The organism is Streptomyces sp. NPDC089915 (assembly GCF_040684675.1).
Lineage (GTDB): Bacteria > Actinomycetota > Actinomycetes > Streptomycetales > Streptomycetaceae > Streptomyces.
Genome location: NZ_JBFBGN010000002.1, coordinates 1 through 55,954, shown reverse-complemented (window position 1 = coordinate 55,954; position 55,954 = coordinate 1). Strand labels below are relative to the sequence as shown.

At 74.2% G+C, this 55,954-nt stretch carries 50 protein-coding genes, 2 pseudogenes and 1 riboswitch; of the genes and pseudogenes, 27 read left to right on the top strand and 25 right to left on the bottom strand.

What is annotated here, in order from left to right; genetic code table 11:
* Nucleotides 1-188 precede the first annotated feature (188 nt).
* The gene (locus AB0O29_RS01095; RefSeq protein WP_365144072.1) at nt 189-1,637 is read left to right on the top strand and encodes a short-chain fatty acyl-CoA regulator family protein; all 1,449 of its coding nucleotides are present in this window, start codon (nt 189-191) and stop codon (nt 1,635-1,637) included.
* 6 nt (nt 1,638-1,643) lie between these two features.
* Here AB0O29_RS01095 and AB0O29_RS01090 read toward each other — a convergent pair whose 3' ends face one another.
* Nucleotides 1,644-2,558: a cobalamin-binding protein gene (locus AB0O29_RS01090; RefSeq protein ID WP_365144069.1), complete on the bottom strand. Its 915-nt coding sequence runs from the start codon at nt 2,556-2,558 to the stop codon at nt 1,644-1,646.
* Between the two features lie 48 nt (nt 2,559-2,606).
* A riboswitch (cobalamin riboswitch) is annotated at nt 2,607-2,792 on the top strand.
* A gap of 191 nt (nt 2,793-2,983) precedes the next feature.
* Between AB0O29_RS01090 and AB0O29_RS01085 the strand changes: the two genes are divergently transcribed.
* The 7 genes and pseudogenes from AB0O29_RS01085 to AB0O29_RS01055 all read left to right on the top strand — a co-directional run bounded on the left by AB0O29_RS01085 (nt 2,984) and on the right by AB0O29_RS01055 (nt 9,664).
* Nucleotides 2,984-4,483, top strand: a complete 1,500-nt coding sequence (locus AB0O29_RS01085) for a CoA-acylating methylmalonate-semialdehyde dehydrogenase (RefSeq protein ID WP_365144066.1) — start codon at nt 2,984-2,986, stop codon at nt 4,481-4,483.
* Complete coding sequence (locus AB0O29_RS01080; protein WP_365144064.1) at nt 4,480-5,634, top strand: acyl-CoA dehydrogenase family protein; 1,155 nt, start codon at nt 4,480-4,482, stop codon at nt 5,632-5,634. Before AB0O29_RS01085 ends, AB0O29_RS01080 begins: the two co-directional genes overlap by 4 nt.
* Nucleotides 5,631-6,716, top strand: a complete 1,086-nt coding sequence (locus AB0O29_RS01075; RefSeq protein ID WP_365144061.1) for an enoyl-CoA hydratase/isomerase family protein — start codon at nt 5,631-5,633, stop codon at nt 6,714-6,716. Before AB0O29_RS01080 ends, AB0O29_RS01075 begins: the two co-directional genes overlap by 4 nt.
* Nucleotides 6,713-7,615, top strand: coding sequence for a 3-hydroxyisobutyrate dehydrogenase (mmsB, locus tag AB0O29_RS01070; RefSeq protein ID WP_365144059.1), 903 nt, complete (start codon nt 6,713-6,715; stop codon nt 7,613-7,615). Before AB0O29_RS01075 ends, mmsB begins: the two co-directional genes overlap by 4 nt.
* On the top strand, nt 7,612-8,388 hold the full coding sequence (locus tag AB0O29_RS01065) for an enoyl-CoA hydratase (RefSeq protein WP_365144056.1): 777 nt from the start codon (nt 7,612-7,614) through the stop codon (nt 8,386-8,388). The genes mmsB and AB0O29_RS01065 overlap by 4 nt, the downstream gene beginning before the upstream one ends.
* 105 nt (nt 8,389-8,493) lie before the next feature.
* Nucleotides 8,494-8,961, top strand: a complete 468-nt coding sequence (locus tag AB0O29_RS01060) for a DUF2809 domain-containing protein (protein WP_365144054.1) — start codon at nt 8,494-8,496, stop codon at nt 8,959-8,961.
* A 227-nt stretch (nt 8,962-9,188) separates the two neighbouring features.
* A pseudogene (locus AB0O29_RS01055) lies at nt 9,189-9,664 on the top strand (hypothetical protein).
* A 14-nt stretch (nt 9,665-9,678) separates the two neighbouring features.
* On the opposite strand, the gene AB0O29_RS01050 reads toward AB0O29_RS01055, so the two are convergent.
* Nucleotides 9,679-10,290: a TetR/AcrR family transcriptional regulator gene (locus tag AB0O29_RS01050; RefSeq protein WP_365144052.1), complete on the bottom strand. Its 612-nt coding sequence runs from the start codon at nt 10,288-10,290 to the stop codon at nt 9,679-9,681.
* A gap of 118 nt (nt 10,291-10,408) precedes the next feature.
* Here AB0O29_RS01050 and AB0O29_RS01045 point away from each other — a divergent pair, with 118 nt between their 5' ends.
* Nucleotides 10,409-11,863 (top strand): amidase, encoded by a 1,455-nt coding sequence (locus tag AB0O29_RS01045; RefSeq protein WP_365144050.1) that lies wholly within the window; start codon nt 10,409-10,411, stop codon nt 11,861-11,863.
* Between the two features lie 177 nt (nt 11,864-12,040).
* Nucleotides 12,041-12,493, top strand: a complete 453-nt coding sequence (locus tag AB0O29_RS01040) for a DUF4259 domain-containing protein (RefSeq protein WP_365144047.1) — start codon at nt 12,041-12,043, stop codon at nt 12,491-12,493.
* A 40-nt stretch (nt 12,494-12,533) separates the two neighbouring features.
* Here the strand turns inward: AB0O29_RS01040 and AB0O29_RS01035 are convergent, their stop codons facing one another.
* The 5 genes from AB0O29_RS01035 to AB0O29_RS01015 form a co-directional block, all read right to left on the bottom strand.
* The gene (locus tag AB0O29_RS01035) at nt 12,534-13,031 is read right to left on the bottom strand and encodes a GNAT family protein (RefSeq protein ID WP_365144367.1); all 498 of its coding nucleotides are present in this window, start codon (nt 13,029-13,031) and stop codon (nt 12,534-12,536) included.
* A 24-nt stretch (nt 13,032-13,055) separates the two neighbouring features.
* Nucleotides 13,056-14,576: an NCS1 family nucleobase:cation symporter-1 gene (locus AB0O29_RS01030; protein ID WP_365144044.1), complete on the bottom strand. Its 1,521-nt coding sequence runs from the start codon at nt 14,574-14,576 to the stop codon at nt 13,056-13,058.
* Between the two features lie 143 nt (nt 14,577-14,719).
* Nucleotides 14,720-15,241 (bottom strand): hypothetical protein, encoded by a 522-nt coding sequence (locus AB0O29_RS01025; protein ID WP_365144042.1) that lies wholly within the window; start codon nt 15,239-15,241, stop codon nt 14,720-14,722.
* A 356-nt stretch (nt 15,242-15,597) separates the two neighbouring features.
* Nucleotides 15,598-15,840 (bottom strand): hypothetical protein, encoded by a 243-nt coding sequence (locus tag AB0O29_RS01020; protein ID WP_365144039.1) that lies wholly within the window; start codon nt 15,838-15,840, stop codon nt 15,598-15,600.
* Between the two features lie 17 nt (nt 15,841-15,857).
* Nucleotides 15,858-16,136, bottom strand: coding sequence for a hypothetical protein (locus tag AB0O29_RS01015; RefSeq protein WP_365144036.1), 279 nt, complete (start codon nt 16,134-16,136; stop codon nt 15,858-15,860).
* Between the two features lie 327 nt (nt 16,137-16,463).
* Between AB0O29_RS01015 and AB0O29_RS01010 the strand changes: the two genes are divergently transcribed.
* A complete protein-coding gene (locus tag AB0O29_RS01010) occupies nt 16,464-18,773 on the top strand; it encodes a WD40 repeat domain-containing protein (RefSeq protein ID WP_365144033.1) in 2,310 nt (769 codons plus the stop codon).
* Between the two features lie 97 nt (nt 18,774-18,870).
* On the opposite strand, the gene AB0O29_RS01005 is transcribed toward AB0O29_RS01010, so the two are convergent.
* Nucleotides 18,871-19,527, bottom strand: a complete 657-nt coding sequence (locus tag AB0O29_RS01005; protein WP_365144030.1) for a DUF5701 family protein — start codon at nt 19,525-19,527, stop codon at nt 18,871-18,873.
* 170 nt (nt 19,528-19,697) lie between these two features.
* Between AB0O29_RS01005 and AB0O29_RS01000 the strand changes: the two genes are divergently transcribed.
* Nucleotides 19,698-20,168, top strand: coding sequence for a hypothetical protein (locus AB0O29_RS01000; RefSeq protein ID WP_365144027.1), 471 nt, complete (start codon nt 19,698-19,700; stop codon nt 20,166-20,168).
* A 119-nt stretch (nt 20,169-20,287) separates the two neighbouring features.
* A complete protein-coding gene (locus AB0O29_RS00995; protein ID WP_365144024.1) occupies nt 20,288-21,907 on the top strand; it encodes an ATP-binding cassette domain-containing protein in 1,620 nt (539 codons plus the stop codon).
* 68 nt (nt 21,908-21,975) lie between these two features.
* Here the strand turns inward: AB0O29_RS00995 and AB0O29_RS00990 are convergent, their stop codons facing one another.
* From AB0O29_RS00990 to AB0O29_RS00975, 4 genes are read right to left on the bottom strand one after another with little or no spacing between them, the layout of a single operon-like run.
* Nucleotides 21,976-23,364, bottom strand: a complete 1,389-nt coding sequence (locus AB0O29_RS00990) for a hypothetical protein (protein ID WP_365144021.1) — start codon at nt 23,362-23,364, stop codon at nt 21,976-21,978.
* Between the two features lie 13 nt (nt 23,365-23,377).
* Nucleotides 23,378-24,259, bottom strand: coding sequence for a hypothetical protein (locus tag AB0O29_RS00985; RefSeq protein WP_365144018.1), 882 nt, complete (start codon nt 24,257-24,259; stop codon nt 23,378-23,380).
* Entirely contained in the window at nt 24,256-25,494 is a 1,239-nt protein-coding gene (locus AB0O29_RS00980; RefSeq protein WP_365144015.1) for a hypothetical protein, read from the bottom strand. The genes AB0O29_RS00985 and AB0O29_RS00980 overlap by 4 nt, the downstream gene beginning before the upstream one ends.
* Nucleotides 25,491-26,039, bottom strand: coding sequence for a hypothetical protein (locus AB0O29_RS00975; RefSeq protein ID WP_365144012.1), 549 nt, complete (start codon nt 26,037-26,039; stop codon nt 25,491-25,493). Before AB0O29_RS00975 ends, AB0O29_RS00980 begins: the two co-directional genes overlap by 4 nt.
* A gap of 696 nt (nt 26,040-26,735) precedes the next feature.
* On the opposite strand from AB0O29_RS00975, the gene AB0O29_RS00970 reads away from it, so the two are divergent.
* Both AB0O29_RS00970 and AB0O29_RS00965 read left to right on the top strand, forming a co-directional pair.
* Complete coding sequence (locus AB0O29_RS00970) at nt 26,736-27,953, top strand: sialidase (protein ID WP_365144009.1); 1,218 nt, start codon at nt 26,736-26,738, stop codon at nt 27,951-27,953.
* A gap of 46 nt (nt 27,954-27,999) precedes the next feature.
* Nucleotides 28,000-29,214, top strand: coding sequence for a chromosome condensation regulator RCC1 (locus AB0O29_RS00965; protein ID WP_365144006.1), 1,215 nt, complete (start codon nt 28,000-28,002; stop codon nt 29,212-29,214).
* Here AB0O29_RS00965 and AB0O29_RS00960 read toward each other — a convergent pair.
* The 3 genes from AB0O29_RS00960 to AB0O29_RS00950 form a co-directional block, all read right to left on the bottom strand.
* Nucleotides 29,165-30,355: a hypothetical protein gene (locus tag AB0O29_RS00960; RefSeq protein WP_365144003.1), complete on the bottom strand. Its 1,191-nt coding sequence runs from the start codon at nt 30,353-30,355 to the stop codon at nt 29,165-29,167. The genes AB0O29_RS00965 and AB0O29_RS00960 overlap by 50 nt on opposite strands.
* Before the next feature lie 98 nt (nt 30,356-30,453).
* Nucleotides 30,454-30,909, bottom strand: a complete 456-nt coding sequence (locus AB0O29_RS00955) for a YdeI/OmpD-associated family protein (protein ID WP_365144000.1) — start codon at nt 30,907-30,909, stop codon at nt 30,454-30,456.
* Nucleotides 30,910-30,982: 73 nt separating this feature from the next.
* Nucleotides 30,983-31,348, bottom strand: coding sequence for a helix-turn-helix domain-containing protein (locus AB0O29_RS00950; RefSeq protein ID WP_365143997.1), 366 nt, complete (start codon nt 31,346-31,348; stop codon nt 30,983-30,985).
* Nucleotides 31,349-31,407: 59 nt separating this feature from the next.
* Between AB0O29_RS00950 and AB0O29_RS00945 the strand changes: the two genes are divergently transcribed.
* Nucleotides 31,408-32,073, top strand: a complete 666-nt coding sequence (locus AB0O29_RS00945; RefSeq protein ID WP_365143994.1) for an NAD(P)H-binding protein — start codon at nt 31,408-31,410, stop codon at nt 32,071-32,073.
* Nucleotides 32,070-32,495: a nitroreductase/quinone reductase family protein gene (locus tag AB0O29_RS00940; protein WP_365143991.1), complete on the top strand. Its 426-nt coding sequence runs from the start codon at nt 32,070-32,072 to the stop codon at nt 32,493-32,495. The genes AB0O29_RS00945 and AB0O29_RS00940 overlap by 4 nt, the downstream gene beginning before the upstream one ends.
* An 87-nt stretch (nt 32,496-32,582) precedes the next feature.
* On the opposite strand, the gene AB0O29_RS00935 is transcribed toward AB0O29_RS00940, so the two are convergent.
* Both AB0O29_RS00935 and AB0O29_RS00930 read right to left on the bottom strand, forming a co-directional pair.
* The gene (locus AB0O29_RS00935; protein WP_365143988.1) at nt 32,583-33,107 is read right to left on the bottom strand and encodes a hypothetical protein; all 525 of its coding nucleotides are present in this window, start codon (nt 33,105-33,107) and stop codon (nt 32,583-32,585) included.
* 54 nt (nt 33,108-33,161) lie between these two features.
* Nucleotides 33,162-33,599: a GFA family protein gene (locus tag AB0O29_RS00930; protein ID WP_365143985.1), complete on the bottom strand. Its 438-nt coding sequence runs from the start codon at nt 33,597-33,599 to the stop codon at nt 33,162-33,164.
* A 598-nt stretch (nt 33,600-34,197) separates the two neighbouring features.
* Between AB0O29_RS00930 and hemC the strand changes: the two genes are divergently transcribed.
* Nucleotides 34,198-35,157: a hydroxymethylbilane synthase gene (gene hemC, locus AB0O29_RS00925; protein ID WP_365143983.1), complete on the top strand. Its 960-nt coding sequence runs from the start codon at nt 34,198-34,200 to the stop codon at nt 35,155-35,157.
* Entirely contained in the window at nt 35,120-36,235 is a 1,116-nt protein-coding gene (locus tag AB0O29_RS00920; protein ID WP_365143980.1) for a glycosyltransferase, read from the top strand. The genes hemC and AB0O29_RS00920 overlap by 38 nt, the downstream gene beginning before the upstream one ends.
* 60 nt (nt 36,236-36,295) lie before the next feature.
* Here the strand turns inward: AB0O29_RS00920 and AB0O29_RS00915 are convergent, their stop codons facing one another.
* Nucleotides 36,296-36,955 carry a hypothetical protein gene (locus tag AB0O29_RS00915; RefSeq protein WP_365143978.1) on the bottom strand — a complete coding sequence of 220 codons (660 nt, stop codon included), beginning with the start codon at nt 36,953-36,955 and terminating at the stop codon, nt 36,296-36,298.
* 133 nt (nt 36,956-37,088) lie between these two features.
* Complete coding sequence (locus AB0O29_RS00910; protein WP_365143975.1) at nt 37,089-37,982, bottom strand: GNAT family N-acetyltransferase; 894 nt, start codon at nt 37,980-37,982, stop codon at nt 37,089-37,091.
* 340 nt (nt 37,983-38,322) lie between these two features.
* On the opposite strand from AB0O29_RS00910, the gene AB0O29_RS00905 reads away from it, so the two are divergent.
* From AB0O29_RS00905 to AB0O29_RS00890, 4 genes are all read left to right on the top strand, one after another.
* Nucleotides 38,323-38,766 carry a peptidase inhibitor family I36 protein gene (locus AB0O29_RS00905; protein ID WP_365143972.1) on the top strand — a complete coding sequence of 148 codons (444 nt, stop codon included), beginning with the start codon at nt 38,323-38,325 and terminating at the stop codon, nt 38,764-38,766.
* Between the two features lie 34 nt (nt 38,767-38,800).
* Complete coding sequence (locus tag AB0O29_RS00900) at nt 38,801-39,241, top strand: peptidase inhibitor family I36 protein (RefSeq protein ID WP_365143969.1); 441 nt, start codon at nt 38,801-38,803, stop codon at nt 39,239-39,241.
* A gap of 24 nt (nt 39,242-39,265) precedes the next feature.
* The gene (locus AB0O29_RS00895) at nt 39,266-39,703 is read left to right on the top strand and encodes a peptidase inhibitor family I36 protein (RefSeq protein WP_365143966.1); all 438 of its coding nucleotides are present in this window, start codon (nt 39,266-39,268) and stop codon (nt 39,701-39,703) included.
* 144 nt (nt 39,704-39,847) lie between these two features.
* Entirely contained in the window at nt 39,848-42,568 is a 2,721-nt protein-coding gene (locus AB0O29_RS00890; RefSeq protein ID WP_365143963.1) for a LuxR family transcriptional regulator, read from the top strand.
* A gap of 24 nt (nt 42,569-42,592) precedes the next feature.
* Here the strand turns inward: AB0O29_RS00890 and AB0O29_RS00885 are convergent, their stop codons facing one another.
* Entirely contained in the window at nt 42,593-43,648 is a 1,056-nt protein-coding gene (locus AB0O29_RS00885) for an alpha/beta hydrolase (protein WP_365143959.1), read from the bottom strand.
* Nucleotides 43,649-43,746: 98 nt separating this feature from the next.
* A complete protein-coding gene (locus AB0O29_RS00880) occupies nt 43,747-46,524 on the bottom strand; it encodes an AAA family ATPase (protein WP_365143956.1) in 2,778 nt (925 codons plus the stop codon).
* A 262-nt stretch (nt 46,525-46,786) separates the two neighbouring features.
* Here AB0O29_RS00880 and dnaE point away from each other — a divergent pair.
* Nucleotides 46,787-49,354, top strand: a pseudogene (gene dnaE / locus AB0O29_RS00875) (DNA polymerase III subunit alpha); the annotation flags it as partial.
* Complete coding sequence (locus AB0O29_RS00870; protein WP_365143953.1) at nt 49,351-50,370, top strand: hypothetical protein; 1,020 nt, start codon at nt 49,351-49,353, stop codon at nt 50,368-50,370. The pseudogene dnaE and the gene AB0O29_RS00870, both read left to right, overlap by 4 nt.
* A gap of 160 nt (nt 50,371-50,530) precedes the next feature.
* Here AB0O29_RS00870 and AB0O29_RS00865 read toward each other — a convergent pair whose 3' ends face one another.
* Nucleotides 50,531-51,646 (bottom strand): acyl-CoA dehydrogenase family protein, encoded by a 1,116-nt coding sequence (locus AB0O29_RS00865; protein WP_365143950.1) that lies wholly within the window; start codon nt 51,644-51,646, stop codon nt 50,531-50,533.
* A gap of 206 nt (nt 51,647-51,852) precedes the next feature.
* Between AB0O29_RS00865 and AB0O29_RS00860 the strand changes: the two genes are divergently transcribed.
* Nucleotides 51,853-52,713 carry an alpha/beta fold hydrolase gene (locus tag AB0O29_RS00860; protein ID WP_365143947.1) on the top strand — a complete coding sequence of 287 codons (861 nt, stop codon included), beginning with the start codon at nt 51,853-51,855 and terminating at the stop codon, nt 52,711-52,713.
* A 10-nt stretch (nt 52,714-52,723) separates the two neighbouring features.
* Here AB0O29_RS00860 and AB0O29_RS00855 read toward each other — a convergent pair whose 3' ends face one another.
* The 3 genes from AB0O29_RS00855 to AB0O29_RS00845 all read right to left on the bottom strand — a co-directional run bounded on the left by AB0O29_RS00855 (nt 52,724) and on the right by AB0O29_RS00845 (nt 55,415).
* Nucleotides 52,724-53,767, bottom strand: coding sequence for a lytic polysaccharide monooxygenase (locus tag AB0O29_RS00855; protein ID WP_365143945.1), 1,044 nt, complete (start codon nt 53,765-53,767; stop codon nt 52,724-52,726).
* A 212-nt stretch (nt 53,768-53,979) separates the two neighbouring features.
* Nucleotides 53,980-54,462 (bottom strand): DUF402 domain-containing protein, encoded by a 483-nt coding sequence (locus AB0O29_RS00850; protein WP_365143942.1) that lies wholly within the window; start codon nt 54,460-54,462, stop codon nt 53,980-53,982.
* Complete coding sequence (locus AB0O29_RS00845) at nt 54,459-55,415, bottom strand: GNAT family N-acetyltransferase (RefSeq protein ID WP_365143939.1); 957 nt, start codon at nt 55,413-55,415, stop codon at nt 54,459-54,461. The genes AB0O29_RS00850 and AB0O29_RS00845 overlap by 4 nt, the downstream gene beginning before the upstream one ends.
* A gap of 55 nt (nt 55,416-55,470) precedes the next feature.
* Between AB0O29_RS00845 and AB0O29_RS00840 the strand changes: the two genes are divergently transcribed.
* Nucleotides 55,471-55,860: a GntR family transcriptional regulator gene (locus AB0O29_RS00840; protein ID WP_365143936.1), complete on the top strand. Its 390-nt coding sequence runs from the start codon at nt 55,471-55,473 to the stop codon at nt 55,858-55,860.
* Nucleotides 55,861-55,954: the final 94 nt, after the last annotated feature.

The following is a 55,954-nucleotide window of genomic DNA, read 5'->3' as shown; positions in this document are numbered from 1 at the left end:
GCCGCACGACCGACTTTGGCAGCGGCACGCAGTGCCATCAATGAGGTACGGCTGCCAACTTGTGCGAATCTTCCGCGGCGTTTTTGCCAAGCTTGCGAAGGGTCCGAGGCGACGGGTTCCCGCGTAATCTGAGGCCTGATGAGGCCTGATGAGGCCGGACGAGGCCGGACGAGGCGCAAGGGGACCGGGTGGGCAAGACGTACGCGGGCGCGCGGCTCCGGCGGCTGCGCGAGGAACGCCGGATGAGCCAGGCCGAGCTGGCCCGCGTCCTGGCCATCTCCCCCAGCTACCTCAACCAGATGGAGCACGACTCCCGTCCCCTCACCGTGCCCGTCCTGCTGCGGCTGACCGAGGCGTTCGGCGTGGACCCGGGCTTCTTCTCGGAGCGCGACACCAGCCGCCTCGTGGCCGACCTGCGCGAGGCCCTGGCCGGTGAGATCACCGAGGCCCGCGTCTCCCCCGCCGATCTGGCCGAGCTCGCCACCCGGATGCCCGCGGTGGCCTCCGTCCTGCTGGACCTGGGCCGGCGCGGCCAGCTCCTGGCGGAGCGGCTGGCCGACACCGCGGACGGCAGGGACGGCGGCCCGGCCGCGCCCCGCTCACCGCACGAGGAGATCCGCGAGTTCTTCTACCGCCGCCGGAACTACCTCCACGACACCGACCTCGCCGCCGAGGACCTCGCCCGGGAGATCGGCGTCCGCCCCGGAGAGGTCCTCCGGGTGCTGTCGGACCGCCTCACCGGGCACCACGGGATCCGGCTCGCACCGGACTCCGACCGGCTGCACCACTACGACGCGGGGACACGCGTCCTGCACCTGTCCGGCCGGCTCCGCGCCGGCCAGCAGGCGTTCCGCATGGCCACCCAACTCGCCCTGCTCGAATACGGCGACGAGCTGGACCTGCTCGCCGGCGAGGACTTCCCGCCCGGCTCCCCCGCCCACGGCCTGGCCCGCATCGGCATCGCCAACTACCTCGCCGCCGCGCTGATCCTCCCGTACCGCGCCTTCCACACGGCGGCCGAGGAGTTCCGGTACGACATCGAACGCCTCACCGACCACTTCGGCATCGGCTACGAGACCGTCTGCCACCGCCTGAGCACCCTGCAACGCCCCAGGCTGCGCGGGGTCCCCTTCTCCTTCGTCCGGGTGGACCGGGCCGGGAACATGTCCAAACGGCAGTCCGCGACCGGATTCCACTTCTCCCGCGCGGGCGGCACCTGCCCGCTGTGGAACGTCTACGAGGCCTTCGCCGCGCCCAGCCGCATCCACGTCCAGGTCGCCGCCATGCCGGACGGGCAGCGGTACCTGTGGACCGCCCGGGCCGTCACCCGCCACCGGGGCGGCTGGGGCGAGCCCGGCAAGACCTTCGCCATCGGCCTCGGCTGCGAGATCCGGCACGCGTCCCGCCTCGTCTACTCCGACGGCCTCGACCTCGGCAACGCCTCCGCCGCCACCCCCATCGGCATGGGGTGCCGGCTCTGCGAACGCCTCGACTGCCCCCAGCGCGCCGTCCCGCCCCTGGGCCGGACCCTGACCGTCGACGAGAACAGCAGCACGTTCATCCCCTACCCCGTGGCCCGGGACCGGGACCGGGACCGGGACCGGGACCGGGACGGGGACCTCGACCTCCACGGGTGATCCGGCTCAGCCCAGCCGCCGGGCCTCCGCCCCGGTCACCGGGTCCCCCGCACGCACTCCGTGGAGCACGTGGGCGAGCACCTCGGCGCCCCGGACCACGCGGGGGCCCGGACGGTTGAAGTACGCGGGCCCGTCCAGGACCCACACCTCGCCCGCCCGCACCGCCGGCAGTTCGTGCCAGCCCGGCAGCGCCGTGAGCAGGTCGATCTCCGCCAGGGTCCGCTCGAGCGGGAAGCCGCAGGGCAGGAGGAGCACCACGTCGGGGCGGGCCTCGCGGACCGCCTCCCACGTCATCGGCCGGGTGTGCTCGCCGGGCTCCGCCAGCAGCGGTTCCCCGCCGGCCGCGGTGATCTGCTCCGGCACCCAGTGGCCGGCGGGCCACAGCGGGTCCAGCCATTCGACGGCGACCACCCGGGGCCGGGCCCTGCCCCGGGTGAGCCGGCGGACCTCGTCGAGCCGGCCGCGCAGTGCGGTGCGCCGACGCTCGGCCCGCTCCCGTACGCCCAGCAGATCGCCGACGGTGACCAGGCAGTCCAGGACGTCGTCCAGGGTCTTGGGTTCCAGGCTCAGCACCCGGGGCCCGGCGTCCATCACGCGCACGGCTCGGGAGACGGCCTCGTAGGACACCGCGCAGACGTCGCACAGGTCCTGGGTGAGGAGGACGTCCGGCGCCAGGGCCCCGAGCGCCTCGGAGTCCAGGGTGTAGAGCGAGGAACCGGAGTGGGCCGCCCCGCCCACGGCTTCGGAGATCTCCCGGCTGCTGAGCTCGTCCGCGGCGAATTCGGCCCGGGTGACGACGGGTACGGAGGCGATCTCGGCGGGCGGCCAGTCGCACTCGTGGGTGCGTCCGACCAGGTCGGAGGCGAGTCCGAGGTCCACCACGATGTCCGTGGCCGCCGGAAGCAGGGAGACGATGCGCATGCCCCGACTCTAGGCCTGCCCGAGTGGCGGCTCTGGACTTACTAGGACGTCCAACTATATGTTCGTGGCACAAGGTCCGCGGTGCAGGGAAGCCGGTGAGAAACCGGCACGGTCCCGCCACTGTGACCGGGGAGTGTGCTGCCATCCACACGCCACTGACGAGGGCTGTCGGGAAGGCGGGCGGCGCGCGGTGATCCGGGAGTCAGGATACCGGCCGCGGATGTTCCGTGTTGTCCACGAGGATGGAGCAGACACGCATGGCACCGGTTTGTACCCACGACCCTGGTGATCCGGCGGAGCGCACCCACACCACTTCCGTGCGCTCGTAGTCCCCACGGCCTTCCGCAGCGGCGCACTCCCATCGGGGTGCCGTCCGCCGGTCCGCCGTGCCATCCCCGGATCCAACCTGACGAGAGCAGGCACCCATGGTCCGTGAACTCACCCATTTCATCGGCGGGAAGCACACCACCGGAACCTCCGGTCTCTTCGCCGACGTCTACGACCCGAACACCGGCACCGTCCAGGCCCGCGTCCCCCTGGCCGGACGGGCCGACACCGAGGCGGCCATCGCCAACGCCGCCGAGGCGCAGGCCGATTGGGGGCAGTGGAACCCGCAGCGCCGCGCTCGGGTGCTGCTGCGCTTCCTCCAGCTCGTCGAGGGCGAGCGCGAGAGCCTGGCCCGGCTGCTGTCCGCCGAGCACGGCAAGACCGTCGCCGACGCCCACGGCGACCTGCAACGCGGCTTGGAGGTGGTGGAGTTCGCCGCCGGGATCCCGCACCTGCTCAAGGGCGAGTTCACCGACAACGCGGGCACCGGCATCGACGTCCACTCGCTACGCTCGCCGCTGGGCGTGGTCGCCGGGATCACCCCGTTCAACTTCCCGGCCATGATCCCGCTCTGGCAGGCCGCACCCGCCCTGGCCTGCGGCAATTCCTTCATCCTCAAGCCGTCCGAGCGCGACCCCTCCGTACCGCTGCGGCTCGCCGAGCTGTTCCTGGAGGCCGGGCTGCCGCCGGGCGTCCTCAACGTCGTCAACGGCGGCAAGGAGTCCGTCGACACCCTGCTCGAGGATCCCCGCGTCCAGGCGCTGGGGTTCGTCGGCTCGACGCCCATCGCCGCGCACATCTACGCGACCGCCGCGGCCCACGGCAAGCGCGCCCAGTGCTTCGGCGGGGCCAAGAACCACATGGTCGTCATGCCCGACGCCGACCTCGACCAGGCCGTCGACGCACTCATCGGCGCCGGTTACGGCTCGGCGGGCGAGCGCTGCATGGCCATCTCCGTCGCCGTACCCGTGGGCGAGGAGACGGCCGACCGGCTGGTCGCCGCCCTCAGGGAACGCATCGCGAAGCTGAGGATCGGCCGCTCCGACGACCCGGATGCCGACTTCGGGCCGCTGGTCAGCCGCGACGCCCTCGACCGGGTCCGCCGCTACGTCGACATCGGCGTCAACGAGGGCGCCGAACTCGTCGTCGACGGCCGCGACTTCACCCTCCCCGGCCACGAGAACGGCTTCTTCGCCGGCGCCTCCCTCTTCGACCGGGTCTCCCCGCAGATGCGCGTCTACCGCGAGGAAATCTTCGGCCCCGTCCTGTGCGTGGTCCGGGCCGCCGACTTCGAGGAGGCGGTGCGCCTGCCGAGCGAGCATCCGTACGGCAACGGCGTGGCGATCTTCACCCGAGACGGGGACACCGCCCGCGAGTTCACCCGCCGGGTGGGCGCCGGCATGGTCGGCGTCAACGTCCCCATCCCGGTGCCCGTCGCCTACCACACCTTCGGCGGCTGGAAGCGCTCCGGCTTCGGCGACCTCAACCAGCACGGGCCCGACTCCATCCGCTTCCACACCCGCACCAAGACCGTCACCTCGCGCTGGCCCTCCGGGGTCAAGGAAGGCGCGAGCTTCACCATCCCGACGATGGGGTGAGCGCCGTGACCACCACCCTCACCGAGGACCAGCTCGCCCTGGCCGAGGTCACCCTCGACTTCGCCCGCGAGCAGCTGGCCCCCCACGCCGTGGCCTGGGACCAGGACAAGCACTTCCCCGTCGACGTCCTGCGACGGGCCGCCGCACTCGGCCTCGCCGGCGTGTACGTCCGCGAGGACCACGGCGGTTCGGGCCTGTCCCGCAGCGACGGCGTCCTGGTCTTCGAGACCCTGGCGACGGGCTGCCCGTCCATCGCCGGATACCTCTCCATCCACAACATGGTCGCCTGGATGATCGACCGCTTCGGCGACGCCGCCCAGCGCGCCCGCTGGCTGCCCGGCCTCTGCTCCGCCGAGGTCCTGGGCAGCTACTGCCTGACCGAACCGGGCGCGGGATCGGACGCCGCCGCACTGCGCACCCGCGCGGAGCGGCAGGGCGACCACTACGTGCTGACCGGCGTCAAACAGTTCATCTCCGGTGCCGGATCGGCGGGACTGTACGTGGTCATGGCCAGGACGGGCGAGCCGGGGCCCGGCGGGATCTCCGCGTTCGTCGTCGAACGCGAGGACCCGGGGGTCTCCTTCGGTCCCAACGAGCGCAAGATGGGCTGGAACGCCCAGCCCACCCGCCAGGTGATCCTCGACGGCGTCCGCGTCCCCGCCGACCGGCGGCTCGGCGCGGAGGGCGACGGCTTCCGCATCGCCATGAACGGCCTCAACGGCGGCCGTCTCGGCATCGCCGCCTGCTCGCTCGGCGGCGCCCAGAGCGCCCTGGACCGCTCGGTCACCCACCTGGCCGACCGGGAGGCCTTCGGGAGCCGGCTCCTGGACCGCCAGGCGCTCCAGTTCCGCCTGGCCGACATGGCCACCGAGCTGGCCGCCGCCCGGGCACTGGTCCGGCAGGCGGCCGAGGCCCTCGACACCGGGGACCCGCTGGCCCCCCGGCTGTGCGCGATGGCCAAGCGGTTCGCCACCGACACCGGCTACGCCGTCGCCGACGCCGCCCTCCAGCTCCACGGCGGCTACGGCTACCTCAGCGAGTACGGAATCGAGAAGATCGTCCGGGACCTGCGGGTCCACCAGATCCTGGAAGGCACCAACGAGGTCATGCGCGTCATCGTCGCGCGCGGACTCACGGAGACCCTGCGATGACCCACCACACCCCGGCCCAAGACGGCCACGTCCTCACGAGTACTGAGGGCCATGCGGCCTACCTCACCCTCAACCGCCCCAAGGCCCTCAACGCCCTGAGCCACCCCATGGTGCTCCGCATCGAAGAGGCCCTCACGGCCTGGGCCGCCGACCCCGCGATCGAGCTGGTCGTCATCCGGGGCGCCGGCGACCGGGGCCTGTGCGCGGGCGGGGACATCCGGGCGATCCACGAGGACGCCCGCACCGGCGGCACCGCCTCGGCGGACTTCTGGCGCGACGAATACCGCCTCAATGCCCTGATCGCCCGCTACCCCAAGCCGTACGTGGCCCTCATGGACGGCATCGTGATGGGCGGCGGAGTCGGAGTCTCCGCGCACGGCAGCGTCCGCATCGTCACCGAGCGGTCGAAGGTGGCCATGCCCGAGACCGGCATCGGCTTCGTCCCCGACGTCGGCGGCACCCACCTCCTCTCCCTGGCCCCCGGTGAACTCGGCACCCACCTGGCCCTGACCGGCGCACCCGTCGGCGCCGCCGACGCCCTGCTGTGCGGGCTCGCCGACCACTTCGTCCCCGCGGCGGCGCTGCCCGCACTGGCCCGGGAGCTGGCCGTGGACCCCGTACACGCCGTCCTGGAGCGGCACGTGGCGCAGCCTCCCGCCGGGGAGCTGGCCTCCGCCCGCGCATGGATCGACCACTGCTACGCCGCCGGCACCGCCGAGGAGATCGTCACCCGGCTCCTCTCCTCCGGCGTCCCCGACGCGAAGGACGCGGCGCAGACCCTGCTGTCCAAGTCCCCGACGGCGGTCAAGGTCACCCTGGCCGCGCTGCGCCGGGCCCGCCGCCTCGGACCGCTGGAGCGCGTCCTGGAACAGGAGTACCGCGTCTCGTGCGCGGCCCTGTCCTCACCGGACCTGGTCGAGGGCATCCGCGCACAGGTCATCGACAAGGACCGCACCCCGCGCTGGTCCCCGGCCACCCTGGAGGAGGTCCTGCCGGCGGACGTGGAACGGTACTTCGCCCCGCTCGACGCGGACGAGCTCCGGCTCGGCGCGGCCCTTTCGTCCCAGGAGGTCGTCTGGTGACCAGTACCGTCGCGTTCATCGGGCTCGGCCACATGGGGGGACCCATGGCGGCCAACCTCGTCAAGGCCGGACACCGCGTCCTCGGCTTCGACCTCGTCCCCGGCCTGCTCGCGGCTGCGGTCTCCGCCGGAGTCGAGGCAGCCGGCTCCGCGGCCCAGGCAGCCGCGGGAGCCGATGTGGTCGTCACCATGCTGCCGGCCGGCCGCCACGTCCTCGCCCTCTACGGAGAGCAGGGGCTGCTGGCCGCGGCGCGGCCCGGGACCCTGTTCATCGACTGCTCCACCATCGACGTCGCCGACGCCCGCGCCGCCCACGAGGCCGTCGTCGCGGCCGGCCACCGGGCGCTCGACGCCCCGGTGTCCGGCGGGGTGGTGGGCGCCGAGGCGGCCACGCTCACCTTCATGGCGGGCGGTGGAGAGGCGGAGTTCGCCGCCGCCGAGCCGCTGCTCGGCGCCATGGGCAGGAAGGCCGTGCACTGCGGCGGGCCGGGGGCCGGCCAGGCCGCGAAGATCTGCAACAACATGATCCTCGCGATCTCGATGATCGGGGTCAGCGAGGCGTTCGTCCTCGCCGAGAGCCTCGGCCTGGACCACCAGGCCCTCTATGAGGTCGCCTCCACCGCCTCCGGCCAGTGCTGGGCGCTCACCGTCAACTGCCCCGTCCCCGGACCGGTGCCGACCAGCCCCGCCAACCGGGACTACCGCCCCGGTTTCGCCGCCCCCCTCATGGCCAAGGACCTCGGCCTCGCCGCCAACGCCCTGCGCGCCGGCGGAGTCGACGCGCCCCTGGGCCTCAAGGCCGCCGAGATGTACGCGGCGTTCGCCGCCTCCGAGGGCGCTGACCTCGACTTCTCCGCGATCGTCCGCACCCTGCGACCCCAGAACGGAAACCCCGCATGACCGCCTACGAGACCATCCTCCTGGAACGCAAGGGCCGCGTCGCCCTCCTCACCCTCAACCGGCCCGAGGCGCTCAACGCCCTCAACCTCCGGGTGATGCGGGAGGTGGTGGCCGCCGCCGAGGAGCTGGACCGGGACCCGGAGGTCGGCTGCATCGTCCTCACCGGCTCCGCCAAGGCCTTCGCCGCGGGCGCCGACATCAAGGAGATGCGCCCGCAGGGCTACATGGACATGTACCTGTCCGACTGGTTCACCGCCTGGGACCGCCTCGGCCAGGTCCGCACCCCCACCCTCGCCGCGGTCTCCGGATACGCCCTCGGGGGCGGCTGCGAGCTGGCGATGCTCTGCGACATCCTCCTGGCGGCCGACACCGCCAAGTTCGGGCAGCCGGAGATCAAGCTGGGCGTCATCCCGGGCATCGGCGGCTCCCAGCGCCTCACCCGCGCCGTCGGCAAGGCCAAGGCCATGGAGCTGTGCCTGACCGGACGCACCATGGACGCCGTCGAGGCCGAGCGGGCCGGACTGGTCTCCCGGATCGTCCCCGCCGACGAACTCCTCACCGAGGCGCTAGCCGTGGCCACGACCGTCGCGGAGATGTCCAAGCCGGTCGCGATGATGGCCAAGGAGTCCGTGAACCGCGCCTTCGAGACCACCCTCGCCGAAGGCGTCCGCTTCGAACGCCGCCTCTTCCACGCGGTGTTCGCCACCGCCGACCAGAAGGAGGGCATGTCCGCCTTCGTGGACAAGCGCCCACCGCACTTCACCCACGACTGACCGGGAACCCGGCCGGGGGACGGCGGCCCGCCCGTCCCCCGGCCGGCCTGCGAACAGGGCCTGGTCGCGTCTCCCCCTCACCCGCGCATACGGCACCATGACCCGATGGCCTCCGCACCCACGCACCCCGACCGAGAGATCCCGTCCCCCGCCGCGGCGGACCGTGCCCCCGCCCGGCCGGCGCGCACCCGCGCGGCGGCGGTGGCGGCCGCCGCGCTGACCGTCGGCGCAGGGCTGGGGCTCAGGGCGGTGGCGGCGGGGGACGTGGCCAAGTACGGCGGCGACGCGCTGTACACCGTCCTGCTCCTGGCCCTCGTCGTCGCGGCCGCCCCACGGCTGCCACCCGCGCGGGCCGCCACGATCGCGCTCGCCACCAGCTGGGCGGTCGAGTTCCTCCAGCTCACCGCGGTGCCCGCGGAACTCTCCCGGCGCAGCACCCTCGCCCGTCTCGTCCTCGGCTCCACCTTCAACGCGCCCGACCTGGCCTGGTACGCGGCCGGCGCCGGCGCGGGCTGGCTGATCCACTCCGCACTGCGACGGGGCCGGCACGGCGCCGGCGCCTTGGCGCGCTGAGGCCGTTTCGGCAGCCTGCCCGTTCGAGGCCGGAGGACATGCGAGTCGACCGGCCACGTGAGGCATCCCTCCCGCGCCGACGCGACGCGGATGGCCCGGGAGGGTCGACCATGTGGTCCATGACCTCTCCTCTCCCATCACCCCACTCGCCGCACCCCGGTGACCGACCCGATCCGGCAGACGGGACCGCCGCGCCCGGTGGGGAGTCCGCTCCCGCTCGCGGGTACCTGCTGGACAACGCGCGTGCCGAGGCGGGCGAGCGATTCGTCTGGCTGGCCGAGCTGTTCGACGGGGTGACGCGCGGGCACTTCGACCGGCTGGGGGTCGCGGCCGGCTGGCGCTGCTGGGAGGGGGCCGGTGGCCCCGGTATCCCGGCCGGCTGCGCGACGCGGTCCGGGAGCTGCTGGCGGGCCGCGGCGCGGACCTGCGTTACGGCCGGACGCTGCCGCGCGCACTGCGCGAGGCCGGCCTGGTGGACGTCGCCGCGGCGGGCTCGTTCCCGATCGGCGGGCCGGCTTCGGACCGGCTGGAGGCGGCGACGATCCGGCACGTGCGCGGCGAACTGCTGGCGGCCGGCCTGGCCGACGACGCGGAGATCGACGCGCATCTGGCCTCCGTCCAGGCGGGCGAACTCCACCTGACGCTCGCGCCGCTGATCTCGGCGTGGGGCCGGCGCCCGGCCGGCGCGACTGCCTCCCCGTAAAGGGGGTGGGCCCCTCAGCCGGTCGTCGTCCCCCGGTCCAGCACGCCCCGGACGGCGGCCATGAGCCGGTCCCCCGCGCGGTCGACGCTGCCGTTCTGGGCGCTCACCTGGGCTCCTTCCAGGAGGAAGGTGATCTCCGCGGAGGCGTCATCGGGCGCGGCCACACCCGCCTGTTCGCACATGGCGGTGAGGCGGTCCCGCTGGCGGATTTTGTGGCTCTCGATCAGCCGGCGGGCCGGATGTCCGGGCTCGGTCAGGCCGGCGATGGAGTTCACGAAGGGGCAGCCCCTGCGGACGATGTCCGGCAGGCCGTCGGCGACGAAGCGGGCCACGGCCAGCACCTGGGCCCGGCCGTCGCCGGGATGCTCGGCTTCCACCCGGTCGAAGGCGGCCGTGTACCCCGCAGCGACGATCCTGAGCCACTCCTCGATCAGGGCGTCCTTGGTGGCGAAGTGACGGTAGAGGGCCGTCTTCGTGGTGTTCGCCCGCTCCGCGATGGCCTGGACGCCGACCGCATTGACGCCCTCGCCGAGGAACAGCTCCTCGGCCGCGTCGAGGATGCGCTCGCGCGGGGGGAGGCGGGCGACCCGGGAGTCGCGGCCCGGTCTCGGGGGGCTGCTCGTCATCGTCTGCCTCGCTTCGGTCGCGCTTGACGGAGTTTCAGGCCATGTTACGTTACCGATCATTCTCAAGCGATACCGATCGGTATCGCACAGAACCGATCGGGAACGCAGGTGGAACGCAGTGGAGCTGCACGAATACACCCGGTACGACGCCGTGGGCCTCGCCGAGCTCGTCGCCCGGCGGGAGGTGACGGCGGCAGAGCTGACCGAGGCGGCCCAGGCGGCGATAGCGGCCGTGAATCCGCAGGTCAACGCCGTCGTGGAGAGCTGGCCCGCCGGGGACAGCCCGGTCCCGGGCAGCACCCCGCTCGCCGGAGTGCCGTTCCTGATCAAGGACCTGGCCGTGTCCATGCGCGGCAAGCGCGTCGAACTGGGCAGCCGCCTCGCCGCCGGCAACGTGGCACGGGAGGACTCGTTCCTCATGCGGCGCTTCCGCCGGGCCGGGCTGGTGACGCTGGGTCGCACGGCCACACCCGAATTCGCCTACAGCACCACCACCGAACCGCTCCTGTACGGAGCCACCCGCAACCCCTGGGACCTCACCCGGACGGCGGGCGGCTCCAGCGGCGGTTCCGCCGCGGCCGTCGCCGCCGGGATCACGCCCCTCGCCCACGCCACCGACGCGGCCGGATCGATCCGGGTGCCGGCTGCCGGCACCGGTCTGTTCGGGCTCAAGCCCACCCGCGGCCGGGTCTCCCTGGGGCCGGACGCCGACGAGGTCTTCAACGGCCTCGCGGTACACGGCGGGCTCAGCCGCACCGTGCGCGACAGCGCGGCCCTGCTCGACCTGATCCAGGGCCCGGAGACGGGCGACCCCTACTTCGCGGAGCGCCCCCGCCGCCCGTACGGCGAGGAGATCACGAGGGAACCCGGCCGCCTGCGCGTCGGCCTGGTCACCACCCCCTGGGGCGGGCGCGACGTGGAGCCGGCCGTGGTCAGGGCCACCCTGGCGGCCGCCCGGCTCATGGAGTCGCTCGGCCACCGGGTCGACGTGACCACCGTGGACCTCGGCGTGCCCTGGGAGGAGTTCGTCCTCGCCAACGCCCGCCTGTGGACCGTGAACCTGGTGAGCTGGATCGACGGCCTCGCCGGCGCGTCCGGCCGCCCGGTGGACGAGTCCACGGTCGAGCCGCGCATGCTCGCGAGCTACGACTGGGGCCGCAGGGTGAGCGGCCTCGACTTCGTCCACGCCCTCGACGTACGAAACCGGGTCGCCCGCGCGATCGGCGCCCACTTCGAGAACCGGGACCAGCTGCTCCTGACTCCCACCCTCCCCGAGCTGCCGCTGCCCCTGGGCACCTACGAGCACGGCTCCGAGCACGCCGACGGGCTGGGCTGGCTGGAGCACCTGTTCCACCGCTCGCCGTTCACCGCCGCGTTCAACGTGGCCGGCACCCCGGCGATGTCGGTCCCGCTCGCCTCCGACCCGGCCACCGGCCTGCCGATCGGCGTCCAGTTCGCCGCGGGCTACGGGCGCGAGGACCTGTTGTTCCGGGTCGCCGCCCAACTCGAGCGGGCCGCACCCTGGTCGGAGCGCAGGCCCGCCGTATGGGCGGGCGGGCACCGGTCCGCCTGAACGGGTCCTGCCCGCCTGCTGAGCCGAATCCCGTCCGGCCGGCGCGCGGGGTGTTCCCCCAGGGAAGTCGGTCGTCGGAGGCTGCCGCGAGTTCCCGGGAAAGCGAGTGGCGCTCTCCTCCCGGTCTCGCTGTCAGTGGCCGGTGCCATGATCCCGGACGACCACACGAGGAGAGACATGGGCACCTGGGACATCGGCCCCTTCGACAACGACACCGCCGCCGACTTCGCCGGCGACCTGGACGAGGCGGCCATGGAAGAACGGGAGCCCGTGATCCGCAGAGTCCTGAGCCGGGCCGCCGACTCCACGGGCGACCTGGACGCCCCCGACGCCGTGCGAGCGGTCGCCGCAGCGGCCCTCGTGGTCGCACAGCACCCCGGCGGCGAGTCCACGTGCTCGAGCTACGGTCCGTCGGAGGCTCTGCCCAAGCTGCCGACGGACCTTCGAACGCTGGCCGTCGACGCCCTGGACCAAGTGGTCGGCGAACGGTCTGAACTCGCCGAGCTGTGGGACGATGCAGCGGACGGACAGCGATGGCGCCATGACATCGCCCGCCTCCGCGCTGTCCTCGACCCTCCGCACCCGCCACAGGCGGGAGTCCTCTTCGAGACCACGGGCCACGACGGCTGAGCCGGAACCCGGGCCCCACGGCTTCACCCCGGGGGCGGGATCAGGCAGGGGGACGCCATTCCGTTTCGAGGGTGCTGAAGATCATGGAGTCGCGCCAGCCGTCGCTGAGCAGCGCCGTGTGGCGCAGGTGTCCCTCTTGGCGCATCCCGATCTTGGACAGCACCCGGGAGGAGCCGAGGTTCCTCGGGTCGCACGTGGCGTAGATCCGGTGGAGGCCCAGCCCGTCGAACCCGTGCGCGAGCAGATGCCGGCCGATTTCCGTCCCGATCCCCTGCCCCCACCTGCGGGGGTGTACGACGTAGGAGATCTCGCCCTGGCGCTGCCCGCGGCTGCGGACATGCAGCTCGCCCATACCCACCACTTCGCGCCCGACGCGGGCGACATAGGGGAACCGGCGCTGCGGGGTCTGCGACCTGGCCTGGACCGCGGAGTCCACGAACTCCCGGGTCCGGGCTTCCGTGTTCGGTCCCCACGCCTGGTAGCGGGACGTCGCGCCGAGGGCAAGACTGAGGAGCCGCCGGGCCGCGCCGGCGGTGATGCCCGCACGGACGACCCGGGGTCGTCAGTACGCCCGGTCGGCCCCCGGTGAACCGTGGCGCGCCCCGGTCATGAGCGCCGTGTAGAGCAGCAGGGACGCGGTCAGGCCCACCGCCCAGCCGTAGTCCGCCAGTGGCTTCAGGAAGGGGATCAGGCCCTGTTCGGGGAAGGGGCCCTTGCCGGGGGCCGAGTGGGAGCCGCCGATGGCCAGGACCCCGCCGACGACGAAGGCGGCCAGGGCCCGGAGGTTCCAGCCCCCCGTGTACCAGTACGGGCCGCCCGCCCGGTAGAGGTCGGGCAGCGAGAGCCGGGTGCGGCGGACGATCCAGTAGTCCGCGATCAGGACCCCGGCCACGGTGCCGAGCAGCCCGCCGACCAGGCCCAGCCAGGTGAAGATGTACAGCTCGGGCGTGGACGTCAGCTTCCACGGCATGATCAGCACGCCCACCACCCCGGTGATCAGCGCGCCCCGGCGGAAGTCGATCAGGCGGGGGGCCAGATTGGCCAGGTCGTAGGCCGGGGAGACGACGTTCGCCGCGATGTTCACCGAGATCGTCGCGATCAGCACCGTGACCAGGGCGAACAGCAGCCCGAAGACGCTGTCGGTCTTGGCGACGAGCTCCACCGGGTCCCACACCGGCGCTCCGTACACCGCCTCCGAGCCGGAGGTGACGAACACCGACAGCAGCGCGAAGAGGGTCATCGTCGTCGGCAGCCCGAGGGTCTGTCCGAGGATCTGGGAGCGCTGACCCGCCCCGAAGCGCGTGAAGTCGGGGATGTTGAGGGACAGGGTGGCCCAGAAAGCGATCATCCCCATGAGCGAGGGGAAGAAGACCGGCCAGAACCCCGCTCCCCAGCCGAGCCGGGACGGCTGGTCGAGCAGTTCGCCGAAGCCGCCCGCCTTCACCCCGATCCACACCAGCAGGCTCAGCGCGCCCACGATCACGAAGGGCGCGGCCCAGTTCTCGAAGCGTCTCAGGGCCTCCATGCCCCGGTAGATGATGGCGAGCTCCAGGGCCCAGAAGACGATGAAGCACAGCCACAGCGTCCACGGCTCGCCGCCGATCTCGGCGGCCCCCGCCCACCCTCCGAAGATCTTGCCGAGCAGGACGAAGATCCCGGACCCGCCGATCCAGGTCTGGATCCCGAACCAGCAGCAGGCCACGGCCGCCCGGATGAGGGCGGCCATGTTGGCTCCGCGGACCCCGAACGAGGCCCGGGCGAGCACCGGGAACGGGATCCCGTACTTGGGGCCGGCGTGCCCGGTGAGGAGCATCGGCACGAGCACGATCAGGTTGGCGAGCGCGATGGTGAAGACGGCCTGCTTCCAGTCCATCCCCAGGGCCACCAGCCCGGAGGCCAGCAGCCAGGAGGGGATGTTGTGCGCCATGCCGACCCACAGGGCGGTGAAGTTGTACGTGGTCCAGCGCCGGGCCCCGACCGGTACGGGGAGGAGGTCCGGGTTGGCGAAGCGGCCGTCGGAGGGGACTTCGCCGGGGGCGAGCTCGACGCGGTCCCCGGTCTCGGTGCTCGGGTGGTCGGACATGTGCGCACACCCCTTCGGGTCGGTGCCTCCTCCAGGAGCCACTCCATCACTCCATCGTGTCGCCCCGGACGGCTCCGGGGCCAGAGGGACACCACGTGTTCGTGGTGTGCGCGTGGGGACGGGGGAGGCGGTGGTGCGCGGTGTCAGCCGATGCCGTATCCGGGCTGCTTGCCGTTCGTCGGCGCGGACCGGGCCGGCGTCGGCCAGTAGCGGCCCGGCAGCATCATCGTCATCAGAGTACGCCGCGGGGCGATGAGCAGGGGGAAGACCGGCTCGTTCAGCACCCGGCCCGGGAGATGCCTGCGGGCGACGATGATGTCGGTGCAGTAGACGACGGCACCGCCGGTGAGGATGTGGGGAACCTCCAGCCGCATCTCGCGGTCCGTCTCGCTGGCGAGCATGCGCGAGAACACGGCGAGTTCCGGATTCCGCTGCCGAATCCCCTTCAGCCGGTACAGCTTCCGCGCGATGTCGAGGAGCAGGTCGGGCCTGTCGTCGAAGGCCGCGGCGTCAGGGCTGTAGATCACGGCGGCCGGGAGGTTGCGCCGTCCGCGTTCGAACAGTTCGCTGTTCGCCTGGACGATGGCGCCCCAGACCGGGCGCCCCTCGGTCAGCAGCAGGTCCTGGACCTTCAGGATCTGTGCCAGCGGATCTCTGCGCCCCATCCACCCGGGCTTGGGTATGCGCAGGTACCTGAACCTGTCGAACCGGGAGAAGCTGCGCGGCGCCTCTCCGAATGAGGCCCTGCACCGGGCGATGGCGGTTGTCGGTCTTTCCACGCCGCAGAGCGTAGCCATCGGCCCCGGCGCACCTGAGCGCGGGCCCGCGTCCCCGGTCGCACGCCCGGGTGGTGCGTGGGTTCAAGCGGGGAACCTGAGGTCGGCGACGTGGAAGCCGCCGGCCTTCCTGATGCGCTCGGTGATGTCGGCCGGGTCGATCTCAAGTGCCTTCACCTCGAACTCGGTTACGGCGCTCATCACGATGCGGCGCCTTCCGGACGTCGAGACCTCACGCGGCGGCCTCATCGGAGGTAGTCGATCTGCAGCACGGCGATGGTTCTGGTGTTCTGTCCGACGAGGAGGACCGCTCGGACGTCAGGCGTGACGATTTGGCGGATGACCTTGTCGTCGACGCCCCAGGGGTGTGTGGCTTCGAGAGGGCGCTCGCAGGCGAGGGCAAGTGCTCGGCCGAGGTTGTCGGCGGCCTCGGACGGGAGGGCGTCCCAGACTGCCTCGGCGGCCGGATCGAGCTTCAGTGCGTACACACTTGAATACTGTCAGTTCAGGCGGCGCCGCGTGCAGCCCGGGTTTCGTCGAGAATCCGGGCGGTGGCGTCGACCCACTCACCAGGGAGATCCTCGCCGCGCTCGTCGAACTGCGCCAGCCCGTGCGCGCGTTCGACGGAGAGCAGGGTGTCCTTGGCGATGCGCTCCCAGCGGGCGAAGACGCTCAGGATCTCGTGGGCGGGCGCCCGGTTGATCTCGCCGAGGAACCGCTGGGCGAGGTCTGGACTGCCGAGGGCCTCGCAGATCCGCTCGATGGTCCAGGGGATCTCGCCCACGTCCGCCTCCACTCATCACGACCGGTGCGACCACGGTATCGCAGGAGGCAGGCGATAGCGGGCTATCGGTCGAGGCGGAGTCGGCCGGCACCGGGGTGAAGTGGGCCGGGGCGCGCGGCACGTCAGCCCCTGGGACCGGTCCGGGCGTCTGCCGGCCAGGATCCGTCGTCGGCCGTCGCAGAGGACTCCAGTGCGTACCTTTGGGCTCAGGCAGGGCGCGCCGCCGTGCGTCCTCCGTTCGGACCGCGCATGCTGGCCCTGCGATGCCATCGCCCGCCGGGCCGCCGACGGGCGGCCACCGGCCCGGATGCGAGCCGGAGGTGCCCGGTGAACAGCCCGTCCTCCCCGCTCCCCTGGTCCCGGCTGGAGCCTTCCGAGCTGACCGCCCTGGCCCGCCGGGCCGCCGGGACGGGGGAACTCGACGGACTGCTGACCGACCCTGAGTTCCTGGTCCGTGCCGACGTACGGGCGCTGCTGCCGCTGTTGGACCGGGCGCGCGGTGCACCGGCCCGCCTGGCCGCGGCGGTCTACCGCTCCTCCCTGCCGCCGTCGCCGTCACGGCGTTCCGCGGCCGGACCGGATCTGCGGCGGTGGGTACTGGGCCTGAACGCGGCCCGCTGGGGCGCCGAAGCGCTGGCCGCGGACCTGGCCGGGCTCCCCGGCTCCGGTGCGACCCGCCCGCCGTGGCGGGTGCGATGGGCCACCGGATCCCAGACGAGCCCGCGGTTCCGGGACCTCCTGGGCGACCACCCCAGTCCCGCGACGGCCGTGGCCACGGCCGAGGTGGAGGGCCGACCGGTCGCCGTCACGGGCCACGAGGACGGCTGTGTCCTCGTGTGGGATCTGCGGTCGGGCACACCCCTGGGGCCGCCGCTGTCCGGCCACGACGGCACTGTGACGGCTGTGACGGCTCTGGCCGCCGGCGTCGTCGCCGGCGGACCGGTGGCCGTCACGGGCGGGCTCGACGGGACGGCGCGCTGGTGGGACCTGCGCGACGGCACCCCTCAAGGCCGCCCCCTCGCAGGCCACGGCGCCGTGACGGCGGTGGCGACGGCCGTGGTGGACGGCCGTCCGGTCGCGGTCACCGGTGACGACGAAGGCACCGTGCGGGTCTGGGACGTGCGCGAGGGCGTGCTGCTGGTCGGCCCGTTGGAGCACCCGGTCTGGGACGACGGCGTGGAGGCTCCGGGCTGGGTGGCGACCACCCTGCTGCACGGCCGGCCGGTCGCCGTCACCTGCGGCGACGAGACCCTGCGGGTCTGGGACCTGGCCACCGGCGAGCGGTGCGACGCCCCCGGGGGCGATGCGCCCGGCGCCGAATGGGTCACGGCCGTGGCCGCGTGCACCCTGCGGGGCCGTGCGGCGGCCGTGACCGGCTGTGGCGACGGCAGTCTGACGGTCCGGGACCTGGACACCGGACGCCCGGGCCCCACGCTGACCGGCCACGAGGGTGCCGTCCGGGCGGTGGCCGTCACGCTCCTGGAGGGGGCTCCCGTCGCCGTCTCCGGCGGCGACGACTGCACCGTGAGGGTCTGGGACCTCCTGGCCGGCACACCGGTGGGCGAGCCCTCGCCCGGTCACACCCGGCCGGTGCGGAACGTGGCCACCGGCACGATCGAGGGCCGGACGGTCGCCGTGTCCCAGGGCGACGACGGCACCGTGCGCGTCTGGGACCTGGCCGGGGGCGCAGGCCCCGGCAACCCGGTGCGGGGGCACACCCTGGGCGTACGCGCGGTGGCCACGGCGGTACTGGAGGGCCGGCCGGTGGTGGTCTCCGGCGGCGATGACGGCACCGTGCGCGTCTGGGACCTCGACGCGGGCCGACCGGTGCGGCGGCCGTTCACCGGTCACGGGGACGATGCCGTGGAGGCGGTGGCGATCGCCGTCGTGGACGGCCGGCCCGTCGCGGTCACCGGCGGCGGGTCCGGCGTCATCCTGGTGTGGGACCTGGACACGGGGGCCGCGTTGGGCCGCCTGACGGGCCATCGGGGCACGGTCCAGGCGATCACGGTCACGGTGGTGGACGGCCGGCCGGTGGCCGTTTCCGGCGCCGCCGACGGCACCGTGCGGCTCTGGGACCTGGCCGGGCGGGTGCCGCGCGGCGGTCCGCTGCCGGGCCATGCGCGCGAGGCACAGGCGGTGGCGGTCTCGGTGGCGGACGGACGGCCCGTCGTCCTCGTCGGCCAGGAGGACTGCGTCGTGCGGATGTGGGACCTGCGGACCGGCGAGCGGCTCGACCGGTCGTTGCGGGGGCACACCGGTTGGGTGCGCGCCCTGGCGACGGCTGCGCCGGAGGGGCGCCCGGTGGCGGTCACCGCCGGCCGCGACGCCACGGTGCGGGCCTGGGACCTGTGCACGGGTGAGCAGTTGGGCCGTCCCTTCGGCACCGGCGCGGCGGCGGGGCCCGGGGCCGGCTGGGCGGGCCCCCTGGCCATCGCCGAGGCGGGCGGCAGGACCGTCGTCGTCGCCGGCGTCCCCAACGAGTGCACGCTGCGAACCTGGGACCTGCACACCGGCGAACAGCGGGGCACCGCCCCGGTGTTCCCCCAACCGGTCCGCGCCTTGGCGTGGGAGCCCGGCGTGGGGCTGGTGGTGGGCTTCGGGTGGGAGCTCGCCGTCCTGGAGCCCTGTCCCTAGGGCTCCTCTTTCGGATCCTGCCGGTCAAGCCCGCGTCGTTCCGTGCCTCCCAGCCCGCTGGGGCTGGGAGGGTCAGGCGGGATCCGGAAGAGACGGCCTACAAGTGGCGGCCGGTGGCCGAGGCGAAGCCCAGCCAGGTGTGGCGGTTGTTCCACCAGCACCAGCCGACCTTGGGGGCGTCGCGCCGCTCGCGGCCGTCCCGTCCGGTGCCGTTGCTGATCCAGATGGCCGGAGTACGGGCGTCCAGCGTGCCGTTGGGCTTGCGCAGCCGGGAGCCGATGGTCATGAAGCAGTGGTTGCGTTCCAGCACCTCGGGCCGCTGCAGCAGCCAGTGGATCCCTTCGGTCAGCACGAGGGGGGTGCGGCCTTCCTCCCCCAGGGCGGCCAGGGCCTCCTCCGGACTCCAGTCGGCCATGCGGTCGCCGCGGTCGAGGCCGGAGACGAGGTAGAGGGGCGCGTCGGGCAGTTCGGTGTGGTGGGGTTCGAAGCGGTCGACGTCGGTCATGTCGGTGACGACGAAGCCCGGCTTGCCGTGGTGGCGCAGGAGCGGCGCGAGTACGGAGGCGGGAATCCGGTCCGGGTGGACGGCGAGCAGCACGCCGCCGTCCCCGGGCTCCGCGTTCGCCGCGAAGGCGCGCAGTTCGGCGGCGGACATCCCCGCGAGGCCGGGCACCCCGAGTTCGATGAGGCGCTCCGCCTGGGCGGCGAGCGGCGGGAGCTGGGCCACTGCGGCGGCGGAGACGGTTTCGGGCACGGGCAAGGTACTCCCTCGTTTCGTGATCGAAGCGGCGGCCCCGGGTGAACGAGACGGCCCTGCGGATGGTTCCCGGGCGCGGGGGTCGGCGGGCTTCGTCCGGACCCGGCTGACGGGGCGGGCGCTCCGGCCGTCGGCGGCGGCGGTGCGCCGGGCGGCACAATGGAGACGTGGGTGCTCCGATCACGATCTTCAGACTCTTCCGCCTCCGGCCGTGCGGACGGGAGTTGCTCGTGCGCGTGGAGCGGCCGGCCGCGTCCAATGCCGACCAGGGGGCCCTGGACGGCGCCGACCGGTTCGCCGACGCGGCGGCCGAACGTCTCCGCGAGCGGTGGGAGCGGCACCTGAAGCCCGTGTGCGCGCATCCGCACACGTCGAGCGTGGTCGCCGAGATGCAGGAGGATCCGGTCGGCGACGATCTCTTCGGGCCGGGCCGCCGCACACTCGCGGTGTGGGTGGCGCAGACGGAGTACGGCGCGCCGTGGACGGTCCTCGGGACCGCGGCGACCGAAGCGGAGTTCTGGCAGCGGGTCCGGCTCGACGACGCCCTCGTCGGCCTCGGCGCGCTCGCACCCGCCGAACCGCACGTCGTCCACTTCCTCACCGACACCGACACCGACACCGACCTCCCGGCCGGTTAGGCGAGACGAAACGTCTTGCTGGGGGCGGGGCGCTGATCTAGAGTTTGACGAGACGGAACGGTTCGTCTTGCAAAAGGGGTTGGTCGTCTTTGCGTGCTTCAGGTGGTCAGGGTCAGGTCGTGCTGGACGGGGTCGGCAAGCGGTACGGCACCCGGGCGGTACTGGACCGGGTCGGGTTCTCGGTGCGGCCCGGGGAGCGGGTCGGGGTGGTGGGGGACAACGGGGCGGGGAAGTCGACGCTGTTGAGGCTGCTGGCCGGGCGGGAGCGGGCCGATGCCGGTGAGGTGTGTGTACGGGCGCCCGGCGGGGTGGGGTACCTCCCCCAGACGCTCGGGCTGCCGGCCGGGGCGCGGGCCGGTGACCTCGTGGACCGGGCGCTGGCCGGGCTGCGGGAGCTGGAGCGGCGGATCCGGGCCGCCGAGGAGCGGCTGCACCTGGCCGGCCCCGAGGAGGTGGAGGCGTACGGGCGGCTGGTCGCCGAGTACGAGGTGCGGGGCGGGCGGGATGCCGACCGGCGGGTGGCCGCCGTCCTGCGGCGGCTCGGTGAGCGGCGGCCGATCGAACGGGGGCGGGTGCTGGGGACGCTGTCCGGCGGGCAGCGTTCGCGGCTGGCCCTGGCGGCGGTCCTGGCGGCCGAGCCGGAACTGCTGCTGCTCGACGAACCCACCAACGACCTGGACGACGAGGCCGTCGGATGGCTGGAGGAGCATCTGGTGCGGCGCACCGGCACGCTGGTGGCCGTCACCCACGACCGGAGGTTCCTGGACCGGGTCACCACCGCGATCCTGGAGGTCGACCCCGAACGGTCCGCCGTGCACCGGCACGGCAACGGCTACGCCGGGCATCTCGTCGCGCGTGCCGCGGCGCGGGCCCGGTGGGAGAGGGAGTACCAGGAGTGGACCGCTGAGACGCGGCGCGTGGAGCGGCTGGCCGACGGCAACATCGGGCGGCTCGCGCGGATCCCGCGCAAGGCGCCGGCCGCGTTCAGCGGCGCCGGGGCGTTCCGCGCCCGGTCGCGGGCACACGGGGCGATGAGCCGTATCCGGAACGCGCGGGAACGGCTGGCGCGGCTGACGGAGCATCCGGTTCCGGCTCCGCCGCAGCCCTTGCGGTTCACCGGGCGGTTCGGCGCCGACGACGGCCCCGGCGGCGGGGTGGACGTCCGGGGGCTGGCCGTCCCGGGGCGGCTCGACCCGGTGTCGTTCCGGCTGGCGGCGGGTGAGCGGCTGCTGCTCACGGGGCCCAACGGGGCGGGGAAGTCGACCCTGCTCCAGGTGCTCGCGGGTCTGGTGCCGGCCGGGGACGGGAGCGTACGGGTGCCGGCGCGGGTCGGGCTGCTGCGGCAGGACGATCCCTGGTCCGGCGAGCGGCGGTCGGTGACGCGGGCGTTCGGTGAGGAGGTCGCGGAGGCCCTGGTGCGGTTCGGGCTGCTGGGCGTGGCCGAGGTGGGCCGGCCGGTGCGGGAGCTGTCCGCGGGGCAGCGGCGCAAGCTGGAGCTGGGCAGGCTCGTCGCGGGCGGTCCGTACGACCTGCTGCTCCTCGACGAGCCGACCAACCACCTGGCGCCGGGGGTGGTGGAGGACCTCGAGGCGGCGCTGGCCCCGTACACCGGGACCCTGATCGTCGTCAGCCACGACCGCCGGCTGCGGTCCGGGTTCTCCGGCAGGCGTCTGGAACTGGGCGCGGCGGGCGTCCCGGGTGCCCGTCCCGTCGCGGCCGGGCACCATGAGGCTCGATGAAGGACTTCAGACTCCTCTGACCCGATGGCCGCGGTAGAGGTGGGAGCGGACCATCATCCACTCGCCGGTCACGGCAGGGGGACACTGCGTCCCGGCCGTACGCTCGGGCCGGTCGGTGGGGGGATCTCCAGGAGGCCCTTGTCGGCGGACGCGGCCGGGGTGTCGCCGCCCACGGGGGTCGTCGTCATCGGGCGGGCGGCGGCGCAGCGCTGTTTCTCCGCCTCGGCCATGGGCCCCGTGCGCTGGAAGATCCGGTCGGGCACCGCACGCGAGGGTGCGTCGATCACGGTGTGGAGGCGGTAGTCGTCCTTGCCGCTGACGAACCACCCCTCGACGCGCTCCCGGCTGGGCTGGATCTCCACCCAGCTGACCTCGCCGGGCTGGATGCGCTCCACGACCGTGCGCTGGTCGCTGCTGAACCACTGGAAGGGACGCTGCCAGGCGATCTCGTAGGCGAGGGCGAACTGCGCGGCCATGGGGCGGTCCTTGAGCCGCTTCTTGTCCTCCGTGCGGTCTCCGGTGGTGGGGAGACGGGCCACTTCGTCGAGGCGGAGGTTGGCGGCGGCGTAGGTCTGGGAGACGCTGTCGTGGGCGCGCTCGGTGTAGGAGAGGGTGCGGCTGTGGTCCAGGGCGTTGCGGGTGCAGTTGACGAAGGCCTCGCCGACCACCCGGGCCTTGTCGTAGTAGCGGAACGAGTGGCGCGGGTCGGGCTGGAAGGTGCACGCGTTCTCGCCGTTGCACGCGGCGGCGGCGTTGTGCAGCCAGGCCTCCTTCTCGTTGTCCTTGTAGGCCTCGGCGGTGCCCAGGGCGTACTTGTCGATGGTCTTGTCGACCGGGACCGGCACTTCGACGGCCCGGACCCTGGTGATCATGGGTGAGCAGGGGACCTGGGCGCGGGTGTCGGTGACCTTCGAGGTGAAGCTGAGCACCGGCTCGTTCTCGTCGGCGGTGAACACGTAGGTGCGCGCGGTCCAGTGGCCCGTTCCCGGCTTGCCCTTCGTGCGGCCGGGGTCGGGGGCCGTCGTCATCTGCTGGACCGTGCCGCCGCTGCCGTGCACGGTGTAGGGCTGTCCGTCGGCGACGTCCTGGGGGGCGCATTCCTTGGCCACGGCGGGGCTGTCCTCGAAGGCGACGGTGACCGTGGAGCCGGTGCGCACGCCGCGCAGCCGCTGCCAGAGGGTGTTGTCGGCCTTGGAGAGGCCGACGCCGTTCGCCCCGTCGGTGCGGCCCGAAGCTGCCGCCGAGAAACGCTGGTTGAGGCCGGTCCAGTGGCTGAGGCCCACGGTGGACTGGTCGCCTTTGATGGCGGGGTCGGTGAAATCGCCGTTCAGGACGGGGACTTCGTTCTGAGTGGCGGCCGAGGCGGCCGCGGCGCCGCCGGCGGCCGCGAGCAGGGAGGGGAGCAGGAGGCCGGCGGCGGCCAGGGTGCGCAGGGTGGGGCGGAGGGGGCGGGGCATGGCGGTGAACTCCTCAGCGGGCCGGACGCCTGCCGTCGGCGGCAAGGGCGTTGTCCTCGTCGGCGGCGGTGTCGCCGCCGGGGCGCTTGCGTCCGCAGAGGCCGTCGGGGACGGCGTACGTCTGGGCGACGAAGCGGCTCGCGTTGACCATGGAGGGGCTTTCCACCGCCACGTCGGTGAGCTTCTGGCCCTGGTCGGTGACGAGGTTGCCGACGACCCGCCGCATGGCGGCGCTCGCTCCGAAGACGAGCATGTCGTAGGGCTTGACGGTGGTGCGGTAGGTGGTGGTCTCGGTGTTCTCGGTGGTCCAGGCCCGGGCGTACGTGGTCCGGTAGGCCGTCTCGAAGGCCTGCTTGACGCTGGTGGAGCCGGATTCCCTCGATCCGCTGGAGACGGTGTTCCTGGTGCCGTTCTCCGAGGTGGGGCCGGTGTTGAGGTAGGGGGTCCTGTGGCCGTTGGAGGATTCGTCGGCGAGGTTGGCGGTGACCTCGCCGGTCGCGGTGACGGTGCCCTCGGTCGTGGCCCTGCCGGAGATCTCGCCGCCGATGTTGTCGGAGCTGCCGGTTCGGAGGGTGACGGTCCGGTCGACGGTCATCGGGTCGGTGGTGCAGTTGACGACCGCGTTGCCCAGGGAGGTAACGGCGGTGGCGTATTCGCGGGTGCGGGCCGGGTCGATGCGGAAGGTGCAGGCACCGCGCCGGGTCCCGCAGTACTCCACGATCTCCTCGGTCCGCACCTCGCGGTCGTCGGCGCCGAGCGCCCGGGCGACGGGCACGGTGCCCGGGCCCGGCCGCGCGCCGGCGTCGGCGGCGGCCGGGCCCGCGGGTGGTACGGCCAGGCCGACGGCGAGCAGGGGCAGGAGCAGACGGGAGCGGCGAAGGGCCTTGCGGTTCACGGGGAGTTCCCCTTCCGTGGGGCGGTGGGTGCCGCTTCGGAGCCGAGGAGCGAGCAGACCCGTGAGGCGGGGAAGGGTGCCTGGCCCTGCTCGGCGGCGCCGCCCGGCAGGGAGCCGGGGTAGTTCCTGCAGACGGTGGCGGAGGCGTCGGCCGCGTTGTCGGTGGGCTCGGGACGGAAGGAGGTGACGGTGTCTGCCATGCCCTTGATGCCGCTCTCCTCGCGCTCGCCCTTGCCGGAGAGCTTCTCCATGCAGGCGGCGGAGCCCGGCGGGCATGCGGCGATCCTGTCGCCGACGGCCGTGATCTTCTTGGCGGTTCCCTCCGCCGCGGCCTGGTTCGTCTTCTGCCGTTCCGCGATCTGCCGGGCCGCCTCGGCGTTGATCTCGACGTCGCTCTTGCCCTTGGTGCCCGCGCGGTCGCACACCGAGGCGGGTACCGGGAAGGTGTCGGCCATGAAGGTGCTGTTGTTGACGGTGGAGGGGCCGTCGACGACGATCCCGCTCGCCTTGAGGCCGGTGCCGGTGGTGAGGGTGCCGGCGATGCGCTGCATGGCGACGCTGGCACCGAAGGAGAGGGCCTCGCCGGACCGGACCGTGGTGGTGTAGGTGGTCGTCTCGGTCTGCTCGGTGACCCAGGTGCGCTGGTAGGTGCGTTTGAACGCCGCCTCGAAGGCCGCCTTGACGCCGACCGAGCCGCCCACCTTCCCGCTGCCGTTGACCCCGGCCTCGGCGCCGACCGTGGCGGTGGGACCCAGCTGCTTGTTCGGTGTGGTGAAGTCTCCGCTGCCCTTCGCGGTGACCCCCGCGGTGACCTCTCCCGTGGCGCTGATCTGGCCCTCGACGGCGATCTTGCCGGTGATCTCGCCGCCGAGGTTGTCGGAGCTGCTGGTGCGCAGGGCGATCTGGCGGGCCACCGTGATGGGGTCGCGGGTGCAGTTGACCACGGCGTTGCCGAAGGACTTGACGGCGGTGTAGAAGCCGCCGGAGGCGAGGGGGTCGATGGTGAAGCGGCAGTCTCCGGAGTGGGCGGCGCAGTAGGCGCGGACGCGGTCGGCCGAGGGGAGTCGCCTGTCGCCGTCGAATGCCTTGACGGCGGGGACCGCCGGGGCCTTCGGCGGGGGTTCGGCGGCGGCCGGGGAGAGCGGGCAGAGGGACAGGGCCAGGCCGAGGACCGTGCCGAGGACGGTCGCCCCCGGCAGGCCGGGGCGGCGGGCCGGGGGTCGGGCGGCGGTCACGGGTTCATCAACTCGCAGACTCCGGGCCCCGCGAACGGGCCGCCGGGGGCCGTCAGAGCGTCGGGCAGTCCGGCGGCGAACGCCGGGCACGCCCCGCGCACCGCCCCGCCGGCGTTGTCCTCGGGGGCGGGCTGGTAGGCGTCCACGTCCTGCCGGGTCCGGTCCACGTCCTTGCGGGTCCGGTCGAGGTCCTTGCGCTCCCCGTCCCCGGAGGCGACGAGGCCGGTCATGCACTCCTGCGACGTGGGCGGGCACTCCTCGGCCTGGTCTTTGGCCTGCGCGATGTCCTTCTTGGCCTGGTCCACGTCCTTGGTGACGTCCTTCCGCTCGGCCTCGACTCCGTCGCGTTCCTTCGGTGCGGCACCGCACGGTTTCGATTCGCCGCCGGGGCAGGGTTCCTCGTCGTCGCCCGGCGCCGGACGGGCGTGCGGTACGGGCGAAGGCGCCGCCGCGGCCGCCGTGGAGGCGGCCCCGGACAGGGCGGCCGCGGCGAGGAGGGAGGCGAGCAGCCGCAGGGGGCGCGGCGGACGGACGGACGAGGGCATGACGGCTCCGGGGAGGGCGAGGGGGAAGAACGAAGGGGGATCGCGAAGGGGGAGGCCAAGGGGGAGGGCCAAGGGGGATGACACCGACCGGGATGCGCACTCAAAGTAACGAGTAGTCACTTTCCGTGCCATGCGCCGAGCGGGGTGCGGTACCGCCTCACCTCATCGGCGCATCGTGTGCGGGTCTCGCGAAGACCCCCTGGATCCACAGCCATTCGGGGCCCTCCGGCCCACGGCGTCCACCCGGTCGGCCCGACGGGGCCACGACACGCGGGACCCGTTCGATGCGCCGCGCGGCACCGGCACACCGGGCGGACGCGATCCGCTCACCCCGATGGGCGCGGCCAACCGGCCCGTCCGGCGCGGCACGCGACCCAACGCGCCGTCCGAACCACGGGTTCACCGCGACGGCCCAGGCCCGGCCCCGGCGACCGCAACCCGTACGGAGGGCGGGCGCACGGGTGGGCTCGCCCGATTCCGTTCACGCTCCGGAATCATTCGGACAATCCGCTGGTATCCCTGACTCGCGTGCCGATACCTCTCCGGCAACGCCCCGGGCGCCACGCCCGCACTCCCTGCCCCATCCCCCGGCCACCACGGAACCCGCCGCGCCCCGGCACCGCGCCCCGACCCGCGCGCGCCGAGGCCCGTCGCCCCGCGGGGCCGTTCCGCCCGCCCCCTCACCGAGGAGACACCTTGTCCCGTCCAGCCGGCAGCACCCGAGTCCCCCGTACACTCGCCACCGCCGCGGCCGTCGCGGCCGTGGCACTGGCCGCCGTACCGGCCACGGCCCCGCCCTCCGCCGCCAACGAGGGCAATCCGACCGTCCTCGCCTGGGGCGCCGGCCGGACGGGGCAGCTCGGCAACGGCTCCATGGCCGACAGCCTCTCCCCCGCCTCGGTGACCAGCCTCTTCCGGGGCGACGTCGACAAGATGTCGGCGGGCGGCACCTCCTCCTCCGACTCCTTCGTCCTCGCCCTCACGGACAAGACCGTCAAGGCGTGGGGCCACAACTCCTCCGGCCAGCTCGGCAACGGCGGCCGCGCCGACCAGGCCGTACCCGCCACCGTCCCGCGCCTGGGCGGCATCAAGGACGTCGCCGCCGGAGGCTCGCACGCCCTCGCCCTCGACGACCGCGGCCAGGTGTACTCATGGGGCAACAACGCCTACGGGCAGCTCGGCAACAACCGCACCGGCGAGAGCCGCACCGTACCCGACCGGGTCCAACTGCCGCCCCGCGTCTCACAGATCTCCGCGGGCTGCGACTTCAGCCTGGCCCTCCTGGAGAACGGCACCGTCTACGCCTGGGGCCGCGGCGTCCACGGCCAGCTCGGCAACGGCAGCCGCGCCCTGAGTTCCGTACCCGTGAAGGTCAAGGGACTCGACGACATCGTGGAGGTCGACGCCGGCTGCCACCACGCCCTCGCCAGGACCTCCGACAACACCGTGAAGTCCTGGGGCTACAACCTCTACGGCCAGCTCGGCGATTCGAGCACCACCTCCTCCAGCGTGCCCGTCGACGTCGACTGGCTGGAGGGCGTCGTCGAGATCGACGCCGGAGCCAACCACAACTACGCCCGGACCAGCGACAGCGGGGTCTGGGGCTGGGGCAGCAACCAGTACGGCCAACTCCTCGAAACCGACGAGGACTTCGCAGGCGGCACCCTCCGCACCAACCGCACCGCGCCCATCGAGATCCGCCGCCTGGAAGGCGTCCAGCACATGGCGGCCGGCGCGCGCCACGGCATGGCCGTCACCGCCGACAGGGTCTTCACCTGGGGCGACAACAGCGAGGGCCAGCTCGGCAACGGCACCACCACCCCCCGCTACACCCCTGTCGACATCCTCGACGAGGGCTCCGCGATCAAGGACGTCACCGCCTCGCTCGGCGGCAACACCTCCTACGCCTACTGACACGGCCACCACCGGCACCCCACCCGATCCGTCGAAAGGCCCCGGCATGCCACGCAACCGCACCACCACCGCCACCCTGACCACCGCGCTCACCCTCACCGCCCTCGCCACGTCCGCGCTCACCGCACACGCGGACAGCAGCGATCCGTGGGTCCGCAGCTGGGGAAGCAACACCGGCTCACAGCTCGGCAACGGCAACACCGTCCAGCAGCTCACCCCGGCCAACGTCCTGGGCATCGCCCGCCAGGACGTCCAGGAGCTCGGAGCGGGCGGAGCGGAAGGCACCGGCAGCGGCACCACCGCCACCCCCGGCACGGCGTTCGCCGTCGCCCTACTCAAGGACGGAACCGTCATGTCCTGGGGCTCCAACACCTCCGGGCAGATCGGGAACGGCACCACGACCGCCCAGGCCGCCCCGGCCGCGGTCGCCGGCCTCTCCGGGATCAGCCACGTCGCCGCGGGCCTCAACCACGCCCTCGCCGTACGCAACGGCCGTGTCCTGTCCTGGGGGAGCAACACGTCCGGACAACTCGGCAACGGCGTGGCGGGGGCCGACCCGGGCGGGGTGCAGCGGACCCCGGTGCCGGTGCAGAGCCTCGACCGGGTCGTCGACGTCGGCGCCGGCTGCGACTTCAGCGTCGCCCTGCGCGACAACGGCACCGTCTGGGCCTGGGGCTCCGCGGCCGACGGCCGCCTCGGCAACGACGACGACAAGACCAACAGCAGTACCCCCAAACAGGTCAAGGCCCTCACCGACGTCGTGGGCATCTCGGTCGGCTGCGGCCACGTCCTGGCCCTGGCCGCCGACGGCACCGTCAAGGCGTGGGGCAAGAACAGCGACGGCCAGCTGGGCAACGACAGCAGGGCGCAGAGCGCCGTACCCGTCACCGTCCAGTACCTCGACTCCGTCGCGAAGGTCGCGGCGACCACGAACGGCAGCTTCGCCATCCTGGACGACGGCAGCCTGAAAGCCTGGGGGGACAACAACTCCGGTCAGCTCGGCGACGGTTACACCGACGACCGCACCACCGCGGTCCCCATCGACGCCGTCCAGGGCGTGAAGGAGATCGCCGGCGGCCCGGACCACACCATCGCCGCACTCGACAACGGCTCCGTGGTCGCGTGGGGTGCGAACGCCAACGGGCAGCTCGGCAACGGCAGTCTGGTCTCATCCGCCGCCCCGACCGTCTCCCTCCCCGCCGGCAGCGACATCAGCCATGTCTCGGCCGCCACCAACGGCAGGTCCAGCTTCGCGTACTGACCCGGGTGGCACGCGCTCTCCCGGGCTCCCCGGCCTGAGCCCGCTCGGGTAGCGGCACGCATCCAGGCCGGCGGCGGTCGTGGTCGTGGTCGTCGCGGCTTCCAGGCTCGCTACGCCCGGCAGTTGACGACGGTGCCACCCGAGGGCCGCTCGGTGCGGCAGAGGTTGTCGCCGCCGCCGCCGTCGACGGTGCCCCGGGGGCCGACCACGGTGGGCGTGCCCCGGGGCCCTGGATGACGTCGTCGCCCTCGCCGCCGGAGACGTCGGCGCTGCGGGCCCGGCCGACGGAGGGCACCTCGATGAGGTCGGCGCCGGCGCTCCCCCGGACGGAGGCGGCCCGCTCCTGGTCGGGCTCGTTGGCACCGAGCGGCCCGAGGCGGATGACGTCGTCGCCTTCCTCGCCGTCGATGACGACGGGCCTCGGCAGGCGGGACGCCGGGCGGTTGATCCCGTCCACGGTGATCACGTCCCGGCCGGGGCCGCCCCTCAGCGGGCCGCCGAGCGTACCGACGGTGAGGATGTCGTCGCCGGGTCCGCCGTGGAGCCTGCTCGTGGTGTCGTACTCGGGCACGACGTAGGCGGTCAGGCGGAGGATGTCGTCGCCCGGTCCGCCGTCGACGTCGGTGCCGTGCACCCGGCCGGTGGTGATGGTGTCGTTCCCGGGGCCGCCGTCGACGAGCCCGCGGAACGAGATGTCGCCGGTGGTGATGGTGTCGTCGCCCGCGCCTCCGCGAATGGGGCCCTCGGCGCTGAACCGGTCCGTGTCGGTGACGGTGATGCGGTCGTCCCCGTCACCGCCGTCGATGGATCCGCGGATCTCGGAGGAGTCGCCGCCGGCGCTGATCCGGTCGACGATGATGACGTCGTCACCGCCGAGGCCGTTGACCGCGCCGTTCAGGTGGGCGTCGCCGCCCCGCACCTCGATGACGTCCGCCCGCCCGGTGCCGTTGAGGGGCCCGTCGGCCTGGCGGAGCCCCTGCGTGCAGACGATGTGGGCGCCGCCGCCGGGTAAGGCGCTGCCGGTGCAGCCGGGCGGGAGGGGCGTGGCCGGGGCGGTGGCGGCCGTTGCCGGGTGCGTGGACGGGGCCATGAGGAAGATCCCCGTGACGAGGGCGCCGACGGCGGTGTGTCCGAAGGACATGGCTGTTGCCTCCTGCGGGATCGAATATGCCACTGGTGGGGCCAACAGCGTTCCCGTGTGCCCCGGGACCCCACAAGAGCGGAATCGGCCCCGCCGACTCAGCCCCGCAGGGCGGCGATGGCCTTCTCGACGCGCCGCTGCCGCGTCTCGGGCTTCTTGGCGCTCTCGACGGCGTGCACGTGCTCGCGCTTGCGGCTGTACGAGAGGTCCTCGTAGGCGGCGCGGGCGAGCGGGTCGGCGTCCAGTGCCCGGGCGAAGTCGGCGGGCTCGACGACGACGCGCGGCTCGGTGTCGAGTTCCAGTTCCACCTCGACCTCGTCGCCGATCGCGACGCCCGCGGCCTGCCGGTTGGCGTGGCTGAGGCCGAGCAGGTGGCGGCCGCGCAGCAGGGCGATCCGGCTCTTCCAGGTATGCCCGTTGACCGTGATCGTCACCGGCGGCCGCGCGCCGCCGCCGAGCGCGGCCACCACCGCGGCCGGGACCTCCAGACCCCGCATGGGCTCGGGCGGCTCGACGTGGGTCCGGAACTTCGTGGTCTTCTCCTGGGTCGCCATGGCCATCACCCTAGGGGCGGCACGGTGGTCGGGGCTTCTCGAATCCTGACCGGTCTGCAGACCCGCCCCACGGCTACCGCGCCTGCGGCACGGCCGCCAGGCCCGCCTCCCTGGCGTCGATGAGCTCGTCCCAGTGCTCGCGCGTCCACGCGCACGCCGCGTCCAGCGGTCCCAGCAGGCCGCGGCCGAGGACGGTGAGGGCGTATCCGCCCTGTTCCTCCCGTACGACGAACCCGTCGCGCTCCAGCCCGCGCAGGGACTGCGTCAGGGACTTGGCGGTGATCCCCCGCAGGGGGACCTTGAGCTCAGAGAAACGGCGCGGGCCGCCTTCCAGGCAGCGCAGGACGAGCGGGGCCCACTTGTCCCCGACGCGGAAAGGCACCAGCGTCGAGGGGCAGACGGGGTCGAACATCTCGGGGTCCAGGGGCGGTTGCGTCATGATCACCACCGTAGGCCGGTATCCGATCGGTAACCACCCCCTTCCCTACGCTCACCGCCATGACGAACGACAGCGACAGCGATCTCAACAGCGACAAGAGCGATACCAACGGCACCCCCATCCGCCTCATCGTCTTCGGCGCCGCCGGGCGTATCGGCCGGGCCGTCGTCGAGGCGGCGCGGGCGCGCGGGATCGAGGTGACCGCGGTGGGCCGGGCCGACGGGGACGCGGCCTCGGCGGCGGACGTGGCACGGCTCGCGGCGGGGCACGACGCGGCGGTGGTCTCGGTGTACGACGCCCAGGCGGCGCCCGGGGAGTTCTTCCCGGCCGTGGCGCGGGCGATGGCGGCGGGGCTCCCTGGGGCGGGGGTGCGGCGGCTGGTGTCCGTCGGGCTGGCCTCCGTGCTGCCCACGGCGGGCGGGACCCCGCTGATGGACACCCCCGGGTACCCACAGGAGTGGCGGGAGTTCTACGTCGGCCACGGCGCGGGCACCGAGGCGCTGCGGGCCGCCGCGCCCGGGACCCTGGACTGGGTGGTGCTGTCTCCGGCCGGGGACTTCGACCACGACCGCGCGCCGGGCGACGCCGACGGCTACGCGTACGCCCCTGCCGACGCGGACAGCCGGATCACCCCGGCCGGCTTCGCCGAGGCCGTCCTCGACGAGGCGGCGGCCCCGACCCTGCACGCCGTCCACGCGGGCGTGACCGGGGCGGCGGCCGTATGACCGCCGAGCCGGTCACCGACAGCCCGGCCCCGTGGGTCGCCGACCACATCCGCCGCTTCGAGCGGACGGCCGGACGGCCGCGCCCCGGGATGGCGGACCTGCTGCTGACCACCCGCGGGCGCCGCTCGGGCCTGCTGCGCCGGACGGCGCTGGCGTACGTCCGCGACGGGGACGCGTACGTGCTGACGGCGTCGAACGCGGGCGGGGACCGTCACCCCGCCTGGTACCTGAACCTGACCGCCGACCCGGCCGTCACCCTCCAGGTCGCCGCCGAGACCTTCCCCGCCCTCGCCCGGCGCGCGAACCCGGCGGAGGCGGAACGGCTGTGGCCGGCCGTGGTGGCCGCGATGCCCTCCTACGCCGCCTACCGCACGGCGACCACCAGGGCGATCCCGCTGGTCCTGGTCACCCGGACGACCTGAGCGGAGTCCCGGGGCCGGCCCCGTTCCTCCGGGACTCCGCCGTCCGGTGGTGCGGCGCCCGCTGCTGGACGAGCGGGCGCGGGACGGTCAGCAGCCAGGGGCGGCCGACGGGGCGGAGGTCAGGGCGACGGCGGCGTCCCGCAGCCGGGCCGGCCACGTCCGCTCGTCGAATCCCAGCGTGTACTCGACGCAGCAGACGCATTGCGGGATCAGCGAAACGAAGGATCGTTCCGCCTCGGTCTCGGCCTCCGTCTCCCACCAGCCGTCCGCCGCCAGGTCCGCGGGGGCCACCTCCCCGCTGATCAGCCTCGCCGCCATCCGGCGCAGGGCATGGCGCCGTGCCAGGGCCCGATCCGGCAGCCCGACCCCGGCCTCGGCGAGTGCCTGCACGAACGCGTCCCGGATGTCGCGGGGATCCGCGTTGCGGGGCCATCCGGCGAGCTCGCACAGGGCCGGGGTGTCGATACCGGCGGCGAGGGCCTCGGCGGCGATCATCGGGAGTTCCTCCGGGCGTATCTCGTCCGCCTGGTACCGGCACGCCACCTCACCCAGAGGCACGAGCCCCTGGCGCAGCGGGGCTTCCGGTTCCGGCGTGGTTCGTCCTGCTGTCATGACCCCTACGATGCCAGCACCTCGCCCCACCACCGGCGCGTACCTCCGGTGCGTTCAACCCGTCGGGCCGACCGCCTGGGCGTTCGGCGGCTGGGGCAGCCAGTGCACGGCGGTGTCGCGGAAGGACTGGTTGACGGGGACGAGGTCGGCGCCGCTCGTGTCGTCGAGGGCGGTGACGTTGATGCCGAGGTCGGGGACGTCGCTGTCGATCGCGGCGAGGCGGGCGCCGCAGTCGGGGCAGAAGCCGCGCCGGGCCTCCCCGGCGAAGGTCTCGTACCAGCGGATCTCGTCCCAGCCGGACCAGGTGATGCGGTCGTGCGGGAAGCCGGCCCACCACATCACCGGTCCGCCGCCGAGCCTCTGGCAGTCCGGGCAGCTGCAGGTGTGGGGGTAGTCGGCCGGGCCCGTGACCGTGAAGCGGATCAGGCCGCAGCGGCAGCCCCCGGTCCGTACGACCTGCTCGTCAGTGCCCTCGGTGGGGGTGGTGCGCATCGGGTGATGTCCTCTGTGCGGGGGGGCGATCGGGCGGTTGAGGGGTTGGGCGGTCGGGCGGTCGGGCGCACCACTGTGTCATTCCCTCGATGCGCGCGGCCTCCGCCATCCCCGCTCCGGCCCGGAGGCCGGTTCCGTCGGGACGGGCTGTTCGAAGGCGGGCACCGGTCCGGGGTGTTGGTGCGACCCTCGGCGATTCGGCCAACCTCCCTTTGTGGCTGCCCTGTTGCGGGAGGCGGGTCGGTGTAGTTTCCGTGGACGCCCGCGCCCCGTATCCCGGCGTTTCCGGGCCGACCGAATGAGGTGTGTTCGAGGGATCAGGGGTCGTCGTTGAGCTGACGACAGCATGCGATCGGCGATCCAGGGGCCGAAGTGACCACGTCCGAGGCATACGAAGCGCAGGCCGACGCGCCGCCTCCGCCGCCACCGCCGGCGGAGATCACCTCCAACGGGCAGTACGCCGTCAATCCGCGCGATGGGGCCCGTACCCGGTACCGGGAGCGCCGGCGGCCGTCTGCAGGGGGCGCTGCCCGCGCTGCCGGCGGCAGGCCTCACCGCCTGCGGCCACCCCACCACCCGTAGCCGAAAGCGGAGCACGATGACCTTCAGCACGACCACCCGGCCCTTCCGGCTGGGGACCCGGCCCAGCCCCATGGCCCTGGAGCAGACCGGCCGCTTCGCCGGCGCCTTCCGCGCCCGCCACCCGGAGGCGGTCCTCGACGTCGTCGAGATCGTCTCCGAGGGTGACCGGCACCACGGGCCCCTCGCGGAGATCGGCGGGAAGGGCGCCTTCACCCGCCGGGCCGACCGGTACCTCCTCGACGGCCGGGTCGACTCGACGATCGCCTGCGCCAAGGACGTCCCCGGCCCCCACGACCGCGCCCCCGGCATCACGGTCGGCGCCGTCCTGCCCCGCGAGGACGTCCGCGACGTCCTCGTACTCCCCGCGGGCCGGCCGCCGACCGGCCTGGAAGACCTGCCGCCCGGCACCCGCGTCGGGACCAGCGCACCCCGACGGGCCGCGCTCCTCAAGGCCCTCCACCCCCACCTCGTGCCCGTCCCGATCCGAGGGAACGCCGACACCCGCCTGAACGCGCTCGACGCCGGGACCCTCGGCGCCGACGCCATGATCGCCGCCCTGGCCGGCCTGCGCCGCCTCCGCCTCGCCGACCGCGCCTCGCAGATCCTGGACCCCACGGTGTGGCTCCCGGCCGCGGGCGCCGGCATCGTCGTCGTCGAGCACCGCACGGACGACCCGGCCACCGCCCGCCTCCTCACCCCCCTCGGCCACGCCCCGACCCGCGTCCTCCTCGACGCCGAACGCGCCGCCCTGGCCGCCCTGAAGGGCGGCTGCCTGACCGCCGCCTCCGTCCACGCCGCCGTCGACGAAACCACCGGGCTCCTCACGGTGCACGCGATCGTCCTCGATCCGGCCGGCGGAGCTCCGCTGCGCGCGGTGACGACCGGCCCGGCCACCGACCCGGTCGCGGTCGGACACGGCGCGGGAGTACGTCTGTTGGGTGACGGTGCCGCGCGCCTGCTGGCGGCACGGGCGTGAGCACGGCGGGCGGCCGGAGCGGCGGGCCGGGCCCATGGCGGTGGTCGTCGGACGCGGCGGTCACACTGGACTCGCCCCGCATCTCGTCCGGGACGCCGAGCAGCTGACCTGCGTCCCCGGCACCATGGACGTGAACACCCTTGCCCGGCCGAACCCGGCCGCGTGCACGGGCGCCGCTCCCGAGGAGAACACCGTGCCCCTGCCCCGCGTCGACGTCGTCCTGCTGACCATGAACGACCGCCCGGCCGAAGAGGCCGCAGCCCAGGCCACCCTCCTCGCCCAGACCGGCGTCGAACTGCGGATCTGCGTCGTCGGCAACGGCTGCGCCCCTGCCATCGTCCCCGCCGGGGCGAGGACCCTCGCCCTCCCGGAGAACCTCGGGATCCCCGCCGGCCGCAACCTCGGCGCCCGGGCCCTCGCCGAGGACGGCCAAGGATCGGACCACCTCTTCTTCCTCGACAACGACGCCACCTTCCCCCGGCCGGACGTCCTCGCCCGCCTGGTCGCCGAGGCCGGGCGACACCCGCGGGCCGCCTACGTCCTGCCCCGCCTGACCGGCCCCGACGACCGCACCACCCCCCGCCGCTGGATCCCCCGGCTGCGCTCCGGCCACCCGGAACGGCCCGGCACCGTCACCACCATGACGGAAGGGGTCGTCCTCATCCGCCGCGCGGCCTTCGAGCGGGCGGGAGGCTGGGCCGATCGCTTCTTCCTCTACCACGAGGGCCTCGACCTGGCCCAACGCCTGTGGGACCAGGGGCACACGGGCTGGTACGCCGCCGGGATCCGCATGCACCACCCCCTCACCCAGCCCACGCGGCACGCCCTCTTCCACCGGCTCGCCGCCCGCAACCGCGTCTGGGCCGCCTACCGCAACCTGCCCGCCCCCCTCATCCCCGCGTACCTGTTCGTGTGGACCACCGCCACCGCCCTGCGCGCCCTCCGCGGCGGCGGCGCCGGGGAGTCCCTCCGCGGCTTCCGCGAAGGGTGGGCGGGCCGCCACGGCCAGGACCGCCGCCCGATGAGGTGGCGCACCGCCCTCCGCCTGACCGCCGCGGGCCGCCCGCCCCTGCTGTGACTCCGGCGAGGGCAGGTGCTGATCCGGCACCTCGCCTGTAGGGCCTGTTGCGAGAAGGGATCAAGAGGTGGGGTCGGCCTCAGAGGATGTCTGATCCGGCCAGCCTCGGGACAGTGCGAGCCCGCCGGATCGGAGGGCCTCACGTTGTTCGGCGACCCATTGCGCGATCTGGTCCGCCGAGTCCGTGATGCGCTGGTCCGTGGTGTCGATCAGCAGGGTGGACCATCGGCGGTCGTCGGCCGTCCACTCGGTCCAGCGTTGCCAGGCCATCTCCGGCCAGCTGTCGTTGATGACGACGTCGGGCCGATACCGGGGGTCCGCCGCGTGCTTGCGGTGCCAGTCGGCCCATCCGACAAACGCATCGACCGCAGGCGGGTCCCACCGGCCGGGGTCGCGGTGGCCGAGTCTCCGGCGCCGCATCTCGTCGGACACATCGACCAGACATACCGCGATCCCGTCCAGCAGTGGTGCGGAAGGCGCCGCCAGGACCTCCCCCAGCGGGGACTGGCCGGTCAGCAGGAGATCATGCCCGTGGCCCTGGTATGCCAGCGCGCGACGCACCCACATCTCGGTCATGCGGTTGCGCCATGGACCGTCGGCGCCTTCCGGCACGCCGCGTTCGTCGAAGTCGTGCACGACGGCCTTCTCAAGGCGTTCACCCACGGCGTTGGCGAGCGTGGTCTTGCCGGAACAACTGGAGCCGGTCAGCTTGAGCAGCATCGTGCCAGGGTGACAGTTGGGGCGGATCCTACCCAACTGGTTTCTTCCGACGCGCCGATGGGTCCGCGCGGTGGTGGAGCCGACCGCGCGGACCCGGTCCCCGTCCCCGGACCCCGCAGGGAACGGCCTGGGTCTATCGGACCGTCGGGTGGAAGTTGATGCGTTCCCTGACGACGGGGAAGCCGGCCTTGGCGAAGTTCGCCGCCATGGGGAGGTTGGCCCGGTCCGTCGCGCCGGTGACGGACTCCGCGCCCTGCTCGACGAGGAAGCGGGTGCATTCGGCGAGGAGGTCGTAGGCGTAGCCGCGGCCGCGCTGTTCCGGGACGACGCCGATGAAGCCGATGGTCGGACCGGAGGGGTTGTGGGCCGGGATGTGGATGCCGGCCAGGTCGCCCTCCGGGGTGTGCGCGGTCTGCCACCACTCCCGTGGCGAGGGGCACCAGTGGAAGAAGTCCAGTTCCTCCTGGGCGGCTTGGTCGAGGCCGCCCTCCTCGACGGCCTTCAGGGTGTGGGCGTCCAGGGTGGCGGAGTGGATGCGGCGCAGGGCCTCGAAGAAGACGGCGTCGTCGGGTTCGGCGCTGAAGCACAGGCGTCCGGGCCGCTCGGGCAGGCCCCGTTCCGGGGTCCAGCGGTACAGGAGGCGTTCCACCAGGAGTTCGTACCCAGCGGCTCGAGCGGCCGTGAAGCGCGATTCGGCGGCGGACCGCAGGTCGGGGCGGTCCCGCCAGCCGCCGGGCAGGTTGATCTCCAGCTCGACCCGCCAGGGCGCGGAGCGCAGGAGTTCGGCTCCGGCCTCCTCCTCGCCCTCGGCCACGTCGAACCAGTTGATGTTGACGGGCTCCGGGTCGTCGGGGCCGCCCCACCACGCGCCGCGCGCGACGACCTCGCCGTCGCGCAGGGCGACGCGCTTCCAGTCGGAGCGGAAGCGGGTGCGCTGATGGGCTTCGCGGGCGCCCAGGGGGTCGGGGTGGGCGTCGAAGAGATGGGCGTCGCTCGCGGAGAGCGTGCGGATGACCGTGCCGGTCATGGGATTCCTCCGGGATACAGGCTGCTTGGAGCGCTCCCGGTCAGGACTGACGCAGTACGCCGGGACAGCGGAAGAGGGAGCGCGGGACGGCTGTGTACTGCACGGCACTCGCCTCCTTCCGTTCGTCTCGTGGCGTGGTGCCACGGTACGAGGTCTCGCGCGGGTGCGTCCACGGATTTCCGCGCGGGCCGTGGCGGCGCGGCGTCAGTCATGAGAGCGGTCGGATGACTGAAGCCGTCCGTGTGGCCCCCTCGGCACAGTGGGGTTGCGCCGCGAGCAGAAGCCGCGGGGCGACACCCCCGGCCCGTGAAGGCCGGCGGAGAGGCCAGAGGAGATCATGATGAAGGCGCGCAGGACGGCGATGAGGCTCGCGGTGGGGGCCGCCACGCTGACCGCGGCGGTCGTGGCGACGACGACGAGCGCGAGCGCTTATGTGCTCACCGACATCCAGACGGGGTCCGGCAAGTGCCCCGCCAACTGGGTGTGTCTGTGGAGCGAGAGCGACTTCGTCCGCGGCAACCCCGCCGGCGGATACGACTTCGGGGCCGTGGGCTCGGACCAGAACGTCTCCGACATGGGGAAGTTCGTCTTCGAGAGCAAGCTGTTCCGCTGGAAGGGCATGCAGGATTCCGCCTCCTCGGTCGTGAACAACACCGGGAGCGGCATCTGCTTCTACGAGCACAACAACTACGGCGGCCTGGAGTTCAAGGTCGGGCCCCGGGAGAAGTGGGCGTCGGTGCCGGGATGGATCAACGACAGGATCAGCTCCTTCAAGTACTGCTGATCCGGCCCCACCCATCACGTCTGAAGAGGAACACATGTCTTTCACGAAGCACCGGATCAAGACGCTCGCGCTGTCGGCGGTCGCCGCGGCCGGCCTGATGGCGGCCACGGCGACGTCCGCGAACGCGGCCACCGTCTCCGACATCGGCCACGGGGCCGGGTCGTGCCCCAACGGATACGTCTGCCTGTGGTCGGAGGGCAATTTCATCCAGGGGAAGTTCGTCTACGACCACAAGTTCGGCTCGTTCGCCGCGAACCAGAACGTCGGCGACATGGGCAAGCTGGCGCGTACCTCCACCGGGGACAAGGGCATGCAGGACGTCACGTCGTCCGTGGTGAACGACACGGGGAGCAGCGTCTGCTTCTACGAGAACAACTGGTACGGCGGGCTGGAGTTCAAGGTGGGGCCCCACGAGCAGTGGCCGTCCGTCCCGTCCTGGATCAACGACAGGATCAGCTCCTTCAAGTACTGCTGACCGGCCCCTCCTCGATCTGAACGGATGATGATGAATACGCGCAGGAAAACGGCACGGTTCGCGGTCGGTGCCGCCGCCGTCGCCGGGCTGGTCATGACCGCGGCGGTCTCGGCGAACGCCTCCGTGCTCCTCGGCATCGGGCAGGGCGCCGGGGCGTGCCCCGCCAACCAGGTCTGCCTGTGGTCCGAGAACGACTTCGTCGGCGCCACCGGCGGCTCCAAGTTCGGTGCGATCGCGTCGAACCAGAACATCGGCGACATGGGGAAGCTGCGGCGCGACGGTGCGCTGTGGACGGGGATGCAGGACACCGCCTCGTCCGTGGTGAACAACACCGGGAGCGCGATCTGCTTCTACGAGCACAACGACTACGGCGGCCTGCAGTTCAGGATCGGCCCCCGGGAGAAGTGGCCTTCCGTGCCTTCGTGGATCAACGACAGGATCAGCTCCTTCAAGTACTGCTGAAACGCGGGGGACGAGCGCCGTGCAGGGGGCCGCGCGGCCGACGGCGCTTCCCCGGGTCTGACCGGATCCATGCAGGTCAGCGGGGCGGGATGTCCGTAGGATGGGGTGGAGCTCCTCCGGGAGGAACCCCTACCCGGAGGCCCCATGCCCCACCACGCGACACGCCGGCTGCTCGGGCGGAACCGCGAACTGGAGGCGTTGGACCAGCTGCTGCGCGATGTGCGGGACGGGCGCAGCCGGGTGCTGGTGCTGCGGGGTGAGGCCGGGGTCGGGAAGTCGGCGCTGCTGTCCCGGCTGGCCGAGCGGGCCGCCCCGTGGCAGACCGTGTCCGCGGCCGGGGTCGAGGCCGAGTCGGATTTCGCCTACTCGGCGCTGCAGCGCCTGTGCGCCCCTCTGCTGTCCCATCTCGACCGGCTGCCGCCGGTCCAACAGGACGCTCTGCGCGTGGCGTTCGGCCTCAGCGCCGGGCGCCCGCCGGAGATGCTGCTGGTCGGGCTGGCGGTCCTCGGCCTGTTCGCCGAGGCCGCGGCCGGGTCACCGCTGGTGTGCCTGGTCGACGACGCCCAGTGCCTGGACCTGATGTCGCAGCGGATCCTGGCTTTCGTCGGACGCCGGCTGGACGCCGAGTCCGTGGCGCTGGTGTTCGCCGAGCGGACCGCCGACGGGGAGGGGACGGAGGGCTTCGCCGGCCTGCCGGACCTCACGCTGCGGGGGCTGGCCGACGCCGACGCGCGCGCCCTGCTCGACGGGGCGCTCGCGTCGCCGGTCGACGCCCGGGTACGGGACCGGATCGTCGCCGAGACCGGCGGGAACCCGCTCGCCCTGCTGGAGTTGCCCCGGGACCTGTCGCCGGTGGAGCTGGCGTTCGGGTTCGCGGGGCCCGGCACGGGCCCGCTGGCGTCCCGGGTCGAGGAGGGCTTCCGCCGGCGGGTCGAGGCGCTGCCGGCCGACACCCGCGCCCTGCTGCTGGTCGCGGCGGTCGAACCGGTCGGCGACGCACCGCTGTTGTGGCACGCGCTGCGTCTGCTCGGCATCGGGATCGAGGCCGCGGCGGCGGCCGAGGCGGCTGACCTGATCAGTCTGGGCGCCCCGGTGCGGTTCCGGCACCCGCTGGTGCGTTCGGCCGTCTGGCGCGGTGCGGACGCGGCCTCGCTCCGGGCCGCGCACGGGGCGCTGGCCGAGGCCACCGACGCCGGGCGCGACCCCGACCGGCGGGCCTGGCACCGGGCCCACGCCGCGGTCGGGCCGGCCGAGGAGGTGGCCGCCGAACTGGAGCGCTCCGCCGACCGGGCCCTGGCGCGCGGCGGACGGGCGGCCGCGGCCGCCTTCCTGGAACGTGCCGCCGCGCTCACCCCCGACCCGAAGGAGCGGGCACGCAGGGCCCTGTCCGCCGCGGCGGCCCACCTCGCAGCGGCCGTACCGGCCCGGGTGCCCGATCTGCTGGCCGCCGCCGAACTGGGGCCGCTGGACCCGCTGCAGTCGGCCCACGCCAGCCGGCTGCGGGCGAAGGCGTCGGCGATGACCGACCCGGGGCTCGGCGCCGTACAGCCGTTGCTCGACGCGGCGGCCCGCCTCATGCCCCTGGACCGGCCCGCCGCACGGGAGACCTGCCTGGCCGCGTTCGGCGCGGCCATCTGGGCCGGCCGGCACGACGAGGGCGGACTGCGCCGGGCGGCGGCGGCCGCACGCGCGCTGCCGCCCGGCGACGAGACGGCGGGGGTCTTCCTGCGGGCCCTCGTCACCTGGACCGAGGACGGACCGGCCGCCGCCTTCCCGCTCCTGGCGCGGGCGCTGCGCTCGCTCACCCGCGACGAGGACCTGGCCGTCCTGTGGCCGGCCGCGAACGCGGCCGTGGAACTGGGCGACCTCCAGACCTGGCTGGACATCACCGGCCGGGCGGTGCGCTTCGCCCGGACGACGGGCGCGCTGTCGGTCCTCTCGACGGCGCTCCCCTACCGGGCCGCCTCGCTGTGCTACGCCGGACGTTTCGCCGAGGCCCGGGACCTGCTCGCCGAGGCGCCGGCCGCCGCCGATGCGGCGGGGGTGGCGACGAGCATGGTCTCGACGGCCCTGCTCAGCGCCTACCAGGGGCGGGAGCGGCCGGCGCTGGAACGGATCGGGGCCATGGAACGGGAGGGCGAACGGCGCGGCCTGGGCCGTCTCACCGGCATGGCGGCGTGCGCGCGGGCCGCGCTCCACAACGGCCTGGGCAACTACGCGGCGGCCATGGAGGCGGCGCTGCGGGGCGGGGAGTACCGCGACCTCGTCGTGCACCACTGGACGTCCGCCGAGCTCGTCGAGGCCGCGACCCGGGCCGGCCGTCCGGAGACCGCCGCCCTGGCGCGCGAGCGGCTGGCCGACTGGGGGCGGGCCGGGACCCCGTGGGCCCTGGGCGCGCAGGCCGTCGCCGACGCCCTGACCGGGGCTCCCGAGCGGGCCGAGGACCGCTACCGGGAGGCCGCCGACCACTTCGGGCGGGGCGGGCTCGGCGTGTTCGAGGCGCGGACCCGGCTGCTGTACGGCGAATGGCTGCGCCGCCGCAACCGCCGCTCCGACGCCCGGGCCGAACTGCGCGCGGCGCATGCGGCGGCCTCGGCGATGGGCATGGAGGCGTACGCCGAACGGGCCCGGCGCGAACTGCTCGCCACCGGTGAGACGGTCCGCGCCCGGACCCCCGGCCCGACGGTCCTGACGGCGCAGGAGGCCCGGATCGCCCGGCTCGCGGCCACCGGACGTCCGAACGCGGAGATCGGCGCGCAGCTGTTCCTCAGCCCGCGCACGGTCGAATGGCACCTGCGCAAGGTCTTCACCAAGCTGGGGGTCTCCTCGCGCCGCGAGATCGAGGGGGCCCTGGCCGCCGGGTGACCGCCGCCGGCGTCGCCTCACGGTTCAGAGGCGGTCGGCGTCCACCACCGCGCGGGCGAACTCCTCCGGCGCCTCCTGCGGAGCGTTGTGCCCCACGCCCGCCAGGACGCGGTGCTCGTACGGGCCGGTGAACAGGTGCCGGTACGCCGTGCCGTCGGTCGCCGGCAGGAACGGGTCGAGGGCCGGGTCCAGGGTGACGGCCGGCACCGTGATGGCCGGCCGCGCCTCGAGCAGCCGCTCGTAGCGGTCGTAGCGGCGTTCGCCGTCGGCCAGGCCCAGCCGCCAGCGGTAGTTGTGGATCACGATGGCGGCGTAGTCGGGGTTGTCGAACGCGGTGGCCGTCCGCTCGAAGGTCGCGTCGTCGAACCGCCAGGTCGGGGAGGTCTCCTCCCACACGAGCCGGCACAGGTCGTGCCGGTTGCCCCGGGTCTCCATCGCGGCGCGGCCCCGGTCGGTGGCGAAGTAGTACTGGTACCACCAGGTGTGCTCGGCCTTGGGCGGCAGCGGGGTCCGCTGGGAGGGGAGGTGGGTGATGAGGTAGCCGCTCACCGGCACCACGGCCTTGACCCGCCGCGGCCACAGCGCGGCGACGACGGCCGCGGTCCGCGAGCCCCAGTCGAAGCCGGCCAGGACCGCCTGGGGGATCTTCAGGGCGTCCATCAGGGCGATGACGTCCAGGGCGACCGCGGACTGCTGCCCGTTGCGGACGGTCTTCGGCGACAGGAAGGCGGTGGTGCCGTGGCCCCGCAGGTACGGGACGATCACCCGGTAGCCGGCGTCCGCCAGCAGCGGTGCCACCTCGGCGAAGGCGTGGATGTCGTAGGGCCAGCCGTGCAGGCAGATGACGACGGGTCCGTGCGCGGGTCCGGCCTCGGCGTAGCCGATGTCGAGGACTCCGGCCCGGACCTGCTTCAGCGCGGCGAAGCCGCTGTTCCCACTGGGGTTCCCGCCGCTGTTCCCGCCCCGGGGGCCCGTCGCCGGCGCCCCGGCCGCGGCCGTCGCCGCTCCGGCCGGTGCCGGGAGGGCGGCTCCTGCGGCCCCGAGACCGATGGCCTTGGTGACCGTACGCCTGTCGATCATGTCCGTTCCTTCCCGGAGGAGCACTGGCCCTCCCACTCTCCCCGCGTCATCGGCGGCGCGCTTCAGTCATTTGACGCTGTTTCACCCGGCGGTGGCCCTCAGGACGGCGAGACCGCCTCCGTCCGGGTCAGCGCGTCGCGCAGTGCCGCCCGGGTGGTGATGCCCAGCTTGGGAAAGGCGCGGTACAGGTGCGAGCCGACGGTGCGCGGCGACAGGTGCATCCGCCGGCCGATCTCCTTGTTCGTCAGGCCGCTGGCCGCCAGGTCGGCGATGCGGCGCTCCTGCCAGGTCAGCGGGGACGGGTGGGGCGTCGAGGCGCGGGAGGGTTCCCCGGTCGCTCGCAGGGCGGCCCGGGCCCTCTCGGTCCAGCCCGCCGCACCCAGCCGCTCGAACGCCTCGGCCGCGAGGGCCAGTTGGCGGCGTGCCGCGTCCGGGCCCTGGACGCGGCCCAGCCGGTCGCCGTGTGCGAGGCGGATGCGGGCCAGCTCGAACGGGAAGCGGGCGGCGTCCGGGTGGGACTCCGCGCGGGCGAACATCGCGGCGGCCTCCCCCTCGTCCTCGGCGGTCATCGCGAGCGCGCCGCAGGTGGTCAGGGCCTGGCGGGGCGAGACGGCCGGCAGGCCGGCGTCGCGGGCGGCCAGGGCGTGCGCCCGGGCCTCCTCGGCGCGTCCGGTGTGCCGGGCCGCCTCGACGAGGTCGAGGAGGGTGCGCGGGGCCTGGTAGGCGTACGGCCGGAACGTGCCCGGGGGCGTGATGCGGACGGCGTGGTGGTAGGCGGTCTCGTGGTCGCCGGCCCCCAGCGCGGCGGTCGCGGCGGCGGCGTCGGTGAGCTGGGTCAGGAAGCCCAGTCCGCGCGGACGGGCCCAGGCGTCCACCTCGGCGCACAGGTCGCGGGCACGCCCGGCCCGGCCGCGCAGGGCGGCCAGTTGGGCGAGGTAGGCGCGGCTCTGGGCGGCGAACAGGTGGTGGCCGTGCTCGACCGCCAGGTCCAGGACGCGCTGTCCGGTCCGCTCGGCCGCGTCCCAGGCCCCGGCCGCCGTGTCGTCGAGCGTGATCAGGTGGAGCATGACCATGCCGGCGGCCACGGCCCCGGTCTCCACCTCGTGGTCCACGATGCGCCCGAGGTGGGGGCGGCAGGTGTCGAGGAGGTCGAGGTGGTAGGCGGCCACCCCCAGCCGGGCGGCTTCCCAGGGTTCCAGTTCCGGTATCCGCGCGGCGGCCCGTCGCAGCGGTTCTGCCTGGTCGGCGCCGTGCCGGTTCACATCGCTCCAGGTGGCGCCGTAGAGGCGGGCCCGTTCGGTGACGAGGCCGTCCATGGTGGCGAGGAGGGCGTGGGCGCCCTCCCAGCCCGCGCGGTCCCCGGCGTACTGGCTGATCGCCAGCAGGAGGACCACCAGCCGGGTGAGCACCTCGTCGGGTTCGGCGCGGTGGTCGGCCGGGCCGGCGTCCCGGAGCCTTTCGATCGCGGCCGAGACCTGGCGCCGGGTGGAGCGGACGTCCCCGTCCTGGTAGAGCGCCTGGTAGGCGGACGCCAGGACGGCGGCCGGCGACTGGGCCGAGCCGGGCGCGGGGTCCGCCCGGGCCAGCCGGCGGGCCTGGCCGGGGCGGGCGGCGTGGCCGGCGACGAAGGCGGCGTCGGCCAGCCGCCGTGACCGGCCGGCGGGGCTCTCGCTGAGCTCAGCGGCCCGGGTCAGCCAGGTCACGGCCGTCAGCGCGCCGCCGCGCCGGGTCGCGGAGGCGGCCGCCTCCTCCAGGACGGCGGCGACCTCCTCGTCGGGGGCGGCCGTCGCCGCCGCCAGGTGGGTGGCGCGGCGTTCGAGGTTCCCCCGGTGCAGCCGCGCGAGTGCCAGGTGGGCGGTGCGGCGCTGGTGCGCGGTGGCCGTCTGCACGACGGCGGAGCGGACGAGCGGGTGGCGGAAGACGAGGTCGCCGGTGGCCGGTCCGATGTCCAGGAGTCCGCAGGCCACGGCCGCTTCGGCGTCGCGCATGGCGTAACGGGTGCCGGGGACGGCGTCCGCGCCGCCGGGGGTTCCGGCGCCGTCGAGGGCGCCCCTCAGGAGCTCGGCCCGCTCGCGCTCGTCGAGGGCCGCGATGCGGGTGTCGAAGAGCCGTTGCAGCCGCCGGGACAGCGGCACGCCGTGCGGTCCGGCCAGGTCCTCGGGCGGGAGGCCGCCCGCCCGGTCCCCCAGGTGGGCGGGCAGTTCCAGCAGGGCCAGCGGGTTGCCCCCGGCCTGGGCGAGGACGACCCGGCGCAGCCGCCGGCCGAGGTCCGGGTACCGGTGGTCCAGCAGGCGGGCGGCGTCCTCGTCGGGGAGGGCGGGGACCGGCAGTTCGGGCAGCGCGGCGGCGTCCCAGCGCGAGGCGGTGTCGGTGCGGACCGCGACCAGCAGTTTCACCGGGCCGCCGGCCAGGCGCCGGCCGACGAAGGCGCAGACGTCGGCGCTGGCGTCGTCCAGCCACTGCGCGTCGTCGAGGACGAGGAGGGGCGGGCGTGCGGCGCGGGTGAACGCCGGCAGGCCGAGGACGGCCATCCCGAGGGCCATGGCGGACGGCGGCTCCCCCGGGGCTCCGCCGAACGCGGTGTCGAACACCGTCCGGCTCTCCCCGTCCGCGCGGGCGGTGCCGGAGAGCAGCGGGTGGAGGAACTGGTGCAGTCCGGCATAGGGCAGCGCGGACTCCGCCTCCACGCCGGCGGCCCGCAGGACGACGCGGCCCTCCTGCCCGGCCAGCGCGACGGCGTGCTCCAGCAGCGCGCTCTTGCCGACCCCCGCCTCCCCCCGCAGGACCAGTGCCCGCCCGGTGGCGGACCTCACGAACTCCGCGAGCTCCGCCCGTTCCGCCTCGCGGCCCACCATCGCCGTGGTGTTCGCTTCCATGCCCGTCCTGTCCCGTCTCTCGCCGGTGCCGCTCCCCCACGCGGGGGCCGTTCGGGCACGGCGCCCGCCGGCCCCTCCGCGCCACGGATACCGGCCGGTATCCGCTGCCCACGATCCCGCGGCCCGGGGGTCCGTCGAACCCGTGCCGGACCCTGGCCGGTACCCGGGTCGGGGACCGGCCCGGGGCCCGGGGCGTTCGACGGGGGACGTCCGCGTGGCGGGGCCGAGGCGGACGGCTCGGCCCCGGAAGGGACGGCGGCTCTGCGCCGTCGACCCCGAGGACGACCTGGGCCTCGGCTCCGTGCACTTCCCCGAGCCCCGCCTCGTCGGCGCCGCCCACCGCACCGCCCAGCGGGTGCTCACCTCCCGCGCCTGCGCAGGCATGGTGCTGCGCGGCTACGCCGGCGAGCGCGCCTACTGGGACCGGATGCACGAGGAACTCGACGTCATCGCCTTCCACGGCTACGCCTCGTACTTCCTGACGGTCGCCCGGGTCGTGGACGACGTACGGGAGATGGGCGTCCGGGTCGCCGCCCGCGGCTCCGGCGCCGGCTCCCTCGTCAACCACCTCCTCGGCATCGCCCACGCCGACCCGGTCGCCAACGGCCTGCTCATGGAACGCTTCCTGTCCCGCCGCCGCCGCGTCCTGCCCGACATCGACGTCGACGTGGAGTCCGCCCGCCGGCTGGAGGTCTACCGCCGGATCATCGGCCGGTTCGGCGCCGAGCGCGTCGCCACCGTCGCCATGCCCGAGACCTACCGGGTCCGCCACGCCGTCCGCGACGTCGGCGCCGCCCTGTCCATGGACCCGGCCGCCGTCGACCGGCTCGCCAAGGCCTTCCCGCACATCCGGGCCCGCGACGCCCGCGCCGCCCTGGACGAACTGCCCGAGCTGCGCGGCGTGCGCGACGAGGTGTCGGGGGAGGAGCACGCCCGGATGTGGGACCTCGTCGAGGCCCTGGACGCACTGCCGCGCGGGACCGCCATGCACCCGTGCGGGGTGCTGCTCTCCGACGCCACCCTCCTGGAGCGCACCCCCGTCGTCCCCACCAGCGGCGAGGGCTTCCCCATGTCCCAGTTCGACAAGGAGGACGTGGAGGACCTCGGGCTGCTCAAACTCGACGTGCTGGGCGTGCGGATGCAGTCCGCGATGGCCCACGCCGTCGCGGAACTGCGCCGCGCCACGGGGGAGGAGCTCGACCTCGACGACCCCGCGCAGGTCCCGCCGGGCGACCCCGCGACGTACGCGCTGATCCGCTCGGCCGAGACCCTCGGCTGCTTCCAGATCGAGTCCCCCGGCCAGCGCGACCTGATCGGACGGCTCCAGCCGGACGCCTTCCACGACCTGGTCGTCGACATCTCGCTCTTCCGGCCCGGCCCGGTCGCCGCCGACATGGTGCGGCCCTTCATCGAGGCCCGGCACGGGCGGGCCCCGGTCCGCTTCCCGCACCCGGACCTCGCCGAAGCCCTGCGCGAGACCTACGGGGTGGTGGTCTTCCACGAGCAGATCATCGAGATCGTGCACGTCATGACCGGCTGCGGCCGCGACGAGGCCGACCGGGTGCGGCGCGGGCTCTCCGACCCCCCGTCGCAGGCCCGCATCAAGGCCTGGTTCGCGGCGACCGCCGCCGGGCGCGGCTACTCCCCGGAGGTGGTCGCCCGGACCTGGGAGATCGTCGAGGCCTTCGGCAGCTACGGCTTCTGCAAGGCGCACGCGGTGGCCTTCGCCGTGCCCACGTACCAGTCGGCCTGGCTCAAGGCCCACCACCCGGCGGCCTTCTACGCCGGACTGCTCACCCACGACCCGGGCATGTACCCCAAGCGGCTGCTGCTGGCCGACGCCCGCCGGCGCGGCGTGCCGGTGCTGCCGCTGGACGTGAACCGCTCGGCGACCGCCCACCGCATCGAACCGGTGTCCGGCGACCCCGGCCTCTGGGGGCTGCGGCTCGCCCTCTCCGACGTCCACGGCATCAGCGAGGCCGAGGCCCTGCGCATCGAGGCCGGACAGCCGTACGCCTCCCTGCGCGACTTCTGGGACCGCGCCCACCCCGGCCGCCCGGTGGCCGAACGCCTCGCACAGGTCGGCGCGTTGGACGCCTTCGCCGCCAACCGCCGCGACCTGCTCCTGCACCTGGCGGAACTCCACGGCGCCCAGCGCGCCGCCGGAGCCCGGGGCGCCGCCCAGCTGCCCCTCGGCGGCGGCCGCTCCACCGCCCCCGTCGGACTGCCCGACCTGACCGACGCCGAACGGCTCAGCGCCGAACTCGGCGTCCTCGGCATGGACACCTCCCGCCACCTGATGGACGACCACCACGCCTTCCTCGCCGAGCTGGGCGTGGTCCCGGCCCGCCGCCTGCGCGAGACCGCGCACGGGCGGACCGTGCTCGTCGCGGGCGCCAAGGCGGCCACCCAGACCCCGCCGGTCCGCTCCGGGAAACGGGTCATCTTCAGCACCCTGGACGACGGCACCGGCCTCGTCGACCTGGCCTTCTTCGACGACAGCCAGGAGGCCTGCGCGCACACCGTCTTCCACTCCTTCCTGCTGCTGGTGCGCGGCACCGTCCAGCGGCGCGGCCCGCAGAGCCTGAGCGTGGTCGGGGCGGCCGCCTGGGACCTCGCCGAACTGGTGCGGCTGCGCGAGGACGAGGGCCTGGAGGCGGTCACCGCACGGCTGGCGCGGCCCCTGCCCGAGGGCCCCGGGGACAGCGGCCGGCGCATCCACCTGCCGACCGGCTACGAGATGAACCCCTGGGCCGACCTCCAGCCCCCGGGCGAGCGCGCCGCCACCGGCCGCAAACTGTGGCACTCCAGCCCGGGGAGCGCGGGATGACGACGGCCCCCGACCCCCGGCACGCACCCGCCCCGGCGGCCTCCGGCGGGAGCGGCGTCCTGCACGTCCGCTGCGCCCCCGCCCTGTCCGGGGAGGGCTACCGCGAGGTGCTGGAGCTGCTGCGGGAGTTCTCCCCGCTGGTCCAGGCCCTGCCCCCGAGGGCCGCGCTGGTCCAGGTGCGCGGCGCCCGGCGGTACTTCGGCGCGGGCGCCGACCGGATCGCCGAGGTGGTCCGGCTGCGCGCGGTGGCCCGGCTGGGCACGGACGTACGGATCGGGGTCGCGGGCACCTGGGCCGTGGCGGCCATGGCCTCCGCCCGGATCCCCGGCCCCGGCGGAGTCCTGGCCGTACCCGGGGACCGGGTGGCCGGCTTCCTCGCCCCCCTGCCGGTGGAGGACCTGCACGGGCTCGGCTCCCGCCAGGCCGAGGCGCTGCGCGGGTACGGGCTGCACACCGTCGGGGCGCTCACCCGGGTCCCGCCCGGGGTCCTGGAGCGGATCCTCGGCAAACGGGCCGGCCGGCTCGTCGCGGAGCGCGCCCACGGGATCGACCCGCGCCCGGTCACCCCGCGCGACCTGCCCTCCTCCGCCGCCGTCCGGACCGGCTTCGCCCGCCAGGAACTGGACGGGCCGCACGCCCGGGCCGCGCTGCTCGCCCTGGTGGTCCGGCTCGGCGCCCAGCTGCGCGGACGCCGCCAGGCCGCCCGGTCGCTGTGCCTGACCCTCCAGTTCGCGGGCGGCACCCGCTGGGAGCGCTCCCGGCGGCTGACGGAACCCTCCGCCCACGACGAGGACCTCCGCACCCTCGCCTACCGCCTGATGGACGCGGCCGGCCTGCAACGGGCCCGGCTGACCGGCATGGTGCTGCGCGCCGAGGACCTCACCGCCGCGCGGAGCGTGACCCGCCAGCTCTCCCTGGACCCGGTCCGCGAGGCCCGCCTGACGGTGGAGGCCGCCGTCGACCGCGCCAACGCCCGCTTCGGCGCCGGCACGGTACGCCCGGCTGCGCTTTTTTAGGGCTCGGTTCGCCTCCGGGGCGCCGATGCCGTGCTCCCGGGCCCGACCGTGCTCGAAAACCGCTCGTTCCTCGCGGCTTCCTCCGCGCGCTCGGACCCGGGAGCACGGCGCGCCCCTTCGGCTCACTCGCCCGTGCCGGCCTCGGCCGGGCGCGCCGGGGTCAGACGTCACCCAGCAGCAGCCGGGCCGTCTCCGTGCGCAGCGGGGTGGTCTGGGCCTGGACCAGGTGGAACTGGGCCTCGCGGGAGAGCCGACCCGCGGTGTGCCCGTACTGGATCGCGCGGCCCCCGGCGACGGTCACGCAGGCGGCCGCCGCCCGTACGGCCAGGTCCAGGACGGCCGCCCGCAGCCGGACGCGGTCCCGGGCGCCCTCGCCCGCCGGGAGCTCGTCGCGCAGGGCGTACGCCTCGGCGCGCATCCGGGCGGTCTTCTCGGCGAGGCGCAGGCCGAGTTCCTCGTCCGGGGCCGAGCGGAGCAGGAAGTCGGCCGTGGCGCGCAGCTGGCCGAAGACGGCGGGCTGCGCGTCGGCGTTCTCCAGGTCGTAGGCCCGGATCCAGTCGGCCCGGGGCAGGACGCCGAGCACCCGGTCGTCGGGCACGAGGACCCCGCGCAGCTCGACGGAGGCCGTGTGCGTACCGCCCATCGCCCACAGCGGGGCCCCGCCGACGGAGCTCAGCCCCTCCGCCGCGGCGCCGGGAGCGCACTCGACCAGGGCGAGGACCGCCTCGTCGGAGCCGGTGACGGCGCCGGCGTACAGGGAGTCGGCCACCCCCCACCCCGTCACCCACGGCATCGTCCCCGTCAGCCGCCACCCGCCCGGGACCCGCTCCGCGGTGACGGGCGGACGCGGGCGGCGCAGGAAGGCGTAGCCCGCCGTGGGGCGCCGCTCACCGCGTACGAGGCCGGGCAGCCAGCTCTCGCGCAGGGCGGCCGCCGCCGGGTCGGCCGCCAGGGTGAGGGCCTTGGCCAGCGGGACGTGCTGGGTCCACACGAACCAGGTCGACGGGTCCACCGCCGCCAGCACCTCGTGGACCTCCCGGACCACCTGACGGGGCGTGAGGCCGGAACCGCCCCCCGGTTCGTATCCGATCAGCCCGTACGCGCCGCAGGAACCCAGCGCGTCCAGGTGCGCGGAGGGCACCCCCTCGGCCGCCGTCCGCTCCGCCTCCGGCCGCAGGACCCGTACGGCCGTCTCCGTCACGGCGGCCACCAGCGGGTCGGCCGCCAGCTCGGGCGGGGTGGCCAGGGCGGTACCGGCTCCAGGGGCCTCGTGCACGACGGCGATCACCTCGGGGTGGGGGTCGGGACGCGTCCATCCTTCCCGAGCGGTACTGGAGACACGCTGGACACGCGAGTTTTTACCGACGCGTAACTTCCAAGTCTTGCTACTCGCCCGTAATTTAGCGGCAGCAGCCCCCTTGTGATCCGGATCACGGGACGGAACCCCCACACCATTCCCCTTGACCGCGAGGAGATCACACGATGCTGCCCTGGAGACGCCTGCTCCGCCCGCTGGCCGTCCTCACCCTGGCCGCCGCCGCGCTCGTCGCCCCCACCGGCGCCGCACAGGCCGCGTCCGCCCCCAGCAGCGGCTGGAACGACTGGTCCTGCAAGCCGTCCGCCGCACATCCCCGCCCGGTCGTCCTCGTCCACGGCACCTTCGGCAACTCCGTCGACAACTGGCTCGGGTTCGCCCCGTACCTGGTGCACCGCGGCTACTGCGTCTACTCCCTCGACTACGGCCAGCTGCCCGGCGTGCCCCTGTTCAACGGGCTCGGCCCCATCGACAAGTCGGCCGGCCAGCTCGACGCGTTCGTCGACAGGGTGCTGGCCTCCACCGGCGCCCCCAAGGCCGACCTCGTCGGCCACTCCCAGGGCGGCATGATGCCGCGCTACTACCTGAAGTTCCTGGGCGGCGCCGCCAAGGTCAACGCCCTCGTCGGCCTCGCCCCCGACAACCACGGCACCACCCTGTCCGGGCTCACCCAGCTGCTCCCGTACTTCCCCGGCGCCGCCGACCTGATCAGCACCGCGACCCCGGGGCTGGCCGACCAGATCGCCGGATCGCCCTTCCAGCAGAAGCTGAACGCGGGCGGGGACACCGTCCCCGGGGTCTCCTACACGGTGATCGCGACCAAGTACGACGAGGTGGTCACCCCGTACCGGAGCGCCTTCCTCAACGGGGCCGACGTCCGCAACGTCGTCCTCCAGGACCTGTGCCCCCTGGACCTCTCGGAGCACGTGGCCATCGGCCTGACCGACCGGATCGCCTGGCACGAGGCGGTCAACGCCCTCGACCCGGCGCACGCGGAACGCACCACGTGCGCCTCGGTCTTCGACTGACCCCGGCCCGCTAGCGGACGCTCCGGCCCGACCCCGCCGCCCGGCGGCGGGCCACGGCGAACAGCACGGCCGCACCGGCGGCCACCACCCCGGCGCCGCCGATCGCGAGCGCCGGGGTGGCGCCGTTCCCGCCGGTCTCCGCGAGGTTCCCGCCCTCCCTGCCGCCGGCCGGCGAGGGGGCGGAGACGGGCGCGGCGGTGGCCGGGGAGGCGGTGGCCGTCCCGTTCGTCTTCGGGTCGTCGTCCCCGTGGCCGCCGTGCTCCACGGTCGACTTGCCCGCGCCGTCGGAGATCTGCGCGTCCGTCGGCGCCTTGGGCGGCTCGGCGGGCGAGGGCCGCTCGGAGACCGGCGCGCTCGGCTTCGCGGTACCCGGGGCGGCCCCCGTACCGCTGCCGGCGCCCGCGCCGCCGGTGTCCTTGCCGAAGACCACGTCCGAGCAGGTGTAGAAGGCCTCGGGGCTGTCCGAGCGCTGCCAGATGCTGAAGACGAGGTGCCGCCCGCTCTTCTTCGGCACCACCCCGCCGAAGACGTAGTCGCCGTTCTGCATGCCCGGGTCGGTGACCTTCGCGAAGGGCGCGGACTCCAGGTCGGACCACTTCAGCGGCTTCGACGGGTCGTAGCCGTCCTTCGTCACGTACAGCTCGAAGGAGCCCTTGTGCGGGGCGGTCCCCTTGTAGCGGAAGGTGTGCGCCCCGGACGTCATCGGGCTCGCCGGCCAGTCGGCGCGGGCCAGGTCCAGCCCCTTGTACTTGGGGTTGCCCGCCGAGCACAGCTGCCCGTCCGGGATCAGGGACCGGCTCTTCCCGGCCGCGTTCGCGATGTTCACCGCGTTCCAGTCGTAGAAGGCCTGCGGCCCGCTCGCGGCGACGGCCGCCTTGCACGCCGCCGACTTGGGCGCCTCCGGCCCCTCCGCGTAGCACGCCGCGACCCGGCTGACCGGGTCCGTCATCGACCCGTGGGCGGCGGCCGGGACGGCCGCGTACGCGGCCACCGCGAGCGGGGCGAGGCCGGCGGCGGCGATACGGGCGGCGGTGCGGCTGCGGCGTACGGGCATGGGTGGGTCTCCTTCGGGCGCGGGCGGGGGTGCACCAGCGGAACCGCCCGGTACGGCGCCGCCCCCGTCGGGGCCCGGCGCCGCCCGAGGCCTCCCTGGCCCGGCCAAGCTAGCCCGCGGAAAACCCCGTTCGGCCGCCTTCGCGGGCTCCGGGGGGATCCTTAGGGTCCGCTTAAGGAACCGCTAAGCACCCCCACAGAAACCCCGCCCGGTCAGCCCAGCAGCGCGCTCAGACCGGCCGCCGACAGGGCCTGCTCCTCCAGCGCGTCGAGCGCCCGGACGGCCTGGGCCGCCGCCTCGGGGTCGCTCGCCGCCAGCCCGCTCGCCGCGAACTCGTCCTCGTCCAGCCGCAGCACGGACTTGCCGTCCGCCGACACCCACAGGTCCAGGTCCAGGTCCTCCACGAGGATCCCGCCCTCGCGGACCACGGCCGGACGCGTGACGTCGCAGTACCAGCCCTTCAGGACGCCCTCGGCGCTCCAGACCTCCTTGACCGCGTACCAGCGCGTCCGCCAGAAGTGCTCGACGAACACGTCGCCCGGCTCGAAGCGGACGAAGCCGAAGTCCCGTACGCCCTCGGCCGCCCAGGGGGCCCGCACCGAGATCCGGTCCCCGTCGTCGGCCAGCTGGGCCGCCGGGTAGCCGATCTTGGTCCGGCCGCCCTTGGTGAGGGTGATGGTCCAGGTGGTGCTCATCGTGATGCTCCTCCAAGCCTCTTCGTGAAGCGCGTCTCGGTCGCGCAGATCTCGTATCCGAACCACGCGTTGATCGCGAGCATGGGTCCGTTCCCGGCGTCGTTGCCGGTGAAGGCCTCGGTGTACCCGGCCGCGCGGGCCCGGCGGAGCGAGTCCGCCTTGGCGAGCTTGGCCAGGCCGCGGCCGCGGAAGGCGCGCCGGGTGCCGGTCATCGCCGAGGAGTAGCGGGTGCGTCCATCGGTGCGGGCGGCCGAGAAGGCGGCCACCTCCCCGTCGACGAGGGCGACCGAGGTCAGCTCGTGGTCGAGGGTCGGATCGTGCCAGACGCCGTCCAGCCACTCCCGGTAGTCGTCCAGTTCGGCCGGGACGTCGCCCGGTTCGTCGGCGGTGGCCTCGGCGTCGGCCTCGTACAGCGGCCGGGGATCGCCGGTGAAGGCCGAGGCCGGGCGCAGCTCCACCCCGGCGGGCAGCTCGTCGGGGAGCGGCGGGAGGGCGGCCGCAGCCAGGTCCAGGCGCAGGAAGTGCGCGGACCGGCTCGCCCGGTAGCCGCGCCGCTCGGCGAAGGCCCGGTGGGCGGGCTCGTCGAGCACCCAGGCGTACACGTCCACGGCCCCGTGCGCGGCGAGGTGCCCCTCCGCCTCCCGCAGCAGGGCGGTGCCGGCGCCGAGGGCGCGGTGGGCGGGGTCGACGTAGGCGTTGACGTAGGCCAGGCCGGGCTCGGGGCTGTCGTGGGCGAGGCCGACCTGGGCGGTGCCGACGGTCCGGCCGTCGGCGGTCTCGGCGACGAGCAGGCGGTAGCGGGCGCCGGGGTGCGCGGAGCCCAGCTCGAAGGCCACGCCGGCCGGGGTGGTCACCATGAAGGGGAGGGCCGCGCGGCGCACCCGTACGACGGACTCGGCGTCCGCGGGGTCGTCGGGGCGCAGGTCGCGGACGCGGACGGCGTGGAGGCTCATGCGGGCGACGTTACGGGCGGATCCGCCCCCGGCGCCCGCGAATTACAATCGGCGCGTGACCTCGACCACCCCACTCAGGCTCAAGATCGACGGCGCGGCAGGCTCGGCGGCCCCGTACGAACAACTGCGCGCGCAGATCGCGGACCGGGCCCGCTCCGGCCGGCTTCCGGCGGGCTTCAAGCTGCCGACGGTGCGGGGGCTGGCGGAGGAGCTGGGGCTGGCGGCGAACACCGTCGCGAAGGCGTACCGGGCGCTGGAGGCCGACGGGGTGATCGAGACCCGGGGCCGGAACGGGACGTTCGTCGCGGCCGGTGAGGGGTCCTCGCAGGAGGCCGCCCTCGCCGCGCAGGCGTTCGCGGACCGGGCCCACCGGCTGGGCCTCACGGAAGCCGAGGCAGTGGCCGCGGCCACGGCCGCCCTCCGGGCCCGTTACGCCGCCAAGTAGCCCCGCGGGCAGGGGAGCCGCTGAGCGGGCTGGATTTCGCGCAGCGGAATTCCAGCCCCGTCGGCGTTTGAGGCGCGGGGGTCCGGGGGCGGAG

Coding starts and splice junctions, on each gene's coding strand:
- AB0O29_RS01090 (WP_365144069.1), bottom strand. CDS start 2,558: ATGCGCATCGTCTCCCTGCTTCCGGCGGCCACGGACATCGTGGTGGAC.
- AB0O29_RS01085 (WP_365144066.1), top strand. CDS start 2,984: ATGGTCCGTGAACTCACCCATTTCATCGGCGGGAAGCACACCACCGGA.
- AB0O29_RS01075 (WP_365144061.1), top strand. CDS start 5,631: ATGACCCACCACACCCCGGCCCAAGACGGCCACGTCCTCACGAGTACT.
- AB0O29_RS01065 (WP_365144056.1), top strand. CDS start 7,612: ATGACCGCCTACGAGACCATCCTCCTGGAACGCAAGGGCCGCGTCGCC.
- AB0O29_RS01060 (WP_365144054.1), top strand. CDS start 8,494: ATGGCCTCCGCACCCACGCACCCCGACCGAGAGATCCCGTCCCCCGCC.
- AB0O29_RS01050 (WP_365144052.1), bottom strand. CDS start 10,290: ATGACGAGCAGCCCCCCGAGACCGGGCCGCGACTCCCGGGTCGCCCGC.
- AB0O29_RS01040 (WP_365144047.1), top strand. CDS start 12,041: ATGGGCACCTGGGACATCGGCCCCTTCGACAACGACACCGCCGCCGAC.
- AB0O29_RS01030 (WP_365144044.1), bottom strand. CDS start 14,576: ATGTCCGACCACCCGAGCACCGAGACCGGGGACCGCGTCGAGCTCGCC.
- AB0O29_RS01025 (WP_365144042.1), bottom strand. CDS start 15,241: ATGGGGCGCAGAGATCCGCTGGCACAGATCCTGAAGGTCCAGGACCTG.
- AB0O29_RS00990 (WP_365144021.1), bottom strand. CDS start 23,364: ATGCCCCGCCCCCTCCGCCCCACCCTGCGCACCCTGGCCGCCGCCGGC.
- AB0O29_RS00975 (WP_365144012.1), bottom strand. CDS start 26,039: ATGCCCTCGTCCGTCCGTCCGCCGCGCCCCCTGCGGCTGCTCGCCTCC.
- AB0O29_RS00965 (WP_365144006.1), top strand. CDS start 28,000: ATGCCACGCAACCGCACCACCACCGCCACCCTGACCACCGCGCTCACC.
- AB0O29_RS00960 (WP_365144003.1), bottom strand. CDS start 30,355: ATGTCCTTCGGACACACCGCCGTCGGCGCCCTCGTCACGGGGATCTTC.
- AB0O29_RS00955 (WP_365144000.1), bottom strand. CDS start 30,909: ATGGCGACCCAGGAGAAGACCACGAAGTTCCGGACCCACGTCGAGCCG.
- AB0O29_RS00950 (WP_365143997.1), bottom strand. CDS start 31,348: ATGACGCAACCGCCCCTGGACCCCGAGATGTTCGACCCCGTCTGCCCC.
- AB0O29_RS00945 (WP_365143994.1), top strand. CDS start 31,408: ATGACGAACGACAGCGACAGCGATCTCAACAGCGACAAGAGCGATACC.
- AB0O29_RS00940 (WP_365143991.1), top strand. CDS start 32,070: ATGACCGCCGAGCCGGTCACCGACAGCCCGGCCCCGTGGGTCGCCGAC.
- AB0O29_RS00935 (WP_365143988.1), bottom strand. CDS start 33,107: ATGACAGCAGGACGAACCACGCCGGAACCGGAAGCCCCGCTGCGCCAG.
- AB0O29_RS00930 (WP_365143985.1), bottom strand. CDS start 33,599: ATGCGCACCACCCCCACCGAGGGCACTGACGAGCAGGTCGTACGGACC.
- hemC (WP_365143983.1), top strand. CDS start 34,198: ATGACCTTCAGCACGACCACCCGGCCCTTCCGGCTGGGGACCCGGCCC.
- AB0O29_RS00915 (WP_365143978.1), bottom strand. CDS start 36,955: ATGCTGCTCAAGCTGACCGGCTCCAGTTGTTCCGGCAAGACCACGCTC.
- AB0O29_RS00910 (WP_365143975.1), bottom strand. CDS start 37,982: ATGACCGGCACGGTCATCCGCACGCTCTCCGCGAGCGACGCCCATCTC.
- AB0O29_RS00905 (WP_365143972.1), top strand. CDS start 38,323: ATGAAGGCGCGCAGGACGGCGATGAGGCTCGCGGTGGGGGCCGCCACG.
- AB0O29_RS00900 (WP_365143969.1), top strand. CDS start 38,801: ATGTCTTTCACGAAGCACCGGATCAAGACGCTCGCGCTGTCGGCGGTC.
- AB0O29_RS00895 (WP_365143966.1), top strand. CDS start 39,266: ATGATGATGAATACGCGCAGGAAAACGGCACGGTTCGCGGTCGGTGCC.
- AB0O29_RS00890 (WP_365143963.1), top strand. CDS start 39,848: ATGCCCCACCACGCGACACGCCGGCTGCTCGGGCGGAACCGCGAACTG.
- AB0O29_RS00885 (WP_365143959.1), bottom strand. CDS start 43,648: ATGATCGACAGGCGTACGGTCACCAAGGCCATCGGTCTCGGGGCCGCA.
- AB0O29_RS00880 (WP_365143956.1), bottom strand. CDS start 46,524: ATGGAAGCGAACACCACGGCGATGGTGGGCCGCGAGGCGGAACGGGCG.
- AB0O29_RS00870 (WP_365143953.1), top strand. CDS start 49,351: ATGACGACGGCCCCCGACCCCCGGCACGCACCCGCCCCGGCGGCCTCC.
- AB0O29_RS00860 (WP_365143947.1), top strand. CDS start 51,853: ATGCTGCCCTGGAGACGCCTGCTCCGCCCGCTGGCCGTCCTCACCCTG.
- AB0O29_RS00855 (WP_365143945.1), bottom strand. CDS start 53,767: ATGCCCGTACGCCGCAGCCGCACCGCCGCCCGTATCGCCGCCGCCGGC.
- AB0O29_RS00850 (WP_365143942.1), bottom strand. CDS start 54,462: ATGAGCACCACCTGGACCATCACCCTCACCAAGGGCGGCCGGACCAAG.
- AB0O29_RS00845 (WP_365143939.1), bottom strand. CDS start 55,415: ATGAGCCTCCACGCCGTCCGCGTCCGCGACCTGCGCCCCGACGACCCC.